At 59.1% G+C, this 55,572-nt stretch carries 56 protein-coding genes and 1 pseudogene (2 of these 57 cut by a window edge); 27 read left to right on the top strand and 30 right to left on the bottom strand.

The genetic code is table 11. The features are described from left to right. Nucleotides 1–3,465 carry the 3' portion of an NAD-glutamate dehydrogenase gene (locus tag Q0V31_RS18780; protein ID WP_298190391.1) on the top strand. 1,377 nt of this gene lie to the left of the window's left edge, so only the last 3,465 of its 4,842 coding nucleotides appear in the window; the start codon falls outside the window, past its left edge; it ends in the stop codon at nt 3,463–3,465. Nucleotides 3,466–3,560: 95 nt separating this feature from the next. On the opposite strand, the gene rnt is transcribed toward Q0V31_RS18780, so the two are convergent. Next, nucleotides 3,561–4,235 carry a ribonuclease T gene (gene rnt, locus Q0V31_RS18775; RefSeq protein WP_298190387.1) on the bottom strand — a complete coding sequence of 225 codons (675 nt, stop codon included), beginning with the start codon at nt 4,233–4,235 and terminating at the stop codon, nt 3,561–3,563. After that, on the bottom strand, nt 4,232–5,278 hold the full coding sequence (gene pyrC / locus Q0V31_RS18770; RefSeq protein ID WP_298190383.1) for a dihydroorotase: 1,047 nt from the start codon (nt 5,276–5,278) through the stop codon (nt 4,232–4,234). The genes rnt and pyrC overlap by 4 nt, the downstream gene beginning before the upstream one ends. A 205-nt stretch (nt 5,279–5,483) precedes the next feature. Between pyrC and Q0V31_RS18765 the strand changes: the two genes are divergently transcribed. From Q0V31_RS18765 to gloA, 3 genes are all read left to right on the top strand, one after another. After that, nucleotides 5,484–6,395 carry an OmpA family protein gene (locus Q0V31_RS18765; RefSeq protein ID WP_298190380.1) on the top strand — a complete coding sequence of 304 codons (912 nt, stop codon included), beginning with the start codon at nt 5,484–5,486 and terminating at the stop codon, nt 6,393–6,395. A gap of 130 nt (nt 6,396–6,525) precedes the next feature. Then, the gene (locus Q0V31_RS18760) at nt 6,526–7,743 is read left to right on the top strand and encodes an argininosuccinate synthase (RefSeq protein WP_298190378.1); all 1,218 of its coding nucleotides are present in this window, start codon (nt 6,526–6,528) and stop codon (nt 7,741–7,743) included. Nucleotides 7,744–7,837: 94 nt separating this feature from the next. Further along, a complete protein-coding gene (gene gloA, locus Q0V31_RS18755; protein WP_298190375.1) occupies nt 7,838–8,230 on the top strand; it encodes a lactoylglutathione lyase in 393 nt (130 codons plus the stop codon). A gap of 61 nt (nt 8,231–8,291) precedes the next feature. Here gloA and Q0V31_RS18750 read toward each other — a convergent pair whose 3' ends face one another. The 9 genes from Q0V31_RS18750 to metG form a co-directional block, all read right to left on the bottom strand. After that, the gene (locus tag Q0V31_RS18750) at nt 8,292–8,471 is read right to left on the bottom strand and encodes a PA3496 family putative envelope integrity protein (protein WP_298190372.1); all 180 of its coding nucleotides are present in this window, start codon (nt 8,469–8,471) and stop codon (nt 8,292–8,294) included. A gap of 107 nt (nt 8,472–8,578) precedes the next feature. After that, nucleotides 8,579–9,217 carry an endonuclease III gene (gene nth / locus Q0V31_RS18745; protein ID WP_298190370.1) on the bottom strand — a complete coding sequence of 213 codons (639 nt, stop codon included), beginning with the start codon at nt 9,215–9,217 and terminating at the stop codon, nt 8,579–8,581. Continuing rightward, nucleotides 9,214–9,927 (bottom strand): electron transport complex subunit E, encoded by a 714-nt coding sequence (locus Q0V31_RS18740; protein ID WP_298190368.1) that lies wholly within the window; start codon nt 9,925–9,927, stop codon nt 9,214–9,216. The genes nth and Q0V31_RS18740 overlap by 4 nt, the downstream gene beginning before the upstream one ends. Continuing rightward, a complete protein-coding gene (rsxG, locus tag Q0V31_RS18735) occupies nt 9,920–10,534 on the bottom strand; it encodes an electron transport complex subunit RsxG (RefSeq protein WP_298191142.1) in 615 nt (204 codons plus the stop codon). Before rsxG ends, Q0V31_RS18740 begins: the two co-directional genes overlap by 8 nt. A gap of 29 nt (nt 10,535–10,563) precedes the next feature. Next, complete coding sequence (locus Q0V31_RS18730) at nt 10,564–11,595, bottom strand: RnfABCDGE type electron transport complex subunit D (protein ID WP_298190366.1); 1,032 nt, start codon at nt 11,593–11,595, stop codon at nt 10,564–10,566. A 69-nt stretch (nt 11,596–11,664) separates the two neighbouring features. Continuing rightward, nucleotides 11,665–14,379 (bottom strand): electron transport complex subunit RsxC, encoded by a 2,715-nt coding sequence (gene rsxC, locus Q0V31_RS18725; RefSeq protein WP_298190364.1) that lies wholly within the window; start codon nt 14,377–14,379, stop codon nt 11,665–11,667. Next, nucleotides 14,376–14,951 carry an electron transport complex subunit RsxB gene (rsxB, locus tag Q0V31_RS18720; protein WP_298190362.1) on the bottom strand — a complete coding sequence of 192 codons (576 nt, stop codon included), beginning with the start codon at nt 14,949–14,951 and terminating at the stop codon, nt 14,376–14,378. The genes rsxC and rsxB overlap by 4 nt, the downstream gene beginning before the upstream one ends. Continuing rightward, on the bottom strand, nt 14,948–15,532 hold the full coding sequence (gene rsxA / locus Q0V31_RS18715; RefSeq protein ID WP_298190360.1) for an electron transport complex subunit RsxA: 585 nt from the start codon (nt 15,530–15,532) through the stop codon (nt 14,948–14,950). The genes rsxB and rsxA overlap by 4 nt, the downstream gene beginning before the upstream one ends. Before the next feature lie 157 nt (nt 15,533–15,689). Next, entirely contained in the window at nt 15,690–17,732 is a 2,043-nt protein-coding gene (gene metG / locus Q0V31_RS18710; RefSeq protein WP_298190358.1) for a methionine--tRNA ligase, read from the bottom strand. Nucleotides 17,733–17,925: 193 nt separating this feature from the next. Here metG and apbC point away from each other — a divergent pair, with 193 nt between their 5' ends. Next, the gene (gene apbC / locus Q0V31_RS18705) at nt 17,926–19,017 is read left to right on the top strand and encodes an iron-sulfur cluster carrier protein ApbC (RefSeq protein WP_298190356.1); all 1,092 of its coding nucleotides are present in this window, start codon (nt 17,926–17,928) and stop codon (nt 19,015–19,017) included. Between the two features lie 109 nt (nt 19,018–19,126). Here apbC and Q0V31_RS18700 read toward each other — a convergent pair whose 3' ends face one another. Further along, the gene (locus Q0V31_RS18700) at nt 19,127–19,336 is read right to left on the bottom strand and encodes a cold-shock protein (protein ID WP_090242762.1); all 210 of its coding nucleotides are present in this window, start codon (nt 19,334–19,336) and stop codon (nt 19,127–19,129) included. A gap of 322 nt (nt 19,337–19,658) precedes the next feature. Here Q0V31_RS18700 and dcd point away from each other — a divergent pair, with 322 nt between their 5' ends. Continuing rightward, a complete protein-coding gene (gene dcd / locus Q0V31_RS18695; RefSeq protein ID WP_298190347.1) occupies nt 19,659–20,225 on the top strand; it encodes a dCTP deaminase in 567 nt (188 codons plus the stop codon). A 50-nt stretch (nt 20,226–20,275) separates the two neighbouring features. On the opposite strand, the gene nadE is transcribed toward dcd, so the two are convergent. The 5 genes from nadE to Q0V31_RS18670 form a co-directional block, all read right to left on the bottom strand. Next, nucleotides 20,276–21,103, bottom strand: coding sequence for an ammonia-dependent NAD(+) synthetase (gene nadE / locus Q0V31_RS18690; RefSeq protein WP_298190345.1), 828 nt, complete (start codon nt 21,101–21,103; stop codon nt 20,276–20,278). Nucleotides 21,104–21,393: 290 nt separating this feature from the next. Continuing rightward, nucleotides 21,394–23,931 carry a penicillin acylase family protein gene (locus Q0V31_RS18685; RefSeq protein WP_298190344.1) on the bottom strand — a complete coding sequence of 846 codons (2,538 nt, stop codon included), beginning with the start codon at nt 23,929–23,931 and terminating at the stop codon, nt 21,394–21,396. Between the two features lie 132 nt (nt 23,932–24,063). Continuing rightward, complete coding sequence (locus tag Q0V31_RS18680; RefSeq protein WP_298190342.1) at nt 24,064–24,525, bottom strand: DUF2489 domain-containing protein; 462 nt, start codon at nt 24,523–24,525, stop codon at nt 24,064–24,066. A gap of 7 nt (nt 24,526–24,532) precedes the next feature. Beyond that, nucleotides 24,533–24,742 (bottom strand): SEC-C metal-binding domain-containing protein, encoded by a 210-nt coding sequence (locus Q0V31_RS18675; RefSeq protein ID WP_298190340.1) that lies wholly within the window; start codon nt 24,740–24,742, stop codon nt 24,533–24,535. A gap of 5 nt (nt 24,743–24,747) precedes the next feature. Further along, nucleotides 24,748–25,245, bottom strand: coding sequence for an LEA type 2 family protein (locus tag Q0V31_RS18670; protein WP_298191140.1), 498 nt, complete (start codon nt 25,243–25,245; stop codon nt 24,748–24,750). A 112-nt stretch (nt 25,246–25,357) separates the two neighbouring features. Here Q0V31_RS18670 and Q0V31_RS18665 point away from each other — a divergent pair, with 112 nt between their 5' ends. Next, nucleotides 25,358–25,945, top strand: coding sequence for a hypothetical protein (locus tag Q0V31_RS18665; protein WP_298190338.1), 588 nt, complete (start codon nt 25,358–25,360; stop codon nt 25,943–25,945). A gap of 61 nt (nt 25,946–26,006) precedes the next feature. Here Q0V31_RS18665 and Q0V31_RS18660 read toward each other — a convergent pair whose 3' ends face one another. Then, nucleotides 26,007–26,477, bottom strand: coding sequence for a YchJ family protein (locus tag Q0V31_RS18660; protein WP_298190334.1), 471 nt, complete (start codon nt 26,475–26,477; stop codon nt 26,007–26,009). Between the two features lie 4 nt (nt 26,478–26,481). Continuing rightward, nucleotides 26,482–26,979: a DUF6231 family protein gene (locus Q0V31_RS18655; RefSeq protein WP_298190331.1), complete on the bottom strand. Its 498-nt coding sequence runs from the start codon at nt 26,977–26,979 to the stop codon at nt 26,482–26,484. Nucleotides 26,980–27,419: 440 nt separating this feature from the next. Between Q0V31_RS18655 and Q0V31_RS18650 the strand changes: the two are divergent. From Q0V31_RS18650 to Q0V31_RS18635, 4 genes and pseudogenes are all read left to right on the top strand, one after another. Then, a pseudogene (locus Q0V31_RS18650) lies at nt 27,420–27,773 on the top strand (OmpA family protein); the annotation flags it as partial. Nucleotides 27,774–27,897: 124 nt separating this feature from the next. Next, the gene (locus tag Q0V31_RS18645; protein WP_298190328.1) at nt 27,898–28,629 is read left to right on the top strand and encodes an OmpA family protein; all 732 of its coding nucleotides are present in this window, start codon (nt 27,898–27,900) and stop codon (nt 28,627–28,629) included. Nucleotides 28,630–28,816: 187 nt separating this feature from the next. Continuing rightward, complete coding sequence (locus tag Q0V31_RS18640; RefSeq protein WP_298190326.1) at nt 28,817–29,131, top strand: DUF1145 domain-containing protein; 315 nt, start codon at nt 28,817–28,819, stop codon at nt 29,129–29,131. Next, nucleotides 29,124–29,885 carry a collagen-like protein gene (locus Q0V31_RS18635; RefSeq protein ID WP_298190324.1) on the top strand — a complete coding sequence of 254 codons (762 nt, stop codon included), beginning with the start codon at nt 29,124–29,126 and terminating at the stop codon, nt 29,883–29,885. Before Q0V31_RS18640 ends, Q0V31_RS18635 begins: the two co-directional genes overlap by 8 nt. A 51-nt stretch (nt 29,886–29,936) precedes the next feature. Here Q0V31_RS18635 and Q0V31_RS18630 read toward each other — a convergent pair whose 3' ends face one another. Then, complete coding sequence (locus tag Q0V31_RS18630) at nt 29,937–30,401, bottom strand: CopD family protein (RefSeq protein ID WP_298190322.1); 465 nt, start codon at nt 30,399–30,401, stop codon at nt 29,937–29,939. 167 nt (nt 30,402–30,568) lie between these two features. Here Q0V31_RS18630 and dinG point away from each other — a divergent pair, with 167 nt between their 5' ends. From dinG to pdxH, 5 genes are all read left to right on the top strand, one after another. Then, the gene (dinG, locus tag Q0V31_RS18625; protein WP_298190320.1) at nt 30,569–32,713 is read left to right on the top strand and encodes an ATP-dependent DNA helicase DinG; all 2,145 of its coding nucleotides are present in this window, start codon (nt 30,569–30,571) and stop codon (nt 32,711–32,713) included. A gap of 213 nt (nt 32,714–32,926) precedes the next feature. Then, nucleotides 32,927–35,041, top strand: a complete 2,115-nt coding sequence (locus Q0V31_RS18620) for a beta-agarase (protein WP_298190318.1) — start codon at nt 32,927–32,929, stop codon at nt 35,039–35,041. 137 nt (nt 35,042–35,178) lie between these two features. Then, entirely contained in the window at nt 35,179–36,324 is a 1,146-nt protein-coding gene (locus Q0V31_RS18615) for a serine hydrolase domain-containing protein (protein ID WP_298190316.1), read from the top strand. 95 nt (nt 36,325–36,419) lie between these two features. Further along, a complete protein-coding gene (locus Q0V31_RS18610; RefSeq protein ID WP_298190313.1) occupies nt 36,420–37,100 on the top strand; it encodes an OmpA family protein in 681 nt (226 codons plus the stop codon). A gap of 87 nt (nt 37,101–37,187) precedes the next feature. Next, nucleotides 37,188–37,835, top strand: coding sequence for a pyridoxamine 5'-phosphate oxidase (gene pdxH, locus Q0V31_RS18605; protein WP_298190311.1), 648 nt, complete (start codon nt 37,188–37,190; stop codon nt 37,833–37,835). Between the two features lie 8 nt (nt 37,836–37,843). Here pdxH and Q0V31_RS18600 read toward each other — a convergent pair whose 3' ends face one another. Beyond that, the gene (locus Q0V31_RS18600) at nt 37,844–38,080 is read right to left on the bottom strand and encodes a hypothetical protein (protein WP_298190309.1); all 237 of its coding nucleotides are present in this window, start codon (nt 38,078–38,080) and stop codon (nt 37,844–37,846) included. A gap of 174 nt (nt 38,081–38,254) precedes the next feature. On the opposite strand from Q0V31_RS18600, the gene Q0V31_RS18595 reads away from it, so the two are divergent. The 10 genes from Q0V31_RS18595 (at nt 38,255) to Q0V31_RS18550 (ending at nt 47,325) form a co-directional block, all read left to right on the top strand. Next, nucleotides 38,255–38,716 (top strand): glycine zipper 2TM domain-containing protein, encoded by a 462-nt coding sequence (locus Q0V31_RS18595; protein ID WP_298190307.1) that lies wholly within the window; start codon nt 38,255–38,257, stop codon nt 38,714–38,716. A 328-nt stretch (nt 38,717–39,044) separates the two neighbouring features. Beyond that, a complete protein-coding gene (locus tag Q0V31_RS18590) occupies nt 39,045–41,837 on the top strand; it encodes a monovalent cation/H+ antiporter subunit A (protein ID WP_298190305.1) in 2,793 nt (930 codons plus the stop codon). A 1-nt stretch (nt 41,838) separates the two neighbouring features. Then, nucleotides 41,839–42,168, top strand: a complete 330-nt coding sequence (locus Q0V31_RS18585) for a Na+/H+ antiporter subunit C (protein ID WP_298190303.1) — start codon at nt 41,839–41,841, stop codon at nt 42,166–42,168. Next, a complete protein-coding gene (locus tag Q0V31_RS18580; RefSeq protein ID WP_298190301.1) occupies nt 42,165–43,670 on the top strand; it encodes a monovalent cation/H+ antiporter subunit D in 1,506 nt (501 codons plus the stop codon). Before Q0V31_RS18585 ends, Q0V31_RS18580 begins: the two co-directional genes overlap by 4 nt. After that, nucleotides 43,667–44,170 (top strand): Na+/H+ antiporter subunit E, encoded by a 504-nt coding sequence (locus tag Q0V31_RS18575; protein ID WP_298190299.1) that lies wholly within the window; start codon nt 43,667–43,669, stop codon nt 44,168–44,170. The genes Q0V31_RS18580 and Q0V31_RS18575 overlap by 4 nt, the downstream gene beginning before the upstream one ends. Continuing rightward, nucleotides 44,155–44,424: a K+/H+ antiporter subunit F gene (locus tag Q0V31_RS18570; RefSeq protein ID WP_298190297.1), complete on the top strand. Its 270-nt coding sequence runs from the start codon at nt 44,155–44,157 to the stop codon at nt 44,422–44,424. The genes Q0V31_RS18575 and Q0V31_RS18570 overlap by 16 nt, the downstream gene beginning before the upstream one ends. Before the next feature lie 22 nt (nt 44,425–44,446). Continuing rightward, the gene (locus Q0V31_RS18565; RefSeq protein WP_298190296.1) at nt 44,447–44,779 is read left to right on the top strand and encodes a Na+/H+ antiporter subunit G; all 333 of its coding nucleotides are present in this window, start codon (nt 44,447–44,449) and stop codon (nt 44,777–44,779) included. Between the two features lie 106 nt (nt 44,780–44,885). Further along, a complete protein-coding gene (locus Q0V31_RS18560; protein ID WP_298190294.1) occupies nt 44,886–45,791 on the top strand; it encodes a DMT family transporter in 906 nt (301 codons plus the stop codon). 10 nt (nt 45,792–45,801) lie between these two features. Beyond that, nucleotides 45,802–46,902, top strand: a complete 1,101-nt coding sequence (locus Q0V31_RS18555; protein WP_298190291.1) for a PLP-dependent cysteine synthase family protein — start codon at nt 45,802–45,804, stop codon at nt 46,900–46,902. A gap of 27 nt (nt 46,903–46,929) precedes the next feature. Then, on the top strand, nt 46,930–47,325 hold the full coding sequence (locus Q0V31_RS18550) for a DUF488 family protein (RefSeq protein WP_298190288.1): 396 nt from the start codon (nt 46,930–46,932) through the stop codon (nt 47,323–47,325). Between the two features lie 25 nt (nt 47,326–47,350). Here the strand turns inward: Q0V31_RS18550 and Q0V31_RS18545 are convergent, their stop codons facing one another. The 7 genes from Q0V31_RS18545 to Q0V31_RS18515 form a co-directional block, all read right to left on the bottom strand. Continuing rightward, a complete protein-coding gene (locus Q0V31_RS18545) occupies nt 47,351–48,967 on the bottom strand; it encodes an NAD(P)/FAD-dependent oxidoreductase (RefSeq protein WP_298190286.1) in 1,617 nt (538 codons plus the stop codon). A 143-nt stretch (nt 48,968–49,110) separates the two neighbouring features. After that, nucleotides 49,111–50,118: a type I glyceraldehyde-3-phosphate dehydrogenase gene (gene gap / locus Q0V31_RS18540; RefSeq protein ID WP_298190284.1), complete on the bottom strand. Its 1,008-nt coding sequence runs from the start codon at nt 50,116–50,118 to the stop codon at nt 49,111–49,113. Nucleotides 50,119–50,220: 102 nt separating this feature from the next. Further along, a complete protein-coding gene (locus Q0V31_RS18535; protein ID WP_298190282.1) occupies nt 50,221–50,892 on the bottom strand; it encodes a hypothetical protein in 672 nt (223 codons plus the stop codon). Between the two features lie 172 nt (nt 50,893–51,064). Beyond that, complete coding sequence (locus Q0V31_RS18530; protein ID WP_298190280.1) at nt 51,065–51,247, bottom strand: DUF2986 domain-containing protein; 183 nt, start codon at nt 51,245–51,247, stop codon at nt 51,065–51,067. 109 nt (nt 51,248–51,356) lie between these two features. Beyond that, on the bottom strand, nt 51,357–51,674 hold the full coding sequence (locus Q0V31_RS18525) for an antibiotic biosynthesis monooxygenase (RefSeq protein WP_298190278.1): 318 nt from the start codon (nt 51,672–51,674) through the stop codon (nt 51,357–51,359). 131 nt (nt 51,675–51,805) lie between these two features. Next, a complete protein-coding gene (locus Q0V31_RS18520; RefSeq protein WP_298190276.1) occupies nt 51,806–52,072 on the bottom strand; it encodes a hypothetical protein in 267 nt (88 codons plus the stop codon). A gap of 50 nt (nt 52,073–52,122) precedes the next feature. Continuing rightward, on the bottom strand, nt 52,123–53,358 hold the full coding sequence (locus Q0V31_RS18515; protein WP_298190274.1) for a hypothetical protein: 1,236 nt from the start codon (nt 53,356–53,358) through the stop codon (nt 52,123–52,125). Between the two features lie 163 nt (nt 53,359–53,521). Here Q0V31_RS18515 and Q0V31_RS18510 point away from each other — a divergent pair, with 163 nt between their 5' ends. After that, nucleotides 53,522–54,565, top strand: a complete 1,044-nt coding sequence (locus Q0V31_RS18510; RefSeq protein ID WP_298190264.1) for an IS110 family transposase — start codon at nt 53,522–53,524, stop codon at nt 54,563–54,565. Between the two features lie 267 nt (nt 54,566–54,832). Here the strand turns inward: Q0V31_RS18510 and Q0V31_RS18505 are convergent, their stop codons facing one another. Both Q0V31_RS18505 and Q0V31_RS18500 read right to left on the bottom strand, forming a co-directional pair. Continuing rightward, nucleotides 54,833–55,480 (bottom strand): hypothetical protein, encoded by a 648-nt coding sequence (locus Q0V31_RS18505; RefSeq protein WP_298190271.1) that lies wholly within the window; start codon nt 55,478–55,480, stop codon nt 54,833–54,835. Between the two features lie 80 nt (nt 55,481–55,560). Continuing rightward, a protein-coding gene (locus Q0V31_RS18500) for a hypothetical protein (RefSeq protein ID WP_298190268.1) crosses the window boundary here: on the bottom strand, nt 55,561–55,572 show its final stretch. It continues 405 nt past the right edge of the window; the window shows 12 of its 417 coding nt (coding positions 406–417); its start codon lies off the right edge, out of view; the stop codon is at nt 55,561–55,563.

Genomic DNA, 55,572 nt, shown 5'->3' with positions numbered 1-55,572 from the left:
TCGGTACTGGCGCGGGTGCAGTTCATTCTCAAGGTCGACCCGAAGAATCGCGTGCAGATCGACCCCGCGCGCCTGGAAAAAGAAGTGATCCAGGCCTGCCGCTCGTGGAAGGATGATTACACCAGTTTGATGGTGGAAAGCCTCGGCGAGGCGCAAGGCACTGAAGTGTTGAGTGAGTACCTGGACGGTTTTCCGGCGGGCTACCGCGAGCGTTTTGCCCCGCATTCGGCGGTGGTGGACATGCAGCACCTGCTCAGCCTGAACACTGAGCGGCAACTGGTGATGAGCTTTTATCAGCCACTGACCCAGGGGCAGCAGCAGTTGCACTGCAAGCTCTACCACGCTGACACGCCGCTGCCGCTGTCAGACGTGCTGCCGATCCTGGAAAACCTCGGTCTGCGCGTGCTTGGCGAGTTCCCCTACAAGCTGCGCCGCGCCGATGGTCGCGAGTTCTGGATCCATGACTTTGCCTTCACCTATGCCGAAGGCCTAGATGTCGACATCCAGCAGCTCAACGACACCTTGCAGGACGCCTTCGTCAATATCGTCGGCGGCGCGGCAGAGAATGATGGCTTCAACCGTCTGGTGCTGATGGCCGCCATGCCGTGGCGCGATGTGGCGTTGCTGCGTGCCTATGCGCGCTACCTCAAGCAGATTCGTCTGGGCTTCGACTTGAGTTACATCGCCGGCACCCTGGTCAATCACGCGAATATCGCCAAGGAACTGGTGCGTCTGTTCAAGACGCGCTTCTATTTGGCCCGCAAGCTCACCGCCGATGACCTGGAAGACAAGCAGCAGAAGCTTGAACAGGCGATTCTGGCGGCCCTGGATAACGTCGCCGTACTCAACGAAGACCGCATCCTGCGCCGCTACCTCGACCTGATCAAAGCCACCCTGCGCACCAACTTCTACCAGACCGATGCGGCCGGGCAGCACAAAGCCTACTTCAGCTTCAAGCTCAACCCGCGCGCCATTCCGGATATTCCACGACCGACGCCGAAGTTTGAAATTTTCGTATATTCGCCGCGGGTTGAAGGTGTGCACCTGCGCTTCGGTGACGTCGCCCGTGGCGGCCTGCGTTGGTCGGACCGCGAGGAAGACTTCCGTACCGAAGTACTCGGCCTGGTTAAAGCCCAGCAGGTGAAGAACGCCGTCATCGTGCCGATGGGTGCGAAGGGCGGCTTTGTGCCGCGCCGTCTGCCGCTCGCAGGCACCCGCGATGACGTGCTGGCGGAAGGCATCGCCTGCTACCGCATCTTTATCAGTGGCTTGCTGGATATCACCGACAACCTCAAAGAGGGCGTCGTGGTGCCGCCGCAGAATGTCGTGCGCCACGACGGCGACGATCCTTATCTGGTGGTGGCCGCCGACAAAGGCACCGCGACCTTCTCCGACATCGCCAACGGCATTGCCGCCGACTACGGCTTCTGGCTAGACGATGCGTTCGCTTCGGGCGGCTCGGCCGGTTACGACCACAAAGGCATGGGCATTACCGCCAAGGGCGCGTGGGTGTCGGTGCAGCGCCACTTCCGCGAGCGCGGTATCGATGTGCAGAAGGACAACGTTACGGTGATCGGTATCGGCGATATGGCCGGTGACGTGTTTGGTAACGGCCTGTTGCTCTCGGAAAGCCTGCAGCTGGTGGCAGCCTTCAACCACATGCACATCTTTATCGACCCTAACCCGGACGCCGCCAAGAGCTTTGTCGAGCGTCAGCGCCTATTCGATCTGCCGCGCTCCAGCTGGACCGATTACGACGCCAAGCTGATTTCGGCCGGCGGTGGGATCTTCCTGCGCAGCGCCAAGAGCATTCCGATCAGCGCACAGATGAAAGAGCGCTTTGATATCAGCGCCGACAAGCTGGCGCCGAATGAGCTGCTCAATGCCTTGCTCAAAGCGCCGGTCGACCTGCTGTGGAACGGCGGCATTGGCACCTACGTTAAATCCAGCAAGGAAAGCCACGCCGATGTCGGCGACAAGGCCAACGATTTGCTGCGTGTAGACGGCCGCGAACTGCGTGCCAAAGTGCTGGGTGAGGGCGGTAACCTCGGCATGACCCAGCTGGGGCGCGTCGAATACGGTCTTAATGGCGGCAAGAGCAACACCGACTTTATCGACAACGCCGGTGGTGTTGACTGCTCTGACCACGAAGTGAATATCAAGATCCTGCTCGGGGAAATCGTTGCCGCGGGTGATATGACCGGCAAGCAGCGTAACAAGCTGATGGTGGACATGACCGACGCCGTCAGCGGCCTGGTGTTGGGCAACAACTACAAACAAACCCAGGCGCTGTCACTGGCCGAGCGCCGTGCGCGCGAGCGGGGCGGTGAGTACAAGCGGCTGATGTCGGCGCTGGAAACTGCTGGCAAGTTGGACCGTGCTCTGGAGTTTCTACCCACCGACGACGAGCTCAATGAGCGTGCGGCTAAAGGGCAAGGTTTGACCCGTCCTGAGCTGTCGGTGTTGATTTCCTACAGCAAGATCGACCTGAAAGAGTCACTGCTCAAATCGCGGGTGCCGGATGACGAGTACCTGGCGCGGGAGATGGAAACCGCCTTCCCGCCGCTGCTGGCGGAGAAGTTCGGTGAGCCGATGCGTCGCCATCGACTCAAGCGCGAAATCGTCAGCACGCAGATCGCCAACGATCTGGTCAACCACATGGGCATTACCTTCGTGCAACGCTTGAAGGAGTCCACCGGTATGAGCGCGGCGAATGTCGCGGGTGCTTATGTGATCGTGCGTGACCTGTTCCGTCTGCCGCATTGGTGGCAGCAGATTGAGGCGCTGGACTCCAAGGTGCCGGCTGAGTTGCAGCTGCAACTGATGGATGAGTTGATGCGTCTGGGGCGCCGGGCTACTCGCTGGTTCCTGCGCAGTCGGCGCAATGATCTGGATGCGGCCCGCGATGTGGCGCACTTTGCACCGCGTATCGAAGCCCTGGTTGGGTGCCTGGATGAGCTGCTCGAAGGCCCTGCTCGCGAGCAGTGGCTGGCGCGATTCCAGGGGTATGTCGAGGCCGGTGTGCCGGAAGAGTTGGCGCGGGTGGTGGCTGGCACTAGCCACCTGTACACCCTGTTGCCGATTATCGAAGCGTCGGATGTGACTGGGCAGGAGCCTGCTCGTGTGGCGGCTGCCTACTTCACGATGGGCGGTTCTCTGGAGTTGTCCTGGTACCTGCAGCAGATCAGTGGTCTGCCGGTGGAAAACAACTGGCAAGCGCTGGCCCGTGAAGCCTTCCGCGATGACTTGGACTGGCAGCAGCGGGCGATTACCGTATCAGTGCTGCAAATGGCCGAAGGGCCGGCGGATATCGAAGAGCGGGTCGGCGTGTGGCTGGATCAGCATCGTCGCTTGGTAGATCGCTGGAAGCTTATGCTCGGTGAGTTGCGTGCTGCCACGGCGACCGATTACGCCATGTATGCGGTGGCCAATCGTGAGCTGATGGACCTGGCGCAAAGCGCTTAAGAGGGATCGGCGCAGGCCTGGCCTGCGCCGGCTTAACGCATAAAAAAGCCCCGCAGATGCGGGGCTTTTTTATGCGGCTCGCTAATCAGCGAATGCTAATCGTCGAAGTCCATCCAGCCGCCCATCTCCTTCCAGCGATTGACGATGCCGCAGTACAGCTCGGCAGTCTTCTCGGTGTCGTAACGGGCGGAGTGTGCTTCCTTGCCGTCGAAATCGATGCCGGCCGCCTGGCAGGCCTTGGCCAGCACGGTCTGGCCATAGGCAAGGCCGGCCAGGGTAGCGGTGTCGAAGCTGGAGAACGGGTGGAACGGATTACGCTTGATGCCGGTGCGGGCCACGGCAGCATTGAGGAAGCCGAGGTCGAAGCTGCTGTTATGGCCGACCAAGATTGCCCGTTTGCAGCTGTTGGCTTTCAGCGACTTGCGCAGGCTGCGGAAAATTTCCGTCAGGGCGTGCTCTTCGCTCACGGCCATGCGCAAAGGGTGATCAAGTTTGATCCCGGTGAAGTCCAGCGCGGCCTGCTCAATATTGGCGCCGGCAAACGGCTCAACACGGAAAAACTGGGTGTGCTCCGGATAGAGGAAGCCGCCTTCGTCCATGCCAATGGTGGTGGCAGCAATTTCCAGCAGGGCGTCGGTGGCGCAGTTAAAACCACCGGTTTCCACATCCACGACTACCGGCAGGTAGCCACGAAAGCGTGCGGCCATTGGGTGGCGCGGGCCTGAGTGGCTGTTGCTCTCGGGCTCGTCGTCATACAGGTCTTCACTCACGCTTGATTCTCCAGCAGACGCCAGCGCATGGTTTCACCGGCGCGCAGGGGGATAACGATTTGCTCGCCTAGGGGCAAGCTGGCAGGGGCTGTCCAGTCTTCACGGACCAGGGTGATGCGGTCGCTGTTACGCGGCAAGCCGTAGAAATCCGGGCCGTTGAGGCTGGCAAAGGCTTCCAGTTTATCCAGCGCATTGCGCTGCTCGAAGGCTTCGGCATACAGCTCAATCGCCGCATAGGCGCTGTAGCAACCAGCGCAGCCGCAGGCGGCTTCCTTGGCGTGCTTGGCGTGCGGGGCCGAGTCGGTGCCGAGGAAGAACTTGGCGTTGCCGCTGGTGGCCGCATCCAGCAAGGCTTCCTGATGGATGTTGCGCTTGAGGACTGGCAGGCAAAAGAGGTGCGGACGAATACCGCCAACCAGCATGTGGTTGCGGTTGTACAGCAAGTGGTGGGCGGTGATGGTCGCACCAACGTTGGCCGGAGCACTCTGCACGAACTCCACTGCATCGCGGGTGGTGATGTGCTCGAAGACCACTTTAAGGCTCGGGAAACGCTCAACCACACGGGTCAGGTGTTCGTCGATAAAGGCCTTCTCGCGATCGAATATATCGATCTCGCTGCGCGTTACTTCACCGTGCACCAGCAACGGCATGCCCACTTCGGCCATGGTTTCGAGCACCGGGAAAATCTTGTCGATACTGGTTACGCCGGAATCCGAGTTGGTGGTGGCGCCCGCCGGATAGAGCTTGGCTGCATGTACGAAACCTGAAGCCATGGCGTTGCGAATATCGTCTGGCTGGGTCAAATCGGTGAGGTACAGCACCATTAACGGCTGAAAATGGCTGCCGGCTGGGCGAGCGCTGAGAATGCGCTGGCGGTAAGCGTCGGCTTCACTGGCGTTGCGCACGGGCGGCACCAGGTTAGGCATGATGATGGCGCGGCCAAAGGTGCGGGCTACATCAGCGACGGTGTGCGGTAGCACGTTACCGTCACGCAGGTGGATGTGCCAGTCGTCAGGACGCAGCAGGGTAAGGCGGTCGGTCATGGAAGCTTCCAGGCGGGCAAAACGTGACGAGAATGCTACCGGAAAAGGCCCTTGGCAGCACGTTGAAAGCGGCTCAATCGGGCAAAGCTGACTGGAGTTTGGGCTGTGCGGCGTCGATGCGTGGGCAATAGGCATAACCCTGTTCTCAAGTTTTCCAGGTTGTCACCGATAGAAAAGAGGTAAGCCGTATCCACTGGAGTCTGTCGTGCGACCCTATCCACTCGCAGTGCTGTGCCTGCTGGCAAGCCAGTCTGTTCTTGCCATCAGCTTCCAGACCCGTCTGGAGAAGATCGAGTGGCAGGTCGAAGGCGATCAGTTCGAGTGCCGTCTGTCGCAGCCCATCACCGACTTCGGTTCCGGGGTATTTGTGCGCCGTGCTGGCGAGCAGGTGACGTTCAGTCTGAAAGCCCGCGAGCGCTGGCTGGGGAGCGGCAGTGCGACCTTGCTGGCGGCGGCTGCGCCTTGGCAGCCGGGACGCGGCGATATCAACCTCGGCTCGGTCAGCGTGGTACCGGCCGAAGTGTTGTTTAACAGCTCCCAACAGCAGGGCGTGCGTTTGCTCAGCGGTTTGCTTGAAGGACGCAGCCCTCTTGTGCGGCATCGCGCGGCAATGGGCGGTGAGACGGTTGAAGTGCGCTTGCTGCCGGCCAAGTTTAAAAAAGCCTACAGCGACTATTTGGGGTGCACGAGCAAGTTGCTGCCGGTGAACTTTGATCAGGTGCGCAAAAGCCTGGTGGGCTTTCCGGGTGGCGGCGTCGATCTTGAACCATTGGCCCAAGCCAAGCTGGATATCATTCTGGACTTTCTCAAGGCCGACCCCAGTGTCAATCGCATCCAGCTCGATGGGCATGCCGATAACAGCGGCAATCGCCTGACCAACCGTGACCTGTCGCGCCGCCGGGCGCTGGCGGTGATGGAGTATTTCAAGGCCAGGGGAGTTCCGGCCGAGCAGATCACCCTGCGTTTTCATGGTGAGCGTTACCCGCTGGTACCCAATAACAAGGAAGCCAACCGGGCAAAAAATCGCCGGGTAAGCATCCTCCTTGAGCGCGTACCTGAGGCCGCCGTGCCGCCGGCTCCTGCGGCTGCAGCGGCTGATCCTGGCGCGACTTCTTAGCGCCTGTCGTTCGTCCGTTGCCCAACAATAAACCGTCGCGTGGTCGTCACAAGCTGTCGCGCCTCTGTAAATCAGACGGCATGGGCAGTAGAATCACGGGTTTCCCGCACAACCCCGTGGAGTTGATGGCATGGCCGACGTAAACAAGGTAGTCCTGGCATATTCCGGTGGCCTGGACACTTCCGTGATCCTCAAGTGGCTGCAAGATACCTATAACTGCGAAGTGGTGACCTTCACCGCTGACCTCGGCCAAGGTGAGGAAGTCGAGCCGGCCCGCGCCAAGGCTCAGGCCATGGGCGTCAAGGAAATCTACATCGACGACCTGCGCGAAGAGTTCGTCCGTGATTTCGTTTACCCGATGTTCCGCGCCAACACCGTCTATGAAGGCGAGTACCTGCTGGGCACGTCCATCGCGCGTCCACTGATCGCCAAGCGCTTGATCGAAATCGCCAACGAGACCGGCGCTGACGCCATCTCCCACGGTGCCACCGGTAAAGGTAACGACCAGGTGCGTTTCGAACTCGGTGCCTACGCACTCAAGCCGGGGGTAAAAGTGATTGCGCCATGGCGCGAGTGGGACCTGCTGTCGCGCGAGAAGCTGATGGACTACGCCGAGAAGCATGCGATCCCGATCGAGCGTCATGGCAAGAAGAAGTCGCCGTACTCGATGGATGCCAACCTGCTGCACATCTCCTATGAAGGCGGCGTGCTGGAAGACACCTGGACCGAGCACGAAGAAGACATGTGGAAGTGGACGGTCTCCCCTGAGGCCGCGCCGGACACTGCAACCTATATCGAGCTGACCTACCGCGCCGGTGACATCGTCGCCATCGACGGCAAGGCAATGAGCCCCGCCACCGTATTGGCTGAGCTGAACCGCATCGGCGGCGAGAACGGCATCGGTCGTCTGGACATCGTCGAGAACCGCTTTGTCGGCATGAAGTCCCGTGGCTGCTACGAGACCCCCGGCGGCACGATCATGCTCAAAGGCCACCGCGCCATCGAGTCGATCACCCTCGACCGCGAAGTCGCGCACCTGAAAGACGAGCTGATGCCTAAGTACGCCAGCCTGATCTACAACGGTTTCTGGTGGAGCCCAGAGCGTCTGATGCTGCAGCAGATGATCGACGCGTCCCAGGCCAACGTGAACGGTGTGGTGCGTATGAAGCTGTACAAAGGCAACGTGATCATCACCGGGCGCAAGTCCGATGATTCGTTGTTCGACGCCAATATCGCCACCTTTGAAGAAGACGGCGGTGCTTACAACCAGCAGGACGCTGCGGGCTTTATCAAGCTCAATGCCCTGCGTATGCGTATTGCCGCCGGCAAAGGGCGCAAGATGCTCTGATAGACTTGAGCAGCTGAGCCACCCCAAACCCCGGCCATAAGCCGGGGTTTGCATTTATAAGCCCGGCATAGCGGGCACGATGAGGAGACACTGAATGAGACTGCTGCATACCATGCTGCGCGTCGGCGATATGGATAAATCCATCGCGTTCTACACCGAAGTGCTGGGCATGACCCTGTTGCGCCGCAAGGACTACCCGGAGGGGCAGTTCACCCTGGCATTCGTCGGTTATGGTGACGAAGCACATAACAGCGTGATCGAACTGACGCATAACTGGGGTGTGGAGAGTTACGAGTTGGGCAGCGGCTATGGCCACATCGCCCTGGAAGTGGCTGATGTGTACAAGGCCTGCGATGACATTCGCCAGCGTGGCGGCAAGATCACCCGCGAGCCCGGCCCGATGAAGCATGGCAGCAGCATCTTGGCCTTTGTTGAAGACCCCGATGGCTACAAGATTGAACTGCTGTCGCCGTCGCGCGCCGACTAATACCTAGGTGTTAGCCACAAAAAAGCCCCGCATCATTGCGGGGCTTTTTGGTTTGGCTGGCTTACAGGTCAAAGTCGTATTCGGACAGTTGCCTGTTCAGACGACGTTCATCCAGCAGGTTATCGATGATGCGGCGCTTGGTCAGGTTGGTCTTGGCAATCTCAACCGGTGCCTCGACGTCATCGGCATCATCGGCCACAAAATCTTCGTCGAGCTCAAGATCTTCTTTATCAGTGCTCATTAGTCTCACTCCAGGCTACAAGGGCCATTTGCGCACCTTATAGCCGCAAAAGCGGAGCGGGTAAAAAAGTTTTTTTCAATCGCCTCATTGAGTCGCTGAATAGCTGCTCAATCGTCAGAAGTTTTCTGCTTGTATTCACACAGGTCTTCGATGCGGCAACTGCCACAGCGCGGCTTGCGCGCCTGGCACACGTAGCGCCCGTGCAGGATCAGCCAGTGGTGTGAGTCGAGAAGATATTGCTTGGGCACGAACTTCATCAGCTTGTTTTCCACCTCGACGACATTCTTGCCAGGGGCGATGCCGGTGCGGTTGCTGACGCGGAAGATATGCGTGTCCACTGCCATGGCCAGCTGCCGGAACGCCGTGTTAAGCACCACGTTGGCGGTCTTACGGCCTACTCCGGGCAAGGCTTCCAGCTCCTCGCGGGTTTCTGGCACCTGGCTGCCGTGGCGCTCAATCAATAAGCGGCAGGTTTCGATGACGTTCTTGGCTTTGCTGTTGTACAGGCCGATGGTCTTGATGTACTCGCTCAAGCCTTCAACGCCCAGGGCATAGATGGCCTCTGGTGTATTGGCCACCGGGAACAGCTTGGCCGTGGCCTTGTTGACGCTGACATCGGTGGCCTGGGCCGAGAGCGTGACGGCAATCAGCAGTTCGAACGGCGAGTTGTAGGCCAGCTCGGTCTTGGGTTCCGGGTTGTCTTCGTGCAGGCGACGGAAGATTTCCAGGCGCTTGGCAGCGTTCACTCGATCACTCCAGTCACCCGTACGCGACGGCTCTGCACCGGTGCGGCCACCTGCTGGGCTTTGGCTCGCTCGGCTAAGACTTCGTCCACGCGGTTTTTGCAGGCAATCAGCAAGCCCAGCACGATAAACGCGCCAGGCGGCAGGATGGCCAGCAGAAAGCCTTTGTATTCGGCAATCAGGGTGAGCTGCCAGTCGGCGGCCATGGGGCCGAACAGCAGGTGCATGTTGGCAAACACCGCACCGGTGCCGAGCAGCTCACGCAATGCGCCGATCATCACCAGTACAGCGCCGAAGCCCAGACCCATCATCAGGCCGTCGTAGGCAGCGCGCGCCGGGTCGTGTTTGGCGGCGAAGCCATCGGCGCGGCCGAGGATCACGCAGTTGGTGGTGATCAGCGGGATAAAGATGCCGAGTATCTGGTACAGCTCGTATGTGAAGGCCTGCATCAGCAGTTCGATGCAGGTGGTCAGGGCGGCAATGATCATCACAAAGGCGGGCAGGCGAACGGCGGTGTTAACCACGCCGCGCACCAGGGAAACCGCTGTGCCGGAACAGATCAGTACCACGGCGCTGGCCAGCGACAGCCCCAGGGCGTTAACCGCCGAGTTACTCACCCCCAGCAGCGGACAAAGACCGAGCAGTTGCACCAGGGCCGGGTTGTTCTTCCACAGGCCGTTAACTGTGATTTCGCGGTAGCTGGGACTAGCCATTGGACTTCACCTGGGCTGCGAACAGCTGCTCTTGATGGGCATCGAAATACTGCAAGGCTTTGTGCACGGCTTTGACCACTGCGCGCGGGGTAATGGTGGCGCCGGCAAACTGATCGAATTCGCCGCGATCCTTCTTCACCGCCCAGCCATCGCTGCTAGGCGCGCTCAGGGATTTACCGTCAAAGCTGCGAATCCAGGCGCTCTTGGCCAGCTCGATCTTGTCGCCCAGGCCTGGGGTTTCCCGGTGATTAAGCACGCGTACACCGGCGAGGCGGCCATCGACCCGAATGCCGACCAGCAGCTGGATCGCGCCGCTGTAACCGTCGGCTGCGGTGGCGCGCAGGATGATCGCGCTGGGTTTACCGTCTTTCAGGGCGATATAGGCTGCTTGCGGCGATTTGTTGCCCAGCAGCGGATCGTGCAGCTCGATGCTGTTGTCCAGCAAATGGTTGTCATAGCTGCCGTGCGGCAGGATCTCACTGAGGGCGCGCACTTGGGCTTCGCGCTCGGCGGTGGCGATGCGCCCGGCAGTGAATTGCTGCAGTACCGCCACTAGGCCGACGGTGGCAATCGCAAACAGGCCCAGTACCAGGCTGTTTTTCAGCATTGAACGACTAATTTCAGGTAGGGCCACAGTTACTCTCCCAGCTTGAAGCCGCGTGTCGGCTTGCGATGGCCGTAGGTACGGGGGCGCGTGTAGTAGTCGATGGTAGGGGCTGCGAGGTTCATCAACAGCACGGCGAACGCCACGGCGTCCGGGTAGCCGCCCCAGGCGCGAATGACATACACCAGCACGCCGACACCAACGCCGAAAATCAGCCGGCCGAGGTTGCTGGTGGCACCGCTAACCGGGTCGGTAACGATAAAGAAGGCACCGAGCATGGTCGCGCCGGTCAGCAGGTGAAACAGCGGCGAACCATGCGAGTCCGAGCCCGAGCCATTCCAGAACAGCAGGCTCATAATGCCCAGCGCCGCGAGCATGCCGACCGGCGCATGCCAGGTGAACAGGCGTTTGTGCAGCAGGTACAGGCCGCCGGCCAGGAAGGCCAGGTTAACCGCTTCACTGGCCGCGCCACCCAAACGGCCAAAGGCCGGGCTCTGCGCCCACAGTTCGTCGATGGTCAGGCTTTTGTTGGTTTTCAGCGCATCCAATGCCGTGGCCTGAGCCCAGCCGTCCGGCAGGTTGGCGATGCCGAGAATCTGCTGCAGGCCGTCAAGCAGCCCCACACTGTGCGGTGCTGGCCAGGTGGTCATCTCTACGGGGAAGGACACTAGGACCACCACATAGCCGAGCATGGCCGGGTTGAAGGGGTTCTGCCCCAGGCCGCCATACAACTGCTTGCCTAGAATGACGGCAAAACCGGTGGCCACCAGGGTCAGCCACCAGGGTGAATAGGGCGGCAGGGCCAAGGCGAGCAACACGGCCGTGACCAGTACGCTGTAGTCCTTGAGGAAGAACGCCACAGGGCGCTTACGCCAGGCGAGGATCGCCGCTTCGAACCCCAGGGCACACAGGCTGGCCCACAGCAGGTTGATCAGGGTGCCGATGCCAAACAGCCAGGTCATGGCCAGAATGCCTGGCACGGCAGCCAGCAGCACCTGCAGCATGACCTGCTGAGTACGGTTGTTGCCCTTGGCATGGGGCGAGGTGATGCGGGGCAGGGCCATTGACGCTCCGGTTGAACAGTCTGTGGTAGGGCGAGTCAGTCGCGTAGCGGCGTAACTCACCCGACGAATCTATGGGGTCTGGTGCTCCACCAGTTGCTGCTCGGCGTCGGCCAGGCGCTGGCGGGCCGTAGCAAGTGCATCCGCGGCGCTGCTGTCGTTACGCTCGAGTTTGCGCAGGTCGGCGCGGGCGAAGGCGACTTCGGTTTTTAGCGTACGGGTGGCTTCGTCTATCGGCTTCTTGTCCGTGCGTACCAGTTCCGGCGCAGGCTTATTAGATGCGGCTTCAGCCTCATGCAGGGCTTGCTCTGCTTGGGCCAATGCCGCACGCAGGGTGTTGAGTGTCGCCTCGTCACCCTCGGCTTTTTCGGCCTTCTTCAGTTCTGCGCGCTTCATCGCCAGCTCGATCTTGGCTTTTTTTAGCGGGTCGACGGCGCTGGCTTCTGGGTTTTTAGCGGGAGTGGCAGGCGCTTCGGCGTTCAGGCTGGCCAGCAGCTTCTCGGCGGCATTTAGCTGGGGGCGCAGTTGTTGCAGTTCGGCCTGTTGCTCGTTGCTGGGCTCTTCGAGTTTTTCCAGCTTACGCAGTTGTGCGCGCAGCATGGCGGCGTCGATTTTGGCTTTTTTCAGTGCACCATCGTCGGCTGCAGATGGTGTGGCGGGCGCGGCAGGTGCGGGAGCCTCGGCTTGCAGGCTGGCCAGCAGCTTCTCGGCGGCCTCTAGTTGAGTGCGCAGTTGTTGCAGTTCGCCCTGTTGCTCGTTGTTGGGCTCTTCGAGTTTTTCCAGCTTACGCAGTTGTGCGCGGAGCATGGCCGCGTCGATCTTGGCTTTTTTCAGTGCGCCATCGTCGGCTGCAGACGGTGTGGCGGGCGCGGCAGGCGCGGGTGCCTCGGCTTGCAGGCCGGCCAGCAGTTTCTCGGCGGCATTTAGCTGGGTGCGCAGTTGTTGCAGCTCGCCCTGCTGCTCGTTGCTGGGCTCTTCGAGTTTTTCCAGCTTGCGCAGTTGCGCGCGCAGCATGGCGGCGTCGATCTTGGCTTTTTTCAGTGCACCATCGTCAGCAGCTGGGAGGGCAGCAGGCACTGGTGGATTAGCCGCCATGGCGGTGTCCAGCGCCAGTTGAGCGGCGGCAGCGGCACTGCGCAGTTCGTCGACTTGAGCCTGCAGTTCGGCTGTGGCGTGGGCGGCCAGTTGTTTTTCAGCTTTCTTCAGCGCCACCTGGGCCATGCTGGCTTCGATCTTGAGCTTTTTCTGCTCATCGCTCGGGCCCGCTGACTTGGCTACTGCTGCATCGCTGCCAGCCGTGGAAGCGGCTTGAGCTTGAGCAGCCTTGGCTTGCGCGGCTTTGGCGGCGCGGGCTTGGCGATCGGCTTCTTTTTGCTCTTCGGCGCGACGCAAGCGTTCCTGGCGCAGTTCGAAGCGCTGTTTGGACTGTTCGGCCTTGAGCTGTTTTTGCTCCAGATCACGAATTTCACCCTTGGCGGCGCGGTAGTACTGCACCAAGGGGATGCTCGACGGGCACACATAGGCGCAAGCGCCACATTCGATGCAGTCGAACAGGTTATGCGCCTTGAGCTGCTCGTGCTCCTGGCCGATGGCGAAGAAGTGCAGCTGCTGCGGCAACAGACTGGCCGGACAGGCTTCGGCGCAATCACCACAGCGGATGCATGGCATGGCAGGCGGCGGTGGCGGCAGCTCGGCGGTGGTGCTGGCCAGTAGGCAGTTGGTGGTCTTGATCAGCGGCACGGCGAAGTCGGGCAGGGTAAAACCCATCATCGGGCCGCCCATGATCAGGCGGTTAAGTGTACTTTTATCCAGGCCGGCAAATGCCAGCAGTTCGCCTACGGGCGTACCCAGCAACACGTCGACGTTCATCGGTTGTGCCAGCGCCGCACCCGTCAGGGTCGTGATGCGCGAAATCAGCGGTTTGCCGAGAATTACCGCGTCATGGATGGCCACGCAGGTGCCGACGTTGTGGCAAAGCATGCCGATATCGGCTGGTAGACCGCCTGAGGGCACTTCCACTCCGGTGAGGATTTGGATCAGCTGCTTCTCGCCACCCGAGGGGTATTTGGTCGGGAACACCTTGAGCTGATAGCTGCGTGCGCCCAGCGCGTTACGTACGGCGCTGATGGCTTCGGGTTTGTTGTCCTCGATACCGATCAGCACCTGCTCCGGCTGGATCAGCTTTGCCAGGATGTCGATGCCCGAGACCAGCTCATTGGCGCGTTCGCGCATCAGCAGGTCATCGGCGGTGATATAGGGTTCGCACTCGGTGCCGTTGATGATCAGCGTGTGGGTTTTCTGTGTCGGCCGTGCATTGAGCTTGACCGACGTCGGAAAGCCCGCGCCGCCCATGCCGCTGATCCCAGCCTGGCGAATCAGCTCAAGCAGGGCGTTGTTCTCCAGCTGCTGATAGTCCGCGCAGGGCGTCAGTTCGCACCACTGCTCCAGGCTATCGCTGTCGATGACGATGGCGGGAGCGAGCATGCCGGATACATGCGGGTAAGGCTGCGGGCCGATAAAACTCACGGTGCCGGAGGTGGGCGCGTGCACCGGTACGCTGACAAAGCCGTTGGCGGCGGCGATCAACTGGCCTTTAAGTACGCGTTCGCCGACGCTTACCACGGGTTCAGCGGGCGCGCCGATATGCTGGTTGAGTGGCAGGGTCAGGCGCTTGGGCAGCGGCGCGGGTTGGATGGGCGTGCGGTTGGACAGCTCCTTGCGCTCAGCCGGATGAATGCCGCCCGGAATGTCCCAAATCAGCGCGTCAGCTTTGTGCATTAACGTCATGCCGCTTGCCCCCGGTCACTCGCAATCAATTGGCCCGGCGCGAGGGGCTTTTCCCACTTCCAGCTTTGTACGCTGCTGCCCACTTCGAGCATGTCGATACAGTCCACCGGGCAGGGTTCGACACAGAGGTCGCAGCCGGTGCATTCGCTGACGATCACGGTGTGCATCTGCTTGGCCGCGCCGACGATGGCATCCACTGGGCAGGCCTGGATGCACTTGGTGCAGCCAATGCATTCGGCTTCACGGATATAGGCGACCATCTGCGGCTTTTCGCCTTCCACCGCGTCCAGCGGCTCGGCTTCTACATCGAGTAGGTCAGCTAGTGCTTGAATGGTCGATTCGCCGCCCGGTGGACACTTGTTGATTTTATCGCCGCCGGCAATGGCCTCGGCGTAGGGCTTGCAACCGGGGTAGCCGCATTGGCCGCACTGGGTTTGCGGCAGCAGGGCGTTGATCTGTTCGGCAATCGGGTTGCCCTCAACCTTAAAACGCACCGCAGCGAAACCGAGGATGGCTCCGGCCACCAGGCACAGGGCGAGCAGCGCCAGAACGGCGATCAGCACCAGGCTCATAGCTTGATCAGCCCGGTGAAGCCCATAAAGGCCAGGGACATCAACCCGGCGGTGATCATGCCGATGGCTGCGCCCTGGAAGGATTTAGGCACGTCGGCAATCGCAATGCGTTCACGCATGGCGGCGAACAGCACCAATACCAGAGAGAAGCCCAGCCCAGCGGCGAAGCCATTGGCGGTGGCGCTGATAAAGGTGAACTCGGCCTTGTTGGCGTTGAGCAGGGCCACGCCGAGGACGATGCAGTTGGTGGTAATCAGCGGCAGGAAGATGCCCAGCACGCGATACAGCAGCGGACTGGTCTTGTTCACCACCATTTCGGTGAACTGCACCACCACGGCAATCACCAGAATAAAGCTGATGGTGCGCAGGTATTCGATATCCAGCGGCTTGAGCACGTACTGCTGCACCAGGTAGCTGCACATGGCAGCCAGGGTCAGCACGAAGGTGGTGGCCAGCGACAGGCCAATCGCCGTTTCGATTTTCTTTGAAACGCCCATAAACGGGCATAGGCCAAGGAACTGGACCAACACGAAGTTGTTAACCAGGATGGCGCTGACCATGATCAAGGCGAGTTCGGTCATTGCAGGTTCCGTTAATGGACGGGCAAAGGCCGCAGGAAAAGGGTGCTTATTATCGATAAGCCGGTGCGGCCATACAAGCCGGATCAGCGTTCCTGAGGTGTTGGCATAAGGCTAGCGCAGCCAGAGAGCCCTGGCTGCGCTGATCCGTCGCAGCGGGTTACTTAACCCGCTGGCCTGGTTTGGCACCGCTGTCGGGGCTGAGCAGGTAGATTTCCTCACCGCCAGGGCCGGCAGCCAGCACCATGCCCTCGGAAACACCGAACTTCATCTTGCGCGCCGCCAGGTTGGCTACGTACAGGGTCAGGCGGCCTTCCAGCTTGCTTGGGTCCGGGTAGGCGCTCTTGATGCCGCTGAATACATTACGCTTGGCGTCGCCGATATCCAGGGTCAGGCGCAGTAGCTTGTCGGCGCCTTCAACGAACTCGCATTTCTCGATCAGGGCGATACGCAGATCGACTGCGGCGAATGCATCAAAGGCGATCTCGGCGGCCAGTGGGTCTTTGCTCAGCTCGCCATTACCTTGTGCTGCTGGTGCGGCTTCGCTGGCGGCCAGGTCTTCCTTGGAGGCTTCAATCATGGCGTCGACTTTTGTTGGCTCGATACGGGTGAGCAGGGCGTTGAACGGGTTGAGCTGATGGTCGGCCAGCAGGTATTGGTGGTCATCCCAGGTCAATGGCGCGACATTCAGGAAGGCTTCGGCGTCTTTGGCCAGTTGCGGCAATACCGGCTTCAAGAAAATCACCAGCTGGCGGAACAGGTTGATGCCCAGCGCGCAGATGGCCTGCACCTCAGCTTCTTTACCTTCCTGCTTGTTCAGTGACCATGGTGCTTTGTCGGCGATCCAGGCGTTGGCACGGTCGGCCAGGGCCATGATTTCGCGCATGGCGCGGGCGAAGTCACGGGCCTCGTAGGCCTCGGCGATGGACGGCGTGGCGGCGTCAAAGGCCTCGGTCAGCTCGGGGGCAATGTTGCCCGCCAGGAGCAGGCCATTATTGCCCTTGTGGATAAACCCGGCGCAGCGGCTGGCGATATTCACCACCTTACCGACCAGGTCGGAGTTGACCTTCTGGATAAAGTCTTCGAGGTTCAGGTCAAGGTCATCCACGCCACGGCCCAGCTTGGCAGCGTAGTAATAACGCAGGTATTCCGGGTTGAGGTGATCCAGGTAAGTGCGCGCCTTGATAAAGGTGCCGCGCGACTTGGACATCTTCTGGCCGTTGACCGTCAGGTAGCCGTGGACGGCGACTGCGGTGGGCTTGCGATAACCGGCGCCTTCGAGCATGGCGGGCCAGAACAGGGTGTGGAAATTGACGATGTCCTTGCCGATAAAGTGGTACAGCTCGGCGCTGGACTCTTTGCCCCAGAACTCATCGAAATCCAGTTCAGGTGTGCGGGCGCAGAGGTTTTTGAAGCTGGCCATGTAGCCAATGGGGGCGTCCAGCCAGACGTAGAAGTATTTGCCAGGCTCGTCCGGGATTTCAAAGCCAAAGTACGGCGCATCACGGCTGATGTCCCATTCCTGCAGGCCGGAATCCAGCCACTCGGCGATTTTGTTGGCTACGGCGTCCTGCAATGCACCGCTGCGGGTCCAGCTTTTCAGCATGGTCTCGAAATCCGGCAGCTTGAAGAAGAAGTGCTTGGAGTCGCGCAATACCGGTACAGCGCCGGAGATCGCCGAGCGCGGGTTCTTCAGTTCGGTCGGTTCATAGGTGGCACCGCATTTCTCGCAGTTGTCGCCGTACTGGTCTTCGGCCGCGCACTTGGGGCAGGTGCCCTTGATGAAGCGATCGGCGAGGAACATGCCTTTTTCTGGGTCGAAATACTGAGTGACCGAGCGCGTGGCGATATGTCCGGCATCACGTAGCTTCAGATAGATGGCCGCCGACAACTCACGGTTTTCATCCGAGTGGGTCGAATGGTAGTTGTCGAAGTTCACCCCAAAGTCAGCGAAGTCGGCGGTGTGTTCGGCCTGTACGTTGGCGATCAACTGCTCGGGGGTGATGCCTTCTTTCTCGGCACGCAGCATGATCGCCGAGCCATGCGCATCGTCGGCACAGACATAGATGGCCTGGTTGCCGCGCAGCTTCTGGAAACGCACCCACATGTCGGTCTGGATGTACTCGAGCATATGGCCGAGGTGGATCGAACCGTTGGCATAGGGCAGGGCGCTGGTAACGAGAATCTTGCGGGCTTGGCTCATGGGAATTGGCTGCACTGGTAACTCAGAGAAGCCGGCAACTATATAGCGGCGGCGGATATTTTTCATCCTCGCAGGGTTAATGCCTGCTGCGAAGGCGGCAAGGTGTCTGGGGTAATCATAAGTGTATGCGCGCCGGTGACTGGTCAGTGGGTTAATATGCCCGCCTGCTTTACTCAGCCATTCGGAGTCTTCCATGAGTGTCGTAACCCGCGCAGCGGTTGAAGCCGCGTTGTCCCAATACACCGATCCGCACCTGAATCAGGACCCGGTCAGCGCCGGCTGCCTGCGTGAGGTGGATATTCAGGGTGGCCAGGTCAAGGTGCGTCTGCAGCTGGGCTATGCCGCCGGGTTGTTCAAGACCGGCTGGGCGCAAATGCTGCAGATGGCCCTGGAAAACCTCGAAGGTGTCGAGCGTGCGCAGGTGCAGGTCGATTGCGTGGTCGAGGCGCACAAGGCGCAGGATCAGGTGCCGGCGCTGAGCAATGTGAAAAACGTGATTGCCGTGGCGTCCGGTAAGGGTGGCGTCGGTAAATCCACCACTGCGGCCAACTTGGCACTGGCGCTGGCGCGTGAAGGTGCCAAGGTCGGCATTCTGGATGCCGATATCTATGGGCCGAGCCAGGGCATCATGTTCGGTATCCCTGAAGGCACGCGGCCACAGGTGAAGGATCAAAAGTGGTTTGTGCCGCTCAAGGCGCATGGTGTGGAGGTGATGTCGATGGCCTTTCTCACCGATGAAAACACCCCGGTGGTCTGGCGCGGACCGATGGTCTCTGGTGCGCTGATGCAGCTGATCACCCAGACCGCCTGGAATGATTTGGATTATTTGGTGGTGGATATGCCGCCTGGTACGGGCGATATCCAGCTGACCTTGGCGCAGAAAGTGCCAGTGGCCGGTGCAGTGATCGTCACCACACCGCAGGATCTGGCCTTGCTGGATGCCAAGAAGGGTGTGGAAATGTTCCGCAAGGTGAATATTCCGGTGCTGGGCGTGGTGGAGAATATGGCCGTGCATATCTGCTCGAGCTGTGGGCATGCTGAGCATCTGTTCGGTGAGGGTGGTGGCGAGAAGCTGGCTGCGCAGTTTGGTGTCGATTTGCTGGCATCACTGCCACTGTCGATGGCCATTCGCATGCAGTCCGATGGCGGCAAGCCGACCGCTGTGGCAGATCCGGAAAGCCAGATTGCGATGATCTACCAGGAAACGGCACGTAATGTCGGTGCGCGTATCGCTCAGGGTGCCGGCCAGCAGGCAATGCCGAACATCGTCATCAGCGAAGATTGATCTGTCAGTGGCGCATGCACGTGCGCCACACCTTGCGCGCAGATAAATAAGCGCCCACAAAAAAGCCCCGCACATGGCGGGGCTTTTTATCAAGCGAGGTTAGTGCAGGTTATACAACCTGAACTTCCTCAGCCTGCATGCCTTTCTGACCACGGGTAGCGACGAAAGTCACTGCCTGGCCTTCTTTCAGGCTCTTGAAGCCATCGCTCTGGATAGCTTTGAAGTGTACGAACAGGTCGTCACCGGACTGAGGGGTGATGAAGCCGTAGCCTTTCTCATCGTTGAACCACTTAACGGTGCCATTTTGACGATTCGACATGTTATGTCTCCTAAAGATTTTATTAACAGCCCTGGAAAAGCCCAGGCCGGGACTGAGTGCAACGAGTACTAGGAGTCGGACGATGTTTGGATCGAAATCTAGGCATCATGAAGCGATTCGCGGTGACACATGCAGCACAGTGGGGCACACAATACCCGCTTTTAGCGCTAAGCGCGAATGCTCTGTGCATCTTTCTGTTATTTAGCGATGGGCTGATTTTTGATGATTTGCTTTATGGCTGTTTTCAGAGCCTTTGAACCGAGTCGTCAGGCCCGGTAAGATGCGTGCACTTTTCACCCTTCGCTATAGCAGGACAGCCGCCATGAGCATTAAATCGGATAAGTGGATTCGCCGCATGGCTCAAGAGCACGGCATGATCGAGCCTTTCGTCGAGCGCCAGGTTCGGGTTGAGGGCGCGCAGCCACTGATTTCCTACGGCGTCTCCAGTTACGGTTACGACGTCCGTTGCGCGGATGAATTTAAGGTGTTCACCAACATCAACTCGGCGACTGTCGACCCGAAGAACTTCGATGAGAAGAGCTTTGTCGATGTGAAAAGCGATGTGTGCATCATCCCGCCGAACTCCTTCGCCCTGGCGCGAACGGTTGAGTTCTTTCGCATTCCCCGTGATGTGCTGACTATCTGCCTGGGCAAGAGCACGTATGCGCGCTGCGGCATCATCGTCAACGTCACCCCGCTCGAACCCGAGTGGGAAGGCCATGTGACCCTGGAGTTTTCCAACACCACTACCTTGCCGGCGAAGATCTACGCCAACGAGGGTGTGGCGCAGATGCTGTTCCTGCAGTCGGATGAGCCTTGTGAGGTGTCCTACAAGGATCGTGGCGGTAAGTATCAAGGCCAGCGTGGCGTGACCTTGCCGCGTGCATAACTCCAGAAGATAAAAAGCCGGGCGATGCCCGGCTTTTTTGTGCGCTCTATTTATGGTGCCAGAGGCAGCTCGCGCTTGTGGCGGGTGTTGTCGTAGGTGCGCACGATAATGTTGTAGGCCTCTTCGCGCACTGATAGACCGTGGAGGAAGGCATCGATTTCGGTATAGCTAACGCCATGTGCTTCCTCGTCAGGTTTGCCGGGGCGCAGTTCTTCCAAGTCCGCAGTTGGCACCTTGAATACCAGGCTTTCCGGTGCGCCGAGATGGCTGGCGATGGCGCGTACCTGACCTTTGACCAGGCCGGACAGTGGCGCAAGGTCGCACGCACCGTCACCAAACTTGGTGAAGAAGCCCATCACTGCTTCGGCGGCGTGGTCGGTGCCGATTACCAGGCCGTTGTTGGCGTTGGCGATGGTGAACTGAGCGACCATGCGAATCCGTGCTTTGACATTGCCCATGACAAAGTCTCGGCGAGCCTCGCTGAGGTTCTGCAGGTGGCTGACCTGCTCGCCGAGGCCCAGTACGCTGCCTTCGATATTCACGGTGTCTTCTTCGTCGGCGCGGATAAATTGCAGGGAGGCCTGGGCATCATCCTCGTCGTGCTGGGTACCGTGAGGCAGGCGTACGGCAATAAAACGGTAGGCCGGGTCGCCGCTTTCTTCGCGTAACTCTTCAACTGATAGCTGTGCCAGGCGGCCGGCAGTTAGCGAGTCGACGCCGCCGCTGATGCCCAGCACCAATACCTTCAGTCCTGAATTTTTCAGGCAGTTTTTGATAAAGGTTTTGCGCCGGTGGATCTGCGCGACCAGTGCAGCTTGGTCGGCAAAGGGCGGCACCACGTCGAGCGCTGCGGCAATTTCGGCTTGGCGGTTGCTCATTTCAAAGTCCTCAGAGAACAGAACAGACGGCTTGTGCGGTTGCGCGGTGGAAATACCCGGCTGTATGGCATCAAGCGTTGGCACAAGGCGCAAAGCTTACGTTGAACCAGCGGTAAAGTGCACGCTAGAGCTGCATGCAGAGCTTGTTGAGGTGTTAAATCGCAGGCAAAAGAAAGGGCGCTAGAAGCGCCCTAAAACGATGATGCGTGGAGTAAGTCAACATTTCAGAGCGGCAGTTGCTGGATTGGTTCAGCGACTGCCGACGAACGGTCGATTAGTCGCGTCCCACTTTAGTTCGCCGGCATCAGCAGCAGGCGCTGGTTGCCGTACACCTTATCGAGGTTCTGCGGCTGTAAAGGGAAACTCATATAACCGCCCTTGAGCCAGGCATCGATACCGTCGGCGTAGTGTTTGCTGGCAGGGTTGCCGGACTGGCCTGAGCTGTTGAGGCCGATCAGCGGCTCCTTGCGGCCGAAGTCGACGACGATACGCATGGCGGGAATCAGCCAGGTGTCGAAGTTCTCGCCCCAGTTGTAAGCCGCCACGTTCAGCGTGCTGTGGTCGCCGCCTGCCGGATAAGGGCCGCGATCCAGATAGCCCTTGATGGCATTGATGCTGCTGCGCTGGCTGGCGCTCATGTACGGCGCCAGTTGGCTGGTCTCGGTGGTCCAGTTGTAGGTGTGCAGCTTGCCCCACTGCCAGGCGCTACGCTCATTGCCCAGCTTGCTTTCCAGTAATGCAACTGCACCTGCCAGGCTGCGCGCCAGAATGGCTGGTTTGTCTTCTTGCTGCGCGGTGCGGCGGTCATTCCAGAACGGGCTGTCTTCGCGGCCCAGTAAGTGATCAGCCTGGGCCGAGTAGGAGTTGTTGGCGGTTTCGACCAGGGCTTTCCAGGCTGGAGTAGTGTCCGGGCCAAGCTCGTCGAGGAAGGTTTCCCGCGCGCTCTGGTAGAGGAGGGCGCTGTACAGCGCAGCGTCTGCCGAGGTGGCGAGCATCTTGCCGTCGAACTTCATCAGCCTGTTATGCGCTTCGCGGGCTTTGCTGCGGTCTGCGGGCGGCAGGGCGTCAATGGCGGCTTTCAGGCCTTCGGCCATGCCGGGGGCGCTGAACATGCTCTGCAGCTTGGCGACAAAAGGCGAGGACTGATCGTATTGCATGGCGATCGTGCTCTGGGTGTCATGTTTGCCTGTTGCAGCCAGCGCGGCAATGCGTTCGGCGCGCTCGGGGTAGAACCAGGAGTTGGACAGCTGCATGCCATAGCCACGCGGTACCGTGCGTTGGTTGGCGGTGCCTAGCCAGCCTTGCGCGGGGTCTTGATCGTAGGGGTGCAGCATGGGGTCGGCGAAACCATCCCACTCGTACTGGCTATTCCAGCCGGGGGAAGGCATCAGGCCTAAGCCCTCGCGGCGATTGGGGAAGCGCCCGGTAACTTGCCAGCCGATATGTTGGGCATCGGCAAACACCATATTCAGCGGCATGGCGCGGATTTCACGGGTGGCATCAAAGGCCTGTTCGACCGACTGCGCGCGCGACAAGTCGAAGAAGGCATCGAGGGTCTGGTCGGCTTCGAGTTGGCTGGTTTTCAGTGCCAGGCCATAGCCGCTGCTCAGTTGCATGGGCTGCAGCATATGTTTGCGCTCGCCCAGTACCGAGTTCAACAGCGGGCCGTGGCGGGTTTCGAAAATGCTCTCGCGGATTGGCCGTTGCCCCTTGATGAAGAAGGTCTCCTGGCGCTCTTGTGCGGGCAGCCATTTGCCGTCGGCCAGGTAGTGCAGGCGGCCATTCTGGCGTCTGACCTGCTCAAGGAATAGGTCCTGATTGTCGCCCATGACCATGGTCATGCCCCAGCCCAGCTTGCCGTTGAAACCGGCCACCACGGCGGGCACGCCGGCAATTGATACGCCCGCAGCCTGGTATTTGGGCGAGCGGATTTGCACGAAATTCCACACTGACGGCATCGACAGTGGCATGTGGGTGTCGTTGGCCAGCAGGCTTTTGCCGCTGCGCGTGCGTTGTGGGGCGAAGGCCCAGTTGTTGGACGCCGCAACACCGAGCATATGCGCGTCGGCAAATTGGCTGACAGCCGCGCTGATCTCGCTCAAGCCGGCCAGTTGGCCATTAAGGTTGAGCCCCTTGAGCTTGGCGGCTTCCTCAAGTGGCAAGGGTTCGTCGGGGTAGGTCGGTAGCAGCCAGGCGAGTTGCTCGCTGCCGACTTTTTGCGCGAGTAGCAGTGCGGCGATTTCTTCCTGCAGGTTCACCGATAGACCGAAATTCAGCAGGCAGAACACTAGCGCCGAGTCTTCGGCTTTCCAGTACGCCGGGCGGTAGCTGGACTCGGCCAGGTCCATCGGTAGCTTGTCGCGGTAGCGGAACAGGTAGGCGTTAACCCCGCGTGCGTAGACCTCGAAGAAGCGTTTGATCCGCGGCGAGGCGTTGCTGTAGAGCACCTCGGCGCTTTTCTTGAGGTTGACCGCGCGCATGAAACGGTCAATTTCCAATACACCAGGACCGGCCATTTCAGCCAAGCGGCCTTCGGCCAGCAAACGCAGGCCAACCATCTGGCTGAGGCGGTCGCTGGCATGCACGTAGCCCAGGGCGAACAGGGCGTCATGGAAGGTAGTGGTTTCGATCAGCGGCATACCCAGCGGGTTGCGGCGGATTACCACGCTTTGCGCCAGGCCTTTGACCCGGACGATGCCTTGATCCGGGGGCACGCTGTCGCTGTAGCGGCTGTGCAGGAGTGACTGGCAGCCACTCAGCGCTACGACTGCCGTTAGTACGGCGGCGAGGCTGAGGTGGGCCATGGGGCGTAACGCGCGCGCTAACATGCAGCAAGCTCCTTGCGGATGGAAAACGATCAGGTTGATTCTGCGCCTTCCGGACAGTGCGGTGGCGTATCGGTGCGGAGGTACTACGTTAGCCAGGGGCCATGCGCCTGACAAGGAGCATGGCGGGTGAAATCAGGCGCTTTGGCGGATTGGCAGGGCTTCATCGAGCAGCCAGCGGGCAGCAGCGCGGGCGGCTGCCTTGTGCTGCAACTCCAGCTCACTGAAGTGCTGCTCATGCTGGCGGCGCACGCTTTTCTCCAAAGCCTTCCACTCCGCGTGGGTGGGCACTTGGGCGGTTTCCGCAAACAACTGGTGAAAAACCTCACAGCGCTGATTCTGACTGAGACTGCTGTCGTAGTTATCCAGCAGCACCTTGATCCGAATCGCACCCTCGATCAGCGGCAGCTGGCCATCAAGCAAGCTGCTGGCGAGAATGTGTAAATCATCGGCGATTCGCTCGCGTTGCGTATTGAGCGCTTCGGCCTGTGCTTTTTCCTTGCTCCATACGCGGCGCCATAGCAGCAGGGCGTAAAGCGCCAGTGCGCTAATCAGCACGGCACCGGCGCTCAGTGCGAGCAGGGTGAGGTCGTTCATGACAGGCCTATGCGCCGTGGCATTTTTTGAATTTCTTCTGGCTGCCGCACGGGCAGGGGTCGTTGCGGCCAACGTCTTTCAGGGCGTTGCGCACAGGCTCTTGATGGCCGTGATTACAATCTGGCCCATGTACATGGCCATGATCATGGCTGTGGTCGTGGCTATGAGCGTGGTCGTGGTTGCAGTCAGGGCCGTGAACGTGATCTTGCTGGGTCATGCGAGCTACTCCTGGAGGTAATCGCCGGGAATTATCTCGCCATTGCGCGACATGTGCACGCTCCGTCCGAACAACCAGCCGGTTTTGACCGCGCCTTGCAAGCGATAGGGTATGGGCTCTTCAGGTTTTTCCAGGGCTTTGACGATTTTTCGCAGGTGTCGCCAGAGATTGGTGCGTACCGGAACGTTGAAGCTGTAATGGCCATGAGCAGGCACGGTGAAGGAGGCGTTCGATTCACCTTCAGCCAGTTTTACCTGATTTAAATGCACCACGTAGTCCAGCCCGCGCACCGGCAGGCTGAAATTATTGGGGTTGTCGATGCGAAAGCGCAGCATGAAGTGCTGCTCCAGCAGCTTGGCCTTGACCACGTCGACGTTGACCAAGCGGACTTCAGGATCTTTAAACTCGCCTGATGACCAAGAGGAGCAACCGCTGAGACCAGTAAAAAGGCCAAAAAATAGCAATAGGCTGAGTGTTCTTATCGTTTGCGCCTGAGAAAACATTGCATACTCCGAATGACGCACCAGTGTAACAAGCAAGCGCTTGGCTGCCACCTGTTGTGGCGGTAAAAAAACCTGCGCCATACTGAGCTGCGAATAGGACAGGAGTATGACCATGGCTCGCTACGAAATTGCCTTCAGTGCGCAATTGGTTTCGGGGGCTCAGCTGGAGTTGGTGAAAGCCAACCTGGCTAAGCTGTTTCAGGCCGATGAGCAGCGCTTGGCGTTGTTGTTTTCCGGGCGGCGCATCGTAATCAAGAGCAACTTGGATGCGGCTGGAGCGGAGAAATATCGCTCGACGCTAGAGCGCGCCGGTGCCGTGGTTGAAGTGACCTGCATTGACGATGAAATCGAAGAGATAGAGTTGGCCGCCCCGCCTGGCGCATCTCCGCTCTCCGCCGCTGTCACTGCCGATGTCGCGGATGCTCGGCCTGCTGAGGCCGCAGGCACCAGCACGCCTGGCGGGCGCTTGCAGGTAACCCCGCGTGATGAGTACATGGCCGCGTTTGCTGATGTGGATGCCCCGGATTTTGGCATCGCGCCGCTGGGCGATGATGTGCAGGATGGTAAGCCGCAGGCAGCGGCTCCCGAGCTGGATCTGTCGCAGTTCAGCCTGGCACCACCTGGCAGTGATATGGGGGAGGCGAAAAAAGCCCCTGCCGGGCCACCGCCTGATATCTCTCATCTGAAATTGCAGGATTAACCTGAGTGGCGCAGGGCGCAGCGGTTGGTTGCCCTCTGCGTGAGTGAGTCTCTCAGCGCTATCAAAAATAGCTGGCACAGCATTTTTTGAACTTCAGCCCGCTGCTGCAAGGGCATGGATCATTACGGCCGAGCTTGGTCTCAACAGTAGGATCAATGAAGTACCAGTTACCGTTATTGCGCACGAATGCCGAGCGTTCGCGATGGCTGTGTTCGCCGCCGTCGTCACGCCAGTGCGCGGTAAAGGTGACGTAAGCGTGCTGGGGTTCGCCCTCGATTAGTTGGGCCTCATGTACTTCAAGCCCAAGCCAGGTGCTGCGCAAACTCCAGGTTTGGATGGCCTCTTGGTCGAGACCGGCTTGCTGGGCCGGCAGGGTACTGCGCACTAAATAGTCGACCAGCCCAAGGGCGTAGGCACTGTAGCGTGAGCGCATCAAGGCTTCGGCGCTGGCTGGCGCAGTGCCAGCGTGATAGCGGCCGCAGCAAAGTGTTAGCAGTTGGCCGCTGCCGCAGGGGCAGGCAGTGCTGTTCATTGATTTACCACCAGTACTTACCGAAATTTTCCGGGTTGGCCCAAAACTTGGCATTTAGCCAGTCAGGTACTTGCTTGTAATCGAGCAGGTCATAAGTGAATAAGTTGAGTGTCTGCTGATCGCGCTGGAAGTTCTCACTGGCCTGCAGGGCCAGGGCGAAAAAGTCTGTTTCTTGCCAATCACAGGCTTGCAGGTCGACCAGCACGGCCATGCGGCTGGCATTCAAGTTGCGAATACCACCGAGTAATTCCAGCCCTGCCCGTTTCGGCAGATGCTCAAGGCAATCGACAATCAGCGCTAGATCGAAACGTTGTGCGGCTACTTCGCTGGGTAGGGCTCCGGCCTCGGTGTAGGTGATATGGCAGTCTGGATGGGCTTGGCTAAAGGCATCAATCGCAGGTAATTCTTGGCTTCCGACTAGCAGTAGGCGTGTTGGCGTGTAGCGCGCCAATAGTGCGGCAAGGGCTTGTTGCGGTGTCCGGGATGAAGGGGTTGCAGGCATGGCACATCCTCACTTTAGTAAGCGAAGACTAACGTGCAGTGGCACAGCAGCCTAGTGCCGATCGTGCTACTAATGTGTTTGTATATTCTCTGGCATATTTTGTTACTGGCGTCTTTACTTTGTCAGTATCGGTTTTTACCGATTTACCAATAGGAGACTTACATATGAGCATCACCAGGAAAGCATTACCCCTGATTGTCGCGAGTACCTTATTAACCGGTTGTGCCGGCGTGCAGAAAACTGATTGGCCAACCTGTGCCGCGATTGGCGGTGTGGGCGGTGCAGCTCTGGGCGCTATTGAAAGTTCTACTTGGGCTGGTGGCGGCGCACTCGTTGGTGCCGGTATGGCGGCTGCTTATTGCTGGGTGCACGGCGCCGGCGAAGAGCAGGTTGTGATGGTGGAAGAGGTTATGGAAGAGCCAGTGGCCATGGCTGAACCCGCTGAGGCCGTGCGTGTTGAGTTGGATGTCAAGTTCGACTTCGACAAGGCTCAGGTGAAGCCTGAAAGCTATGGTGACATCAAGAACCTGGCTGACTTCCTGACCCAATACCCGCAAACCACCACCGTGGTTGAAGGACACACTGACTCCGTGGGTAGCGACGCATACAACCAGACCCTGTCTGAGCGGCGCGCGAATGCCGTGCGTGATGTGCTGGTTAACCAGTATGGCGTAGGCGGTGAGCGCGTTAATGCAGTGGGCTATGGCGAAACTCGTCCGGTAGCGGACAACGCCAGTGCTGACGGTCGCGCCGTCAACCGCCGCGTAGAAGCAGAAGTAGAAGCGCGTCCTTGATTGCCTGATTCAAGGCTTTCGGCAGAAAACAAGCCAGACCCTTAGGGCCTGGCTTGTGCAGTTCTATGGGTAGGTCTTTACTCCTATGTACCGGCTGTAGCCGGCAATACAGGAGATTCGTACCATGAGAGTTAGATCCATGATGGGGCTAGCCCCCGTTCTCTTGGTCAGCAGTGTTCTTTCAGGTTGCGTGAGTACTTCCAGTACAGGAGGTGCGCCGCTCAACCAAGGGAACTGGCCCCTGTGCAGTGCAATTGGCGGTCTGACCGGTGCTGGTTTGGGCGCAATCGAAAGTTCTACATGGGCAGCAGGTGGTGCCTTGGCCGGTGCGGTCATTGGCTCGCTGATTTGCTACGCCCAAGATGGCGACGAAGACGACGACGGTGTGTTTGATCGTCGTGACCGTTGCCCAGGAACGCCTCTTAATACGCCGGTGCATAACAACGGCTGTCCGATTAAAGAATATGCCAGTACGCCTGCCGCAGCAGAGCCCGTCGAGGTTGTGGAGCCGGTGCGGGTAGAGCTGGATGTGAAATTCGATTTCAACAAGTCCAATGTTAAAGAAGGCAGTCAGGCGGATATCAAAAGCCTTGCCGACTTTATGAAACAGTACCCGCAAACCACCACGACCGTTGAAGGTCATACCGACGCCATTGGCAGTGAAGCGTATAACCAGGGGCTATCCGAGCGCCGTGCCAATGCGGTGCGTGATGTGCTGGTCAACCAGCATGGTATCGATAGCAACAGGGTTTCATCGGTTGGCTATGGTGAGTCGCGGCCGGTTGCAGATAATCAAAGCGAGTCCGGGCGAGCGATCAATCGCCGCGTCGAAGCGGAGGTTGAAGCGCAGCCATAATTGAGGTGACGGGCTAGTTGGTCACTGCGAATTCCGCTGAGTTGGTTCGCGCGGCCTGCTTACAAGAAGGCAGTCTCAACCCAGTAAAGCTATGAGGGCATTCAGCCTTCATGGTTTTTACTGGTCTCTGGCAGCACACCCCTAAAGCAGATATGGTGCAGCGAAATAAAAACTGCCAGGGGCGGGTATGAAAGCATTTCTGACTGTAGCAAAGGGCCTGACGGCATTATTTTGGGGCGTCGTACTGGCGAACCTGCTGCAACCTTTCGCACAGCCTTTTGCACTGTTGTTGAACGCTGCGGGCGCTTTGATTCTGCTGATTCATGCACTGGAACTGTGGTTTTTTAATGCGCGTATTGCCGCTTGCCCCAAGCCGGCTCAGGAGCGTATGCAGGTCATGTTGTTCGGGATTTTCCAGTTGCTGGGTTTGCCAGTTGAGCAAGCGGCGGTGACTGCCGCCGAGCCACAGGAAACACTGCAGATGGAGGCCGGAAATGCGTAAGTTACTCGCTCTCACTGCACTGTTTAGCCCCCTGGTGTTGGCCCAGGCGGTGATTGAAGTCGACTCCCATGCCTTTATGCGACTGCCGAGCAATACCAGTGTGTTGCTGCTGGATCGTCTGGAAATCGCCGACCACGGCACCTTGTTGATTCCTGCAGGATTGACCGAAATTCGCGTGGCGCAGCTGCGTTTAGGGCGCGAAGCGCGTCTGGCGATAGCCCCGAGTGAGCAGGCGCTGCGCCTCGAAGTGGCAAATGCCGAGATTGCCAGTGGTGCGCAGATCAGTGCGCGTGGTGCCCAGGGCGGCGCGGAAACCCCCGCACTGCCGGGGCGCGACCTGAGTGTGCGCTTGCAGGTCGTGACCGTGGAGAGTCTGATCCTGGATGCCCGCGGCGGTGCGGGTGCGCCTGGTTATGCCGGCCTTGCCGGGGCGGATGGTAAGCCAGGTGGCTGCACATGGGGTGAGGCCAGTGGCGGCCATGATGGTTTGGATGGTGGTGACGGCCAGCCGGGAGCCGCCGGTGCCCAGGTCCGCTTGGAAGTGCCGCAGGGTTTCCCGGTTGAGCAGTTGCAGGTGCGTGTGGACGGCGGTAGTGGCGGTCAACCGGGGGCGCCGGGTGCTGCTGGCCAAGGTGGCATGAGCAAGGGCTGTTGGGTGTACAGCACCGACGGTGCTCGTGACGGTAAGCCCGGGCAGGCAGGACGTGCTGGTGAGGCCGGCCCGGCCGGTGCGCTGAATGTTGTGCGGTTCTAATCGCTCTGCCCAGCTAACCGCGGCCCTCTGACTGCAGTTAGCTGGGCCGCGTTAGAACGAAGGGCGAGCGCCAGCGATTACCACCACCAGTAATCCCAGCAGCAGGTTGATGCCGACTAGCCGACGAATGCGTGCAAGCACCGCACCGCCACTCGGCCAGTCCTCTGCTGTTACGGCGCGGCGCAATTCTGGCAGTTGCAGTGCCTGTATCCGCAGAAACAGCGCCAGCATCGCGATATACAGCCCCATCATGATGTGCACATAGCGTGGCGCGGCATCGAAGCCGCTAAAGCGCAGGTGCAGCATGCCCACGCCGGTAACCGGCAAGACAATCACCGCCGCCCATACCCAGTAGAAAAAGCGCGGGAAGACCGCCAGCCAGAGTTTTAGCCGGGCTGGGGCTTCCAGAGCGGCGACGGCTGCCGGGCGCAAGATCATCCACGCGAAGAACATACCGCCCACCCAGGCGAGGGCGGCGAGCAGGTGCAGGCTGTAGATGAAGGCGTAAGGGGTCATGCAATCACTCCTATGGATGTAAGAACCTATTGGCGACCTGCTGCGCGTCGGCCATGGCGCGTTAGCAACAGGCTCTAAGCGGTTCAGCGCGGGATCGATTAGCGCGCTATGATAGCCGCCGATTACAAACACTGAAAATTTATCCAGGCTTTTTGCACCAAGACCCCATGCTCAGTACCGAACTCAAGTCCCAGATCCAGGGCGCCTACTCCCGTTTTCTCGAGGCCAAGTCGCTTAAACCGCGCTATGGCCAGCGCCTGATGATTGCCGAAATTGCCAAGGTGCTTGGCGCCATTGAAGTTGATGAAGAAGGGCGGCGCGTCGGTGAGCCTGCTGTTGTGGCGGTTGAGGCCGGTACCGGTACCGGTAAAACCGTGGCCTATAGCATGGCCGCGATTCCCACGGCTAAGGCCGCAGGCAAGCGGTTGGTGATCGCCACGGCCACCGTGGCACTGCAAGAGCAGATCGTGCACAAAGATTTGCCGGACCTGATGCGCAACAGTGGTCTCAACTTCAGCTTCGCCCTGGCCAAGGGGCGCGGCCGTTACCTGTGCCTGTCCAAGCTGGATATGCTGCTGCAGGAAGGCCAGGCGCAAAGCGCCACCGCTCAGCTGTTCGAAGAGGAAGGCTTCAAGATCGATGTGGATGAGCAGAGTCAGAAGCTGTTTACCGCGATGATCGAGAAGCTTGCCGGCAACAAGTGGGACGGTGACCGCGACAGCTGGCCGGAAGAACTGGAAGACGCGCGCTGGTCGCAGCTGACCACCGATCACAGTCAGTGCACCAGCCGCCATTGTCCGAACTTCCAGCAGTGTGCTTTTTACAAAACGCGCGAAGGCATGGGCAAGGTCGATGTCATCGTCACCAACCATGACATGGTCCTCGCAGACCTGGCCCTGGGCGGCGGCGCGGTATTGCCGGATCCGCGTGACACCCTCTATGTGTTTGACGAGGGCCATCACCTGCCGGACAAGGCCATCGGTCATTTCGCCCATTTCACCCGGCTGCGTTCGACCGCTGACTGGCTGGAGCAGACCGCCAAAAATCTCACCAAGCTGCTCGCCCAGCATCCGTTGCCGGGTGACTTAGGTCGTTTGATCGAGCAGGTGCCGGAGCTGGCGCGGGAGATCAAAACCCATCAGCAGTTTATGTTCGCCGCGTGTGAGCAGGTGGCCGACTTCAAGCCGGGCGAAGACATGCAGGGCCGGGAGCGCCCACGTCATCGCTTTGTCGGCGGGCTGGTGCCGTCGCACTTGGTCGAGCTGGGCGTGGAGTTGAAGAAGGGTTTTTCCAAGCTGACCGAGCTGTTTACCGGGGTGACCGAAAAGCTCAAGGAAGCCATGGATGGCGAGGCCACTATTGGCATCGCCAGCCACCAGGCCGAGGAGTGGTACCCGTTGTTTGGCAGCCTGCTGGCGCGTGCTCAGGGCAGTTGGGAGTTGTGGCTGGCCTTTACCGCCGAAGACCCGGAGACCAGTCCGCCGATGGCGCGCTGGCTGACTCTGGCCGATAGCGGCGCGTTGTTCGATATCGAGGTCAACGCCAGCCCAATCCTGGCCGCCGAAACCCTGCGGCGTAACTTGTGGAATGTGGCCTATGGCGCGCTGGTGACCTCGGCGACGTTGACGGCGCTGGGCACCTTTGATCGCTACCGCATGCGCGCCGGTTTGCCGAACGTGGCGGTTAGCACCGTGGTGCCTAGCCCTTTTCATCATGCCGATGCTGGTGTGCTGCGGGTGCCCAACCTGAATGCTGATCCGCGGGATGCGGTGGCGCATACGGCGGCGATTATCCGAGATTTGCCCGGTCTGGTTGAGGGCTCGCGCGGCACCTTGGTGCTGTTTTCCTCGCGCAAGCAAATGCAGGACGTCTTCGAAGGTCTGGAGCGTGACTGGCGCAAGCGGGTATTTATTCAAGGCAACCTGTCCAAGCAGGAAACCCTGAACAAGCACAAGGCTCGGGTCGATAGCGGTGAGGAAAGCGTGCTGTTTGGCCTGGCCAGTTTTGCCGAGGGTGTCGATCTACCGGGCGCCTACTGCGAACATGTGGTGATTGCCAAAATCCCCTTTGCTGTTCCGGACGATCCTGTCGAGGCGGCCCTGGCCGAGTGGATCGAAGCGCGCGGCGGCAACCCCTTTATGGAAATTGCCGTACCGGATGCGTCGCTGCGCCTGGTGCAGGCGTGCGGCCGCCTGCTGCGCACTGAGGCGGATCGCGGAATTATTACCTTGCTGGATCGCCGTGTAATCACTCAGCGCTACGGCAAATCAATTCTTAATGCCTTGCCGCCATTTCGCCGGGAAATCAGTTAGCGTCCGCCTGTCGGTATAAGGCAACTCGCCGCGCTAAAGACGCTCCAACTGGCGCATGTACACTGCCTTGGTCGACCCCAAGGCCTGAACTTTGCCTCGGGCAGTCTGGCCAGGGGCGGCCGAAATATTAGGGGAATGCTGTTCGTGAAGCTTAAACGCAGGCTGCAGACAGGTATTTTGCTATCAGCCCTACTGGGTTATTGCAGCGTAGCCATGGCAATAGAGCAGCAGGAGTTGTTCAACTTTGTCCGGCCATTGGACGCCGTGCAGGTCACGACAGTGGATGCCGAGCTGCCTAAGCGCATTGGCGAGCCGACGCCGCAAGGTGAAGTGCTGCGTCGAGTGACCTTCCATCCTGCCGCGCAACCCCGCCTGCGTCTTACCCCGCAAAGCGGTAGTTGGGACTGGTCGCAGCAAACCCTGGTTAGCTTGCGTGTACAGAACGCCATGGCCTGGGCGTTGACCCTGGATGTGCTGATCGAAAGTACCGATGGTCAGCAGTTGAGCACCCGTATCGCCTTGCCGGCCGGGCCTGCGCAAACCCTGTTGATTCCCCTGCAAGCCGCTTCACCGCGTGAGCATGGTATGCGTGCCGGGGTGCCGATGCCCTGGACGCACAAGGGCCAACGCCTGCTGCTGGCCGACACGCTCAGTGGCGCGCTGGACCTGAGCAACGTCAGTGCACTCACCCTGTCCATACCGCAGCCGCAAGCGGCGCAAGATATTTTGCTCAGCCAGTTTGGCGTGAGCAGCGAACAGCTATCGGCCGCCGCCTATGCCGACATCGTCGACAGCTACGGCCAGTACACGCGGGCCAACTGGCCGGGCAAGGTGCATAACGATGGGCAACTGCAGCAAGCGGCTGCCCAAGAGCAGCAACAGTTGCAGCGCTGGCTGGCGCAGCGGCCGGCGCAGGACACGTTTGGCGGCTGGATGGGCGGGCAGGCGTTTACGCCGAGCGGCTTTTTCCGTACCGAGAAACGCGATGGTCGCTGGTTTCTGGTAACGCCTGAGGGGCATCCGTTCTATTCGCTGGGGGTTAACGCAGTGACGGCCGAGCAGAGCGCCACTTACGTTGCAGGGCGTGAGGCGATGTTTACCGATCTACCACAACAGGGGGAGGCGCTGGCGGCTTACTTCGGCACCTCGGACAGCCGCAGCGACACTGGCGCCAACCAGGGTCGGGCGTTTGCCAGCGGGCGTTGGTTCGATTTTTACAAGGCCAACCTGCAGCGCAGTTATGGTCAGGGTGATCCTGCTGCCTGGCGCACGCTCAGTCAGGATCGCCTGCAAGCCTGGGGTTTCAACACCCTGGGGAACTGGAGCGAGCCAGCTTTTGCCAGCGACGCCCGCATGCCGTTCAGTATTGCGCTGTCGATTCACGGTGATTACGCCACCATCAGCACCGGTGTCGATTGGTGGGGCGCAATGCCTGACCCGTTCGATCCGCGCTTTGCCATGGCCACCGAGCGGGCCGTGGCGATTGCCTCGCGCGATCACCGTGACAATCCCTGGCTACTCGGTTATTTCGCTGACAACGAGCTGGCCTGGGCGGGTGCTGCGGAGGACCCCAATGGCCGCTATGCCCTGGCGTATGCCACATTACGCCTGAGCACCGATGTGCCGGCCAAGCGCGCTTTTCTCAAGCAGTTGCGTGACAAATACCGCAATCAGAATGGCCTGTCCCGCGCCTGGGGGATTGAGTTGCAGGCGTGGGAGCTGATGGAGGACCCTGGTTTTCAGGCGCCGTTGCCCAGCGCTGAGCACCCGGCCATCGAGCAGGATATGCAGGCGTTCCTGCGCCTGTATGCGGAAACCTACTTTAAGACCATTGCCGACTCACTGGACTGGCACGCGCCCAACCACCTGCTGCTGGGCGGGCGCTTCGCCAGCAGCATCCCCGAGGCGGTGAAGGCCTGTGTGCGCTTCTGCGATGTGCTGAGCTTTAACTTCTACACCCGTGAGCCGCAGCAGGGTTATGACTTCGCCGCGCTGCGCCAGTTAGACAAACCGCTGATGATCACCGAGTTTCACTTCGGCTCGCGTGATCGTGGGCCGTTCTGGGGTGGGGTTGCCGAGGTCTACAAGGAGGAGGAGCGTGGCCCGGCTTATGCGCACTTCCTGAGTAAGGCCCTGGAGGAGCCGCAGGTTGTCGGCGTGCACTGGTTCCAATACCTCGATCAGCCGGTGACCGGGCGCTTATTGGATGGCGAGAACGGCCATCTGGGCCTGGTGGCGATCACTGATCGGCCTTGGTCAGGCTTCGTCCAAAGCGTGCGTAAAGCCAACTTAACTGTGCCGCAAGCCCTGCTCAAGCCAGCGCCTTAGCCGGTCACAGCAAACCGTGGAAAGGCTATTCGCGGGGTCGATATTGCTGTTGCCAGCCTGGAGCAGGATTCACCGTAGGCGGTAGAACTGAAACAATCCGCCGAACAATTGGCGAACACTGATAAAGGAGCAGGGCGGTGCAGATACAGGGCTATTTCGACCTCAAGTTCGAGGCGCTGAGAGACGCTTTTGCGGCGTTGTTCGATGATCCGCAAGAGCGCGGGATGGCGCTCTGCGTGCAGGTCGGCGGCGAAACCGTGGTGGACCTGTGGGCCGGAGTGGCCGACAAAGATGGTCAGCAGGCCTGGCACAGCGACACCATCCTCAACCTGTTTTCCTGCACCAAGACTTTTGCCGCAGTTACTGCCTTGCAGTTAGTCGGCGAGGGCAAGCTGGAGCTGGATGCCCCGGTCGCACGTTACTGGCCTGAGTTCGCCACGGCCGGTAAAGACAAAGTCACCCTGCGCCATTTGCTTAGCCATCAAGCGGGGCTGCCGGCTTTGCGGCAGATGCTGCCGGCCGAAGCCTTGTATGACTGGCAGACCATGACCACCGCGCTAGCCGCCGAACAGCCGTGGTGGACCTTGGGTGAAGGCCATGGCTATGCGCCGATCACCTACGGCTGGCTGGTGGGTGAAGTGTTGCGACGGGTCGAGGGGCGCGGGCCGGGCGAGGCCATCGTCGCGCGGACGGCCAAGCCTTTGGGCCTCGATTTTCATGTGGGCCTGGCGGATCAGGAGTTCGACCGCGTGGCGACTATCTCCCGCGGCAAGGGCAACCTGGGTGATGCGGCAGCTCAACGTCTGCTCAAGACCATGATGAGCGAGCCTGCGGCCATGAGCACGCGCGCCTTCACCAATCCACCGTCGATCATGACCAGCACCAATAAGCCGGAATGGCGGCGCATGCAACAGCCGGCCGCCAACGGCCATGGTAATGCGCGCAGCCTGGCTGGTTTCTATAGCGGCCTGCTGGACGGCAGCTTGCTGGAGAGCGAGTTGCTGGCTGAGCTCACCCGCGAACATGCGCTGGGTGAAGACAAGACGTTGCTGACCCGTACCCGTTTCGGCCTGGGTTGCATGCTCGATCAGCCAGCGGTCGCCAATGCCACCTACGGCATGGGCGCGCGCGCCTTTGGTCATCCTGGCGCCGGCGGCTCCATTGGCTTTGCCGACCCGGAGCGGGATGTGGCCTTTGGCTTTGTCACCAATAACCTAGGACCGTTCGTCTTGATGGATCCCCGTGCGCAGAAACTTGCGCGTCTATTGGCTGATTGTTTATAGCCAGCTCAGCTAAACTGCGGCATAACCTGGCATGGCCTGCTACCTCAGTGGGCCGCTGACCGGCTTCTTTTGCTTATCACGATGTGGATTTTCAGATGCTTGCTAACAAAACCCTCGCCATCGCCCTGTGTGTGCTGATCAGCGGTTGCAGCGCTTTCGACAAATACACAAAGCCTGCGCCGAAAGTGGTTGTTATGCCGCCACCGGCAGTGACCCAAGCCTGGTTGGATGACTACGAGCCAAAGGTGCGTGAAGCGATCAAGGGCACCCATTTCGAATTAGAGCGTCAGGAAAACCTTTTGGTGGTCACCGCGCCGGTACAGGGTTCGTTCAACCCAGACCGTCCGCATATGATGCTGCCAGTGACCCTGGGTCCCCTGAGCCGTATGGGCAAATTGCTGGAAAACGATGAAAACATCGGCGTGCTGATTCTTGGCCATGCCGACAGCAGTGGCGAAGTGAATGCCAACCGCGAACTAAGCCAGCAGCGCGCTCGCGCGTTCACCTCGATCTTCCGCCTCAGTGGCCTCAAGCAGAATCGTCTAATGGTCAAGGGCATGGGTTCCGACATGCCGCGCGCTGCCAACGACAGCCAGCAAGGTCGTGCACTGAACCGCCGGGTAGAGATCATGCTGACCTCGAAAGCCACCCTCAACGCGCTGATCGCCAAATACAACCAGCCAGCGCCCACTACTGCGGTTGCCGCCGTCAAGCCGGCTGCAGACAAAACCGCCAAAGTGATTGCCAAGGCTGATAAGCCAGCTCCCCGCCCATAAGCCGAGGGTCAGCAGCGTTGTCGCAGATCAAGCTAAATAGAACGCCAGTGGTTAAGCTTGGCGCAATCTGTTCGAGAGGATTTGTTGATGACTCAAACCCTGGCTGACATGCGCCGTGAATACACCCGTGACGGCTTGAGCGAGGCGCAAGCGCCGCTTGAGCCGTTTGCGCTGTTTCAACACTGGTTTGCCGATGCGGTGAAAACCGAACAGCTGCCGGTTGAGCCCAATGCCATGACCCTGGCGACCGTTGATGGCGAAGGTCGTCCACATTGTCGCGTGCTGCTGCTCAAGGGCCTGGATGCGCGCGGTTTTACCTTCTTCAGCAACTACGACAGCGCCAAAGGCCAGCAGCTGGCGGTTAACCCGTTTGCTGCCATGACCTTCTTCTGGCCCAGCCTTGAGCGTCAGGTGCGTATCGAAGGGCGGGTTGAGCGGGTCACGGCAGAGGAGTGCGATGCTTATTTTCAGGTGCGTCCGCTGGGCAGCCGGATTGGCGCTTGGGCATCCCCGCAGAGTCGGGTGATTGCCGGTCGTGACGAGTTGGAAGACTTGCTGGCGCAGACCGAACAGCGCTTTCTTGAATGTGCTCCGCATTGCCCGCCGCACTGGGGTGGCTATCGTTTGCTGCCGGAGCGTATCGAGTTCTGGCAGGGGCGTTCCAGCCGTCTGCATGATCGTCTCAACTTCCGCCTAGAGGGCGACGCCTGGTTGCGCGAGCGCCTGGCGCCCTGAACGCTGTTTTAATCCCCCTGATACTGCGTCGCTGCCTGCTCGAGCCAAGCGGGCAGGGCGCTGCGCTTGATGCCGGCCGCTTGTGCTTCAGTCAGGCGTTCGAGCATGTAGTGGCGCTTGGTCGGCGAGTTTCCGGCCAGTGACAGCGCCAGGTCACGGTCCATCCAGCGCTTGATTCGCACATACAACCACCAATGGAAGTACAGCCCGGCAACGCTGGTGCTGACGACGATGAAATAATCCATAGGTCCCCCAGACAGTGCCTTAGTCTAGGCTTACTGAGTGACTGCGTTGAAGGTGGTGCAATGTCGCGCCAGAGCCGTGCAAGACATGCCGAGTAAATTTTTGCCGTATATTTACGGATGACAGCTGAACGGCGCAGGCGTTTTAATGAAGCCTGCCTAACTGGAGACATAATCATGCGTAAACCCATTGTTTTGGCTGCATCGTTTGCCGCGTTGGCTCTGTTGGGCGGTTGCGCCTCCAGCCTGACCGGCGACACTTACTCACGTGATGAAGCGCGCGCCGTGCAGACCGTGCGTATGGGTACGATTGAATCGCTGCGTCCGGTGAAAATCGAAGGCACGAAAACCCCAATCGGCGCAGGTGCTGGCGCGGTGGTTGGCGGCGTTGCCGGCAGTGGCGTTGGCGGTGGTCGCGGCAGTGCGGTAGCCGCAGTGATCGGTGCCGTAGCCGGTGGTTTACTGGGCGCAATGACCGAAGAAGGCCTGACGCGTACCCAAGGCGTGGAAATCACCGTGCGCGAAGATGACGGCAGCATGCGCGCCTATGTGCAGGCGGTGGAGGAGAATCAAATCTTCCGCGTCGGTGAGCGCGTGCGCATCATGACGGTCAATGGCACCAGCCGCGTTACTCATTAAGAGTTGCCGAGACCGGATCAGTATTGACTGATCCGGTTTTTTATTGCCTTTTTTCTAGATTGACCAGACGTTTCCCGGTGATTGTCAGATATCCCAGGCAAGTTCGCGGCAAGTGGAGCGTTTTGTAATGATTCTATCCATGACTGCTGGGCGATAGTTATGGATAATCGCGCACGTTTTTCTGTTGATCGGCTTTCGTCGCCATGCGGCGTATTCCATGTGTGCGGGTTGTGGCTCGGGTAAAAGCCTGTGGTTTACCACCAGTGAGTTAGTTAGGGAGTCGGCTGGGTGCGTGTACGTGCCTGGTTCGTATAAAGAGGTTTTATTTATGACGCTTGCGCTGATCATCGCCTTGCCATTTCTCGGCATGTTTCTGCCGTTGCTGGCCGAACGTTTGGGCCGTTCAGCTTGCGCTGCGGCCGCTTCGTTGGCGCCGCTGACGGCGTTGGTGCTGTTGCTCTCGCAGCAATCTGCGGTGTTCTCTGGCGAGTTGCTCAGGGTCAAGTTAGAGTGGCTGCCGAGCCTGGGCCTGAATCTCAGCCTGCGCCTCGATGGCCTGGGCTTTCTGTTTGCCCTGCTGATTCTCGGCATCGGCCTGCTGGTGATTCTCTACGCCCGCTACTACCTGGCGAAAAAAGAGCCGATGGGGCGTTTTTTCGCCTTCCTGCTGCTGTTTATGGGCGCGATGCTCGGCGTGGTGCTCTCGGAAAACCTGCTGTTGATGCTGATGTTCTGGGAGCTGACCAGCCTGTCGTCGTTCCTGCTGATTGGCTTCTGGGGGGAGCGCTCGGATGCGCGCAAGGGGGCGCGCATGGCCCTGGCCGTGACCGGCGGTGGTGGCCTGGCGCTGTTTGCCGGGATTCTGCTGATCGGCCATATCGCCGGCAGTTTCGAGCTGTCCCAGGTACTGGCTGCCGGTTACGCGATTCGTGCGCATGAGCTGTACCCGCTGGCGCTGATTCTGGTGCTGTTGGGCGTGTTCACCAAGTCGGCGCAGTTTCCGTTCCATTTCTGGCTGCCCCATGCGATGGCCGCGCCGACCCCGGTTTCCGCCTATCTGCACTCGGCAACCATGGTCAAGGCCGGGGTGTTTCTGCTGGCGCGTCTCTATCCGGCGTTGGCCGGCTCGGAGTGGTGGTTCTACCTGGTCAGCATCACCGGTCTGGTGACGCTGCTGGTGGGGGCCGGGATGGCGTTGTTCCAGCATGACCTCAAGGGTCTGCTGGCCTATTCGACTATCAGTCATCTGGGCCTGATCACCTTGCTGTTCGGCCTGGATACGCGCCTGGCAGCAGTGGCCGCGGTGTTCCACATCATCAACCACGCCACCTTTAAGGCCTCGTTGTTTATGGCGGCGGGGATCATTGACCATGAAACCGGCAGCCGCGACATGCGGCGAATTAACGGCATGTGGAAGTACATGCCGCACACCGCCGTGTTGGCCATGGTGGCGGCCTCGGCGATGGCCGGCGTGCCGCTGCTTAATGGCTTCCTGAGCAAGGAAATGTTCTTCAGCGAAACCCTTAATCAACACCTGCTCGGTAGCTTCAACTGGGTGATTCCGGCAGCTGCAACCCTGGCCGGGGTGTTTTCGGTGGCCTATTCGCTGCGGTTTATCCACGACGTGTTCTTCAACGGCGAGCCGATCAACCTGCCGCATTACCCGCCGCATGAGCCGCCGCGCTATATGAAAGTGCCGGTGGAGATTTTGGTGTTCCTCTGCCTGCTGGTGGGCATTGTGCCGGCCTACACCGTGGCGCCGCTGCTGGCCGCTGCCGCTACGGCAACTCTGGGCGGTGATGTGCCAACTTACAGTCTGGCGATTTGGCATGGCTTGAACATGGCGTTGCTGATGAGCTTTATCGCGCTGTTTGGCGGGATTCTGGTCTACGTATTCCGCCAGCCGCTGTTTCGTTGGTATGCCGGCCTGCCGAGCGTGGATGCCAAATTGCTGTTCGAAAGCGGTGTGCTGATTCTGCTCAAGGCCTGCACGGCGGTGACCCACTGGCTGGAGAACGCTTCGTTGCAACGCTACCTGGCGTTGCTGCTGGCGGCGGGGTTGTTGGTAGTGACCCAGGGCCTGAGTTCGTTACCGCAGATCAGCGGACCGCTGGCCATGAGCGAGATCGACGGCATCACGGCCCTGGGCCTGGGCATCATGGCCTTGGCTGCCTTGGTGACGGTGATCTTCCATCGCCAGCGCCTGGTCTCCTTGCTGATGCTCAGCGTGGTCGGGCTGATGGTGGCGCTGGCCTTTGCCCGTTATTCGGCACCGGACCTGGCCCTGACCCAGTTGTCTGTGGAGGTGGTGACCATCATCCTGCTGATGCTTGCGCTGTTCTTTCTACCGGCGCATACCCGTGTGGAGTCGAGCAGCCTGCGTGGCCTGCGCGACTTCATCCTGGCCGTGGGCACGGGCGTGATGGTGGCGATACTGGTATTCGCCGTGCTGACGCGGCCGTATGACAGCATTTCCGCGTTCTTCTTGGAGAACAGCGTGCCGGGCGGCGGTGGGGCCAACGTGGTCAACGTGATTCTGGTCGACTTCCGTGGTTTCGACACCATGGGCGAGGGCACCGTGCTGGCGATTGCCGCCGTCGGTATCTTTGCATTGCTCGACGGCTTGCGGTTGTTCCAGCCGAAAGTCGATGCACAGGGGCGCAATTGGGCACGTGACCGTCACCCGCTGATCCTCGCCACCCTGTCGCGGGTGCTGCTGCCGATGGCGCTGCTGGTCTCGGTGTTTATCTTCCTGCGCGGGCACAACTTGCCGGGCGGCGGTTTTATCGCCGGGCTGGTCACGGCTGTGGCGTTGATCCTGCAATACGTCGCCAGTGGCGTGCAGTGGACGCAGTCGCGTCTGCCGCTGAATTACCAGGGCATGGCCGGGCTTGGCGTATTGATTGCAGGCCTCACCGGTTTGGGCAGCTGGCTGTTTGACCGGCCGTTCCTGACCTCGGCCTTCGGCCATTTTCAGATTCCGCTGATTGGTGAAATCGAGCTGGCGACTGCCATGCTCTTCGACCTTGGCGTGTACCTGACGGTGGTCGGCGCAACCCTGTTGATTCTCGCCAACCTGGGCAAATTGACCCAGGAAAAAGCTGTACAAGAGGTGCTTTGAGATGGAAGCCATATTTGCCACGACCCTGGGTATCCTCACCGCCAGCGGCGTGTACCTGCTGCTGCGTGCGCGGACCTTCCCGGTGGTGCTGGGGCTGACGCTGATTTCCTATGCGGTCAACCTGTTCCTGTTCGCCATGGGCCGGTTGCAAACCGGCGTGGTCACGGTGGTCGGGGCGGGTGCTGAGTACGCTGACCCGTTGCCGCAAGCACTGGTGCTGACCGCCATCGTTATCGGCTTTGCCATGACCGCGTTCGTCGTGGTGCTGGCGCTGCGCAGCGTCGGTGAAACCCAGACTGACCATGTTGACGGCCAGGAGCCTGCCAAATGAATCACAGCTTGATCCTGCCCGTCCTGCTCCCCATGTTTGCCGGCAGCCTGTTGCTGCTGGGGGCGGGCCTGAGCCAGCGGTTTAAGCGCTGCGTGTCGTTGCTGGCGACGCTGCTGTTATTGCCCCTGAGCGCTTACTTGCTTTGGGTGGCTGATCAGGGTGTGCTGCAGGTCTACGCTGCCGGTAACTGGGCGGCGCCATTCGGCATTATCTTGCTGCTGGATCGTCTGAGCGCCTTGTTGTTGGTTGTCACCGCGGTACTCGGCAGCTTTGCCTTGCTGTATGCCGTGCGTGGTGATGATCAGCGCGGACGAAGCTTTCATGCCCTGTTCCAGTTCCAGTTGATGGGGATCAACGGTGCCTTCCTCACTGGCGACCTGTTCAACCTGTTTGTGTTCTTTGAAATCCTGCTGATCGCCTCCTATTCGCTGCTGCTGCACGGCGGCGGGGTAGAGCGGGTACGCGCGGGGTTGCATTACGTGGTGCTGAACCTGGTCGGTTCGGCGTTCTTCCTGCTCGCCGTAGGCGTGCTGTACGGCATCACCGGCACCCTGAATATGGCGGACATGGCCATTCGCGTGGCCGCTGCCGGGCCTGACGATGCAGCGCTACTGGGCGCTGCCGGCCTGCTGTTACTGGTGGTGTTCGGGCTCAAGGCAGCGTTCCTGCCGTTGTATTTCTGGCTGCCCAAGGCCTATGCCTCAGCCACTGCGCCGGTCGCTGCACTGTTTGCGGTGATGACCAAGGTCGGCCTGTATTCGATCATCCGCGTATACACACTGATCTTCGGCGATGAGGCTGGCACCCTGGCCAATATGGCCAACGACTGGCTGTGGCCGATTGCCCTGCTGACCCTGGCGCTCGGCGTGATCGGCGCGCTGGCGGCGGTTAGCCTGCACGGCTTACTGGCGTACCTGGTCGTCGTGTCGGTAGGCACCTTGCTCGCGGGTGTGGCCATCGGTACTGAGCAAGCATTGGCGGCCGCCCTGTTTTACCTGGTTCACAGCACCTGGGTCGCCGGCGGGCTGTTCCTCTTGGCCGACCTGATTGCCCGGCAGCGTGGGGTTAAACATACGCTTCTGATTCAGGGGGCGGAGCTGCAGAATCCGCATGTGCTCGGTGGCTTGTTCTTTTTCGGCGCGATTGCGGTGGCCGGCTTGCCGCCGCTTTCCGGGTTTTTCGGCAAGCTGTTGTTGCTGCGCTCACTGGAACCTGGCCTGGATGCGTTGTTGTTCTGGCCTGTGGTGCTGGTTGGCAGCCTGCTCACCGTTATTGCTCTGAGCCGGGCTGGCAGCACCTTGTTCTGGCGTGTGGGGCAGAGTCAGCTGGACAGCGCCGAGCTGGATTACGGCCGGCTGCTGGCCTGTATGGGGCTGCTGTCACTCAGTCTATTGCTGGTGTTCTGCGCCGCACCGTTGTTGAGTTATGTCGAGGCCACGGCCGCTCAGCTGCATGACCTGGCGCTGTACCGACAGATCATTGAGTCAGGAGCCGTACGATGAAAGCACGCCGCTGGTTACCCCATCCGCTGCTGAGCGTGTGCCTGCTGCTGGTATGGTTGCTGCTGATGAACGACCTGAGTCTGGGCCACTTTTTGCTCGGTGGGTTGCTCGGTTGGGCCATCCCATTGCTGACTCAGGTGTTCTGGATCAACCCGCCGAAAGTCGACAAGCCGTTCAAGCTCTGCCTGTTTCTGGTGCGCATCCTCGGCGATATCGTCATGGCCAACCTGCAGGTGGCCAAACTGATCCTCGGCCCGACCGCCAAGCTGCGCCCGGCGTTCGTGGAAATTCCCCTGCTGCTGGAAGATGAACTGGCCCTGACCATGCTCACCAGCATCATTTCCCTGACGCCGGGCACGGTTTCCGCCGACCTCAGCGATGACCACAAGACCTTGCTGGTGCACGGCCTCGATGTGCCGGACGCCGAGGCGTTGGTGGCGGAAATCAAGCAGCGCTATGAAGCACCCTTGCTGGAGGTATTCACATGCTCGACTACGTGATCCCGCTGTGCCTGGTGATCATCGGCGTGGCTCTCGTGCTGACCATGGCACGGCTGATCATCGGCCCCGATCTGCCCGACCGCATCTTGGCCCTGGACACCCTGTTTATCAACGCGATCGCCATACTCGTGCTGTTTGGCGTGTGGCTGGGGTCGGATCTGTATTTTGAAGCGGCGCTGTTGATTGCGGTGATGGGCTTTATTGGCACAGTAGCCGTGGCCAAGTACCTGCTACGCGGCGATATTATCGAGTAGAACGTTCTACGGAGACTGCGGTATGAATACCTGGATCGAAGCGCTGGTAGCGCTGTTTCTGCTGCTCGGCAGCCTGTTTGCTTTGGTCGGCTCGATTGGTCTGTACCGGCTGCCGGATTTCTTTATGCGTCTGCACGGCCCAACGAAGGCCAGCACCCTGGGTGTGGGCGGCATGGTCATAGCCTCGCTGATCTACTTCAGCTTTAACGGCGAAGGCATCAGCCTGCATGAGCTGCTGATCGCCCTGTTTCTGTTTATCACCGCGCCCGTGAGTGCTCACATGCTGGCCAAGGCCGCCATGCAACAGAAGCTCTATATCAACGAGAAAACCCGCGGTAAACCCTGGGAGCAATAGGCCTGCCGGGTTGGCGTTAGCCAGCCCACACAGTTCACGGCGTTGACTGTATCTGTCGGCAGCGCATCGTCCTCTCTACACTGCTGCCTTTAATTGGAGGTGGTGTATGCGTGAGCAGGGGACAGGCCTGGCAGTGGTTTGCTTGGTAATCGCCATGGCGCTGTGGGGCAGTTCGTTTATTGCGCTGAAACTGGCCTTTGCCGAGTTGCCAGCGCTGTGGGTGATCTTCGGCCGGATGGCCCTGGGCAGTCTGGTGTTTCTGCTGGCATGGCGCTGGCGCGGGAAGATGCAGTATCGCGCCGGCGACTGGAAGTACCTGCTCGGCCTGGCCGCCTGCGAACCCTGCCTGTATTTCCTCTTCGAAGCCCTCGCCTTGGAGCGCACCAGCGCCGCTCAAGCGGGTATGGTCATGGCCTTGATGCCGCTGCTGGTGGCGGTTGGTGCGTTTGTCTTCCTGCGTGAGCGGATCAGCCGCATCACCCTGCTGGGGTTTGTCATCGCGCTGGTTGGCGCTGCCTGGCTAAGCCTCGCTGGTAGCGCCGATGAGCATGCCAGCAATCCTATTCTCGGTAACTTCTTCGAGCTGCTCGCCATACTCTGCGCCACCGGTTACACCTTGCTCCTCAAGCATCTGTCGGCGCGTTATTCGCCCTTTTTGCTGACGGCCATGGTGGCTTTTGTCGGCACCATTTTCTTCCTGCCGATGGCCTGGCTCAGCGCGCCAGTCCCGGTCACTGTCAGCCCAATGGGCTTGGGTGCGGTGGTGTATCTGGGCGTACTGGTCACAGTGGGGGCTTATGGCTTGTACAACTTCGGTGTCAGTCGGTTGCCCGCCAGTCAAGCATCGGGGTTCACCAACCTGATCCCGGTGTTCACCTTGCTGTTCGCTATATTGATCTTGGGCGAAAGCTTGAATGACATGCAGATTTTGGCCGCCGCCTTGGTATTTGCCGGGGTGCTGCTGAGCCAGTGGCGCATGCCGCGCGTGGTGCCAGCCGGCGTGTTGGATTAAGGAGCACGGCATGAGTGAGTCACGCAGCTGGGCGCGCGAAGCCATCCGGATTATTGAGGCGGACTTTCAGCGCAGCGCCGACACGCACCTGATCCCCCTGGCGCTGCCTGGGTTACCGGGCGTTGAGTTGTATTTCAAGGATGAGTCCAGCCATCCCACCGGCAGTCTCAAGCACCGCCTAGCGCGTTCGCTGTTTCTCTATGCGCTGTGCAACGGCTGGCTTAAGCCGGGCGCGCCGGTCATTGAGGCGTCTAGCGGCTCTACGGCGATCTCCGAAGCGTATTTCGCCCGTTTATTGGGGCTGCCGTTTATCGCGGTAATGCCGGCCAGCACCTCGAAGGAAAAGATCGCGCAGATCGCCTTTTACGGCGGGCAGAGCCATTTGGTGAATGACCCGACGCAGATCTACGCCGAGTCCGAACGCTTGGCCCGTGAGCGCGGCGGGCACTTTATGGACCAGTTTACCTACGCCGAGCGCGCCACCGACTGGCGCGCCAATAACAATATCGCCGAGTCGATCTTCCAGCAGATGGGCAGCGAGCACTTCCCTGAACCGAGCTGGCTGATCTCCAGCGCTGGTACCGGTGGCACCCTGGCGACGTTGGGGCGCTATGTACGCTACCGCCGTCACAACACCCGTGTGCTGTGCGCCGACGCCGAGCGTTCGGTGTTCTTTGATTACTACCGCTGCGGCGATGCCAGCCTGACACTGGACCATGGTTCACGCATCGAGGGCATCGGTCGGCCACGGGTCGAAGCGTCGTTTTTGCCGTCAGTGATCGACGCCATGTGCAAGGTGCCGGATGCTCTGTCCCTGGCCGCCATGCATTACCTCGCGCAGAGACTAGGGCGCAGGGTAGGCGGCTCCAGCGGCACCAACCTGATTGGCGCGCTGCTGGTGGCGCAGCGCATGGTGGCGGCCGGCGAGTCCGGCTCGGTGGTGGCGATTCTCTGCGATGGCGGCGAGCGTTACTCCGGCACCTATTACGACCCCGCCTGGCTGGCAGCGCAGGGCTTTGAGTTACGCGCACTGCTTGGGCGTATTGCTACCTGCGTAGAGCAGGGCGCAGGCTTAGGCGTCGAGATCCCCAGCGAGGGGCTCGACAGCTAAAGGCCGGTAAATAACAGGAGGACGCTGATGCTTCAGTACAAGCGCGTCTACGAGCCTATTGAGGACAGTGATGGGCTGCGTGTGCTGGTCGATCGCTTGTGGCCGCGTGGGCTGAGCAAGCAGGCGTTGCAGCTGGATGCGTGGTTGCCGGATGTCGCGCCTTCCAGCGAACTGCGCCGCGAGTACCAGCATCAAGCCAGCGCCTTCAGCGCGTTCGCTAAAAAATACCGTGAGGAGTTGGCCGCGCATCCCGAACATTGGCAAGGGCTGCTCGGTATGGCCGAGCAGGGCACGCTGACCCTGCTGTTCGCCGCGCGTGATCCGCAACTGAGCAATGCCCGGGTGTTGGCCGAGTTTCTGGAAGATGAGCTGGACCGACGTGATCAGCCCAACTCAGCCACCTGCTATGCCGAGCGCGATTAAGGATTAACCCCAATCGTGCAGCGCCTTAAGCGTCGGCAATGCCGAGCATGTCTTTGATCAGCGCTTCAGCCACACGAATGCCATCCACGCCCGCCGAAAGAATACCGCCGGCATAACCTGCGCCTTCACCTGCCGGGTACAGCCCGCGTACGTTCAGGCTCTGCATGTCCGCGCCACGGGTAATGCGCAGCGGCGAGGAGGTGCGGGTTTCAATGCCGGTGAGTACCGCGTCCGCAAGGTCGAAGCCCTTTATCTGCTTGCCGAAGGCCGGCAGCGCTTCACGGATCGCCTCGATGGCAAAATCCGGCAGCGCCAGGGCCAAGTCGCCGAGTTTGATCCCCGGCTTGTAGGACGGCTCAACACTGCCCAATTCGGTGGACGGCTTGCCGGCGATAAAGTCGCCAACCAATTGCCCTGGCGCTTCGTAGTTGCTGCCGCCGAGTAGATAGGCCTGGGATTCCAGGCGCTCTTGCAGCTCAATCCCGGCCAGCGGGCCGCCTGGGTAGTCCTGCTCCGGGGTGATGCCGACCACGATACCGGCGTTGGCATTACGTTCGTTGCGCGAGTATTGGCTCATGCCGTTGGTCACTACACGGTTCGGCTCCGAGGTCGCCGCCACCACGGTGCCGCCTGGGCACATGCAGAAGCTGTAAACCGAGCGGCCGTTCTTGGCGTGGTGCACCAGTTTGTAATCCGCCGCGCCGAGTTTGGGGTGGCCGGCGTATTTGCCCAGCCGCGCGCGGTCGATCAGCCCCTGCGGGTGCTCGATGCGGAAGCCCACCGAGAACGGCTTGGCCTCCATATACACGCCGTGCTGGTGCAGCATGCGGAAGGTGTCGCGCGCGCTGTGGCCCAACGCCAGGATCACCTGACGGCTGCGAATCTGCTCGCCGCTGTCGAGCACCACGCCGCAGAGCTGGCCGTCTTCGATCAGCACATCACTGACGCGCTGCTGAAAGCGCACTTCACCGCCCAGCGCTTTGATTTCCTCGCGCATGGTCGCGACCACGCCAGTCAGCCGGAAGGTGCCAATATGCGGCTTGCTGACGTAGAGAATCTCATCCGGCGCGCCGGCCTTGACGAACTCCTGCAACACCTTGCGCCCGTAATGCTTGGGGTCTTTGATCTGGCTGTAGAGCTTGCCGTCGGAGAAGGTCCCCGCGCCGCCTTCGCCGAACTGCACGTTGGACTCCGGCTTGAGCACATTCTTGCGCCACAGGCCCCAGGTGTCCTTGGTGCGCTGGCGCACTTCGGTGCCGCGCTCCAGCACAATTGGCTTGAGCCCGGCTTGAGCGAGAATCAGCGCGGCAAAAATCCCGCAGGGGCCAAAGCCAACCACCAGCGGGCGTTCGGCAAGCTCTTCTGCAGCTTGGCCGACGGCTTTGTAGGCGGTGTCCGGGGTCACGCTGATATGCCGGTCATCGGCAAACTTGCTGAGCAACGCCGCTTCATCCTGCAGGTTGCAGTCGACGGTGTAGATAAAGTGTATTTCGCTGGATTTCTTCCGCGCATCGTAGCTGCGCTTGAACAGGCTGAAGTCGAGCAACTCGCTGTCGGCAATCCCTAAACGCTGGATGATGGCGGGGCGCAGGGCTTCTTCGGGATGGTCGAGCGGCAGCTTGAGTTCGGTGATGCGTAGCATGAGGGGCGATCCACTAGTCAGGGCCGGAGGCAACCCGGCAGCATTTTAGGACCGGCGATTATACCTGCGTTCGCCGGTCCTGGGCTCAGTGGCTTAGCCCGATGCTGATGCTCTTAGAGAAACTGGCTCCATGCTGCCGAAGGTTAACGTGCGGCTGGCTTCACCCAGTCCAGCATTACATCGAGCATGCGGTTGGCGAAGGCCCATTCGTTGTCATACCAGGCCAATACCTTGACCAGATCACCCTGCACGCGCGTGTGATTAAGGTCGACCACGCAAGACACCGGGTAACCGTTGAAGTCACTGGACACCAGCGGTAATTCGTTGCATTCCATCACCCCAGCCGGCAGTTGTGCAGCGCCGGTTTGCAGTGCGGCGTTGATCGCCTCACGGCTGGTCGGGCGCTCGCAGGTAAAGGTCAAATCAACCAGCGACACGTTGGGCGTGGGCACGCGCACCGACAGGCCATCCAGACGACCGGCCAGTTCAGGCAGTACCAGGTCGATGGTCTTGGCCGCACCGGTGCTGGTGGGGATCATCGACAGCGCGGCGGCGCGGGCGCGGTACAGGTCGCTGTGGGTTTTATCCAGCAGGTTCTGGTCATTGGTGTAGGAGTGAATGGTGTTGACCAGGCCCTGGCGAATGCCCACGGCCTCATGCAGCACCTTGGCCAATGGCGCCAGGCAGTTGGTGGTGCAGGAGGCGTTGGAGACGATCTGCTGATCACCCAGCAGTTGGTGGTTGACGCCATAAACCACGGTCAAATCGGCGCTATCCAGCGGGTGCGAAAGCAAGACCCGTGGACTGCCGGCGCTGATGTGCTGTTCAACTAGCGCGCGTTTTTTCAGCTTGCCGGTGCATTCGAGCACCAGGTCGACCTCAAGCTCACGCCAGGGCAAGTTCGCCACTTCGCGCTCACACAACAGCTTGATTGGGTGACCATCGACCTGCAACACATCGCCGTCCCGGCTGATTTGCCCGGGGAAGCGGCCGAAGGTCGAGTCGAAGCGCGTCAGGTGGGCGAGGGTGCTTTGCTCACCCAAGTCATTGATTGCAGTGAGGTGAATGCGGTCTTGCAGGTTGCGCTCGAACAACGCCCGCACCAAGCAACGTCCAATACGTCCATAACCATTGATAGCAATGCGCAGCATAATGATTTCCCTTTGGCTGACTGTCCTCCCAGCTTAGGCCAATCGCCTAGCGGCGGGCTGATCTATCTCAGCACTCTGCGCATTGTGTGTTTGCCAATGTGTCTAGTCGATGCGTGCGCCGCCGAGATAAGCGCAGCCGCGCAACACTTGACCATCGAGGCGTAACTCAGCGCTCATGTGCTGCACCGCGCCACTCATGCTGTCGACACAGCGCTGTTTGGCCACCCACAGCTCCAGGCGCTGGCCGTTGGCTTCGCTGCTGAGGTTCAGACGCCCTTCCGGCAGCTGCTCCTCCAGGTACGGCAGCGCTTGCGGCTCTTTACCGGCGCGATTGAGGATCAACCCTTGATTGCTCACGGCAATGCTCCAGTCCGGCGTGTGGCCGCTGGCACGCAAAAGGGTGCGGGCGAAATTAATGTCCGTGCAGCCACGGCCTTCAGCCTGCACGCGGTACACCTGGCTGGGCACGAACTGGCCGTCGATGCCGGCTTGGGCATTGGCTTGCAGCTGGCCGCGCATGTCTACGTAGAGGGTGTTGTGCCCATCGCTGAACAGGCTATTAGCATCGCTGCTGAGGCCATCCGCGCTATCGTCCTTGAGGAGAAATTGCCGCTGTTCCTGGCAGGGGCGAAACAGCAATTGGCCTGCATTGAGACTGAGCTCACCTTGCATGCGCGTCTGCTCAATCACCGGCTCGGCGGGTTTATCCGTAAACACCTGGCAACTGGCGAGCAGTGGCAACAAGGCAACGCAAAAAGGACGGCTGAAACGCATCGTGGCACTCCTGAAAAGTGCGCTCACGTTACCGAGGCACCTGCCTGACCACAAGGGCAGCGCAGCATGCGACGCAGAGCTTCATGGCTAACAGTCGCCTTTGCGGTGAGCACATTCCACGCTGGTTAATGCTCGGCCACCGATGACGTGATAATCGCCATGTTTAATCAATTTAATTATTAAGGCTAATAGGCTCGTGTTCAGGCGCTACGGATGATTCTGGGGTGGATTCAGCGTCGATCTTCAAGCGGTCCGCTTTACTGATGTATTTATTCTTGCTCGGTGGTGCTAGCTTGGCACTGGCCTTTTTGGCGTGAGCCTTTAACAGTTGCTTGATCTTTTTTTGGCGGTTCATGGCTGTGCTCGGTGTGTGAATTCTAGATTGGTGCTGGGGTAAAGCGATTAAGCAAAGGCGCGCATTTTAACCGATCACAGTGAGCGAGGTGAGTGAATTAATCGGCTTGTTAGATGCCGTAATCACGCTCAACTTTGGATATTCTTACTTTGAATGATGAGTACCATTTAGCATGACCAAGCTGTTGAGCCCGCGTGTGCTCGATATTGGCTTTCCAGTTCTTTATTGAATCAAGATCAGACCAATATGAAACAGTAATCCCAAGGTCTTCTCTTGCAGACTCGACACCTAAGTAGCCAGGCTGCTGGGCTGCGAGATCCAGCATTTTAGTGGCCATATCGCCATAGCCGTTATCACCGACTGTGCGCTGAGACGTGAAGATTACCGCATAGTAAGGCGGGTTGGGTGTTGCAGCGATTGTCGTCATGTTGTTTCCCGTAGGAATCTAACGTTTAATTAAGGGCGGACTTAGTCCGCCTCAGTGAGCGAAGTGAACGGCTTGGATGCCTCGTTAGCCGACTCAGAACTGTAAACCCCCTTGGCTTTGCGCAGAGCGGCCTAGCTGTCATAGCGGCGCAGGAAGTGACGTGCGACTAAAAACACTGTGAAAGGAACCACGGTAAACACAACGATTGCGGCAATAACCGCGGCTTTGCTGGGTAAGCCAGCGCCGAATGATAGAGCAAAAGACAGGCCGTTTACCGCGTTTAGCGGATCAAGAGATGCGATCAACCCCGCGTTGTCGGGTGTGCCAGAGAACAGGAAGCACAAAGCGAAGAACATTATGGCTGCTGCAACAATTGAGATCACTACACTTTTTTTCACGACCGCCTCCATCAGTGGGAGTTACATGACGACCGTATAATCGGCACGACTTATCGTGTCCGGGTTGATGCGTTTGTTATGCTTTTAGCGATACTAACATTTTCCCTTAAAAGAACCCTTTCCAGCACATACAGTCCATGAGGAACAAAATCATAACTACTGATGAACTTTTCAATATCTTTGCTCTTAAGAGGAATTGCGATAAACGAATCCACTTCTAAATGCTTGTCTCTGGCGATTAATGGCTCAACATCTTTCTCATAGTCGAGGTCAAGCTCGAATACTGACGATAAGCCTATTTCAAAATTATTCTTCTCTAAGAAAAAGTCGTAAAAGGAAGCTTTAACACCATGTTGATAAAGCTTTTCATTAATCCCTAACTCTTCGAGAAGGCCGCGCTTAAAGCAGAGTTCCAAATCCACTCTCCCAAATGGATCTTTATCAGTCTGTGACAGACCTTCATTCATGGTGATATGGTATTTAGGTACGCTCCCATGAACTCTACTCGATCTCTTGCTTAGTATTACTTCTTTCCCCCGACTTCCTTCACATATAAGCAGGGTGTTTATGCCGAAAGATGTGAAAAAAGGCTTATATTTAAGAAAGTCTGATATTCCTGCAGAGCATATAGGGTGGTCTTTTTTCTTAAGTTCATGATAAATAGATCTAAACACTCTATGAGTGAAGTAGTCAGTTTTAAAAAGATCAATTTCCACGCCTGGTTTTTCTTGATCGCCAAAGCGAGTGAATTTTAAATTGAAAACACCGTATTTTTCACCGTTAAATATCAAGCCATCTTTAGATTCAAGAAACATTTCTCCAACTATAGCTTTGTGTTTTTCGATTAGCTCTGGAAGTTCGGTTATTCCAGTAAGCTCTGCAATGTCCTCGAAGTTACATTTCCCGTTGAACGAAATGTCTGGATAAAATTTAGACAGCTGTGAGTCCATATAGTCAGCTTCACGCTCTCTCGAGGTGATTTTATCTTTTATGTGATTCGGCATAGCAATAAACAAGCTTCGATGCTCCCCGAAGATTGAGACTTCTCTCGAGAATATATTACTCTTTTCAAATTCAGGGTCTCCATTAGCTAAATCGACCACATTTATAGCGTCTTTCCTTTTCTTATAAGAGGAAATCTCAAGTCTTAACTTTCTTTTATATTTTATGTCTTTTAATCTTTTATAAGATTTCTGGAATGCATAAAGAATAATTGAACCTGAAAAAAGAAAAAACAGCTCTGTTGAGGCGTCGCTTGTTATTTTGTCTATTATCGCATCTAGCATTTATTAGAGATTCCGATGTTGATATGAGCATAGCGATTAAGCTAATGGGCGGGCTTTAGCCCGTCCCAGCGAACGAAGTGAGCGATTTGAGTGCTGTAATGGACTCTCCCCGCGCCACAGTTCTATACCGAGAACAGTGGTGGCTGAAATTGGGAGTGTCGTGATGAAGCGAATAGCAGTTGATCTGGCCAAGTCCGTTTACCAAGTTGCCGAGAGTGTCCGTTCCGGCCAGGTGGTGCAGCGCAAGCGACTGAACCGAGAGGCGTTCAGGCGATATATACAGGAGCAAGCTGAGCCGGTCGAGTGGGTGATGGAAGCCTGTGGCACGGCTCACTATTGGGGGCGGGTCGCGCAGGCGCTGGGCCACCGGGTCAAACTGATCCATCCGCGCTATGTGCGGCCCTATCGCCGCCGTAACAAAACCGATCGCAATGACTGTGATGCGATGCTGGAAGCGGCGCGCTGCAAGGATATTCATCCGGTGCCGGTGAAAAACCAGGAGCAACAGCTGTTACAGCAACTGCACGGTATGCGCGAAACCTGGAAGAAGAGCCGTACCCAGCGCATCAACTTGCTGCGCGGTATTTTGCGCGAGGCGGGCATCGAAGCTCCAGCGTCCACCGCCGCGTTTATCCGCGCCGCCCATGAGCTGGTTGAACGCCCAGAGATCGCGCCTTTGAGTCATCAACTGCATATCGTTCTGGCAGAAATAAACCTGCACGAACAGTGCATGGCTGAGTGCGAGCAGCAACTCAAGCGCTGGCATGCCGACGATGACGTGGTGCGCAAACTCGATGAGGTCAGCGGTATTGGCCTGCTGACCGCCAGTGCCCTGAAAACCGCAGTCGGCAAGCCCGAGCGCTTTACCAGTGGTCGCCAACTCAGCGCTTGGTTGGGTATGACGCCGCGTGAATTCAGCAGCGGCGACCGACGCAAGCTGGGGCATATCAGCCGACAGGGCAACGTCTATGTGCGCACCTTATTGATCCACGGCTCGCGAGCGGCCTTGCTGGCGGCGCAGCGCTGTCAGGCCCGCACGCCGGAGAAGCTGACCCATTTACAACGCTGGGCCGTCGAGACGGCGGCGCGTATCGGCCACAACAAAGCGGCGGTGGCGCTGGCCAACAAGTTGGTGAGGATCTGCTGGGCGGTATGGTGCAACGAGCGACGTTTCAGCGGTGACTGGCAAAGCGTAAAGCCCGCCTGACGGCGGAGTGATCAGCAAGGCGTGATGGGTTTCTTGTGGTTGTGGTGAGCAGCAACACTGTCGGAACAGGCGAGTCCTGCAGCGGAATAAGGCCGATAACAATCATGATCTTGGTGATCGATTGAACGCTTGGCCCCCGCTGCGCGAACTACAGAATGGCCAGGGCGAAAAAGCCCAAAACAGGCCGGATATACGAATGCAACCGCGCTGACGACAGGGTTAGGAAAAGCTTTGCTCACTACTTGTGGGGAGAGTCCATATAAGTTGTTAGGTTTTTGGAATGGATACGTTAGCCATAAGGCCATATGCAATTAAAAGAATAGTGAAAACCCACCAGGCAGCTGAAATTTTTTGACTGCGTTGAGTTTGATTGTTGAGCGTTGCTACCGCAGGAAGAATACCACTTGCTATAAATATGAATAAGCCACCGAGTAAGGTTTCGCCGGTCACAATAATGCCGAATATGTCAAGCGCTCCTGTAGATTTATGGAATATGGAGTCTTGGTTAAGTGCCAGATAGTTTATAAACCTAACGTACTCAGAAAGAAGGGCGGAAAATATTGATAGCAGTGCTGCAAATATTATTGTTGCGATGGTTTTGGTGCGCTGAATACTTTTTGAGTTTTGTGTTTCTTTTTGAGAGCTTAATGCTGCCCAAAGGAATAGACATGGAAGTATGAGTATGAGTATGTTGGCTGCCCATGTGCCAGGTACTTCAATAAAACTACCGGTTGGCGATTTAATAATTGTGCTTTGTGTAAGCGTGTTGTTCTTAATTGATTCCAGAATTTGAACTGTGTCCGTTGATATTTCTCCGGCCACTCGGATTATTGGACTGGTGACTGAACCGCTCAGCCATACTCCTAGTAGAGCACCAAATATCAACGATACTAGATATATAAACTTTCTCTTCATTTGAAAGAAACCTAACGACCAGGTTAAGGGGGCCGGCTTTGCCGGTCCCAGTGAGCGCAGCGAACGACTTGAACCGCTAGTTAGAACGTTTG

It is taken from the genome of uncultured Pseudomonas sp., from assembly GCF_943846705.1.
GTDB lineage: Bacteria > Pseudomonadota > Gammaproteobacteria > Pseudomonadales > Pseudomonadaceae > Aquipseudomonas.
The sequence above is the reverse complement of the archived record's forward strand: the minus strand, read 5'-3'. Positions and strand labels throughout refer to the sequence as shown.

Excerpts from the sequence above, each read along its gene's own strand:
- Q0V31_RS18645 (WP_298190328.1), top strand. The coding sequence starts at position 27,898 with ATGAGAGTTAGATCCATGATGGGGCTAGCCCCCGTTCTCTTGGTCAGC.
- Q0V31_RS18595 (WP_298190307.1), top strand. The coding sequence starts at position 38,255 with ATGCGTAAACCCATTGTTTTGGCTGCATCGTTTGCCGCGTTGGCTCTG.
- Q0V31_RS18560 (WP_298190294.1), top strand. The coding sequence starts at position 44,886 with ATGCGTGAGCAGGGGACAGGCCTGGCAGTGGTTTGCTTGGTAATCGCC.
- Q0V31_RS18555 (WP_298190291.1), top strand. The coding sequence starts at position 45,802 with ATGAGTGAGTCACGCAGCTGGGCGCGCGAAGCCATCCGGATTATTGAG.
- Q0V31_RS18620 (WP_298190318.1), top strand. The coding sequence starts at position 32,927 with ATGGCAATAGAGCAGCAGGAGTTGTTCAACTTTGTCCGGCCATTGGAC.
- apbC (WP_298190356.1), top strand. The coding sequence starts at position 17,926 with ATGAGTGTCGTAACCCGCGCAGCGGTTGAAGCCGCGTTGTCCCAATAC.
- Q0V31_RS18640 (WP_298190326.1), top strand. The coding sequence starts at position 28,817 with ATGAAAGCATTTCTGACTGTAGCAAAGGGCCTGACGGCATTATTTTGG.
- Q0V31_RS18580 (WP_298190301.1), top strand. The coding sequence starts at position 42,165 with ATGAATCACAGCTTGATCCTGCCCGTCCTGCTCCCCATGTTTGCCGGC.
- Q0V31_RS18675 (WP_298190340.1), bottom strand. The coding sequence starts at position 24,742 with ATGACCCAGCAAGATCACGTTCACGGCCCTGACTGCAACCACGACCAC.
- rsxB (WP_298190362.1), bottom strand. The coding sequence starts at position 14,951 with ATGAGCCTGGTGCTGATCGCCGTTCTGGCGCTGCTCGCCCTGTGCCTG.
- Q0V31_RS18515 (WP_298190274.1), bottom strand. The coding sequence starts at position 53,358 with ATGCTAGATGCGATAATAGACAAAATAACAAGCGACGCCTCAACAGAG.
- Q0V31_RS18565 (WP_298190296.1), top strand. The coding sequence starts at position 44,447 with ATGAATACCTGGATCGAAGCGCTGGTAGCGCTGTTTCTGCTGCTCGGC.
- pdxH (WP_298190311.1), top strand. The coding sequence starts at position 37,188 with ATGACTCAAACCCTGGCTGACATGCGCCGTGAATACACCCGTGACGGC.
- Q0V31_RS18530 (WP_298190280.1), bottom strand. The coding sequence starts at position 51,247 with ATGAACCGCCAAAAAAAGATCAAGCAACTGTTAAAGGCTCACGCCAAA.
- Q0V31_RS18655 (WP_298190331.1), bottom strand. The coding sequence starts at position 26,979 with ATGCCTGCAACCCCTTCATCCCGGACACCGCAACAAGCCCTTGCCGCA.
- Q0V31_RS18630 (WP_298190322.1), bottom strand. The coding sequence starts at position 30,401 with ATGACCCCTTACGCCTTCATCTACAGCCTGCACCTGCTCGCCGCCCTC.
- Q0V31_RS18730 (WP_298190366.1), bottom strand. The coding sequence starts at position 11,595 with ATGGCCCTGCCCCGCATCACCTCGCCCCATGCCAAGGGCAACAACCGT.
- pyrC (WP_298190383.1), bottom strand. The coding sequence starts at position 5,278 with ATGACCGACCGCCTTACCCTGCTGCGTCCTGACGACTGGCACATCCAC.
- Q0V31_RS18665 (WP_298190338.1), top strand. The coding sequence starts at position 25,358 with ATGGCTCGCTACGAAATTGCCTTCAGTGCGCAATTGGTTTCGGGGGCT.
- Q0V31_RS18660 (WP_298190334.1), bottom strand. The coding sequence starts at position 26,477 with ATGAACAGCACTGCCTGCCCCTGCGGCAGCGGCCAACTGCTAACACTT.
- Q0V31_RS18750 (WP_298190372.1), bottom strand. The coding sequence starts at position 8,471 with ATGAGCACTGATAAAGAAGATCTTGAGCTCGACGAAGATTTTGTGGCC.
- Q0V31_RS18590 (WP_298190305.1), top strand. The coding sequence starts at position 39,045 with ATGACGCTTGCGCTGATCATCGCCTTGCCATTTCTCGGCATGTTTCTG.
- Q0V31_RS18760 (WP_298190378.1), top strand. The coding sequence starts at position 6,526 with ATGGCCGACGTAAACAAGGTAGTCCTGGCATATTCCGGTGGCCTGGAC.
- Q0V31_RS18600 (WP_298190309.1), bottom strand. The coding sequence starts at position 38,080 with ATGGATTATTTCATCGTCGTCAGCACCAGCGTTGCCGGGCTGTACTTC.
- gap (WP_298190284.1), bottom strand. The coding sequence starts at position 50,118 with ATGCTGCGCATTGCTATCAATGGTTATGGACGTATTGGACGTTGCTTG.
- Q0V31_RS18505 (WP_298190271.1), bottom strand. The coding sequence starts at position 55,480 with ATGAAGAGAAAGTTTATATATCTAGTATCGTTGATATTTGGTGCTCTA.
- Q0V31_RS18610 (WP_298190313.1), top strand. The coding sequence starts at position 36,420 with ATGCTTGCTAACAAAACCCTCGCCATCGCCCTGTGTGTGCTGATCAGC.
- rsxC (WP_298190364.1), bottom strand. The coding sequence starts at position 14,379 with ATGACGTTAATGCACAAAGCTGACGCGCTGATTTGGGACATTCCGGGC.
- Q0V31_RS18740 (WP_298190368.1), bottom strand. The coding sequence starts at position 9,927 with ATGGCTAGTCCCAGCTACCGCGAAATCACAGTTAACGGCCTGTGGAAG.
- metG (WP_298190358.1), bottom strand. The coding sequence starts at position 17,732 with ATGAGCCAAGCCCGCAAGATTCTCGTTACCAGCGCCCTGCCCTATGCC.
- Q0V31_RS18535 (WP_298190282.1), bottom strand. The coding sequence starts at position 50,892 with ATGCGTTTCAGCCGTCCTTTTTGCGTTGCCTTGTTGCCACTGCTCGCC.
- Q0V31_RS18570 (WP_298190297.1), top strand. The coding sequence starts at position 44,155 with ATGCTCGACTACGTGATCCCGCTGTGCCTGGTGATCATCGGCGTGGCT.
- Q0V31_RS18575 (WP_298190299.1), top strand. The coding sequence starts at position 43,667 with ATGAAAGCACGCCGCTGGTTACCCCATCCGCTGCTGAGCGTGTGCCTG.
- Q0V31_RS18680 (WP_298190342.1), bottom strand. The coding sequence starts at position 24,525 with ATGAACGACCTCACCCTGCTCGCACTGAGCGCCGGTGCCGTGCTGATT.
- dinG (WP_298190320.1), top strand. The coding sequence starts at position 30,569 with ATGCTCAGTACCGAACTCAAGTCCCAGATCCAGGGCGCCTACTCCCGT.
- Q0V31_RS18510 (WP_298190264.1), top strand. The coding sequence starts at position 53,522 with ATGAAGCGAATAGCAGTTGATCTGGCCAAGTCCGTTTACCAAGTTGCC.
- nadE (WP_298190345.1), bottom strand. The coding sequence starts at position 21,103 with ATGAGCAACCGCCAAGCCGAAATTGCCGCAGCGCTCGACGTGGTGCCG.
- Q0V31_RS18670 (WP_298191140.1), bottom strand. The coding sequence starts at position 25,245 with ATGTTTTCTCAGGCGCAAACGATAAGAACACTCAGCCTATTGCTATTT.
- Q0V31_RS18585 (WP_298190303.1), top strand. The coding sequence starts at position 41,839 with ATGGAAGCCATATTTGCCACGACCCTGGGTATCCTCACCGCCAGCGGC.
- Q0V31_RS18700 (WP_090242762.1), bottom strand. The coding sequence starts at position 19,336 with ATGTCGAATCGTCAAAATGGCACCGTTAAGTGGTTCAACGATGAGAAA.
- Q0V31_RS18525 (WP_298190278.1), bottom strand. The coding sequence starts at position 51,674 with ATGACGACAATCGCTGCAACACCCAACCCGCCTTACTATGCGGTAATC.
- gloA (WP_298190375.1), top strand. The coding sequence starts at position 7,838 with ATGAGACTGCTGCATACCATGCTGCGCGTCGGCGATATGGATAAATCC.
- dcd (WP_298190347.1), top strand. The coding sequence starts at position 19,659 with ATGAGCATTAAATCGGATAAGTGGATTCGCCGCATGGCTCAAGAGCAC.
- Q0V31_RS18545 (WP_298190286.1), bottom strand. The coding sequence starts at position 48,967 with ATGCTACGCATCACCGAACTCAAGCTGCCGCTCGACCATCCCGAAGAA.
- Q0V31_RS18635 (WP_298190324.1), top strand. The coding sequence starts at position 29,124 with ATGCGTAAGTTACTCGCTCTCACTGCACTGTTTAGCCCCCTGGTGTTG.
- Q0V31_RS18550 (WP_298190288.1), top strand. The coding sequence starts at position 46,930 with ATGCTTCAGTACAAGCGCGTCTACGAGCCTATTGAGGACAGTGATGGG.
- rsxG (WP_298191142.1), bottom strand. The coding sequence starts at position 10,534 with ATGCTGAAAAACAGCCTGGTACTGGGCCTGTTTGCGATTGCCACCGTC.
- Q0V31_RS18685 (WP_298190344.1), bottom strand. The coding sequence starts at position 23,931 with ATGTTAGCGCGCGCGTTACGCCCCATGGCCCACCTCAGCCTCGCCGCC.
- rsxA (WP_298190360.1), bottom strand. The coding sequence starts at position 15,532 with ATGACCGAACTCGCCTTGATCATGGTCAGCGCCATCCTGGTTAACAAC.